This window comes from Salinivibrio sp. ML198 (assembly GCF_001996015.1).
GTDB lineage: Bacteria > Pseudomonadota > Gammaproteobacteria > Enterobacterales > Vibrionaceae > Salinivibrio > Salinivibrio siamensis.
Genome location: NZ_MUEZ01000001.1, coordinates 115,344 through 173,014, shown reverse-complemented (window position 1 = coordinate 173,014; position 57,671 = coordinate 115,344). Strand labels below are relative to the sequence as shown.

Genomic DNA, 57,671 nt, shown 5'->3' with positions numbered 1-57,671 from the left:
AGTGAAAGGCAATATCTGCCTGCCAATTGAATGGGATGTAGTGGCGTCCAGCAAAGGGGAGTTCGCCGCCGTTTTTGACCAGCTTGGTCATGGTATCGATTTCATCTGACTCTATGGTCGCGGGCATTTCGCCCATCAATCCCATCACACAGGCGACATCGGTGGCATGGCCTTTCCCGGTGAGCGCTAGTGAGCCGTATAAGTCCACTTTGACACGTTCGATGTCGGTCACTGAGAGCGTTTGTGCCGCGTATTGCGTAAAGCGTGCACAGGCCACCATCGGGCCTACGGTGTGGGAACTTGAAGGCCCGACACCGACTTTGAACAGGTCAAACATGCTGTGACTCATGGCCTGTCTCCTCAATCAGTAAGGTACGTTTTTGTCATTATTCATGCTGTCTTACATCGAAGATGTCGACATTGCTTCACGTTGCACTCAACAGTCGCGATCGATGAATACGCGCACTGTTGATTTAAACATTTTGTTAACGTACCTAAGCGTTCACTTTTCCGCAAAATAAATTTCCAATAAGAAACCTATGTTGTGATCCTAGAGACAAAACCTTCTCTTTTTAAACCATTGCATAACTGCGCAAACGTTTGCCTTTTTATCTTAAGCGAGGGTAAATTGCAAATCAATGTCGGTGAATGCTCGGGGGTTACTCGTCGTTCATTGAATAACGGGTAAATAAACAAGTGTGTAATGCTTTGTTTTTATGAGAAATAAAGTGAGGGGGCTCAGTTTGGGGTGAGCGTGATAGGTTGCCTGCTTTCACCAATTCGCTGGTTGCGTCACGTTTATGATACCGGTATTTTCCGATAGGAAACTTTTTTGTTAAAAGTGTTAAAGCGTCAAACATAGCGGGACAACCGATAGAGGCGAAAGCAAGGTGACAACAGACCAATCAACACAGGATGTGTATCCGTCGATGCAGGTTGAACGATCGCAACGTGAGGGTGAAACGCGCGAGCCCATTGCGCCATTGCGGCTGGGCCCGCGCTTAAAAGCAGTCAGGGTAGGACTTGGGCTTACGCTTGAAGAGGCAAGCCAACGGACTGGGTTGGCTCGCTCGACATTGTCCAAAATTGAAAATGAGCAGATATCCCCAACCTTCCAAGCGATGCAGAAGCTCGCGCACGGCTTGGATATCGATATTCCGCAACTGTTTGCTCCGCCAAAAAAACGGCAAGCAACAGGCCGGCGAGACGTGACGCTAGCGGGTCAGGGAAAAGCGCATCCTACCGGTACCTACGAACATGAGCTGTTGGCTACGCAGCTTAGCAACAAAAAAATGATGCCATTTAAATCGCGGGTCAGAGCGCGCGCGTTTGAAGACTATAGCGACTGGATCCGCCATGACGGCGAAGAATTTTTATTGGTGCTGGAAGGTAGCATCCAATTTTTTTCCGAATTTTACGAAGCGATCATCCTCAATGAGGGCGACAGTGTGTATTACGACGCTACCATGGGGCACATGTTGGCCTCCGTCAGTGATGCCGATGCACTGATCTTATGGGTGACCGCTTCCTAACCAACGACACAAATACATCGCTTAACGTGGGCAAGAGGCCCGCCGGCGCAATATGGAGTGAACAATGGCAGAGTTACTGACGACCCCGTTACACGGCTTGCATCTTGATATGGGTGCAAAAATGGTTCCATTCGCTGGTTATGATATGCCAGTGCAATATACGTTGGGCGTGCGCAAAGAGCACCTCCATTGTCGTGAGCATGCGGGCTTGTTTGATGTGTCCCATATGGGACAAATTCGTCTTCATGGCACGGATGCGGCAAAAGCATTAGAGGGATTAGTCCCGGTTGATGTACTGGATTTACCAGAAGGTAAGCAGCGCTATGCACTGTTCACTAACGAGCAAGGTGGCATTTTAGATGATCTGATGATTGCCAACTTAGGCGATCACCTTTTCTTAGTCGTGAATGCCGCCTGCAAAGCTCAGGATATTCAGCACCTGCGCGATAACTTGACAGGAGATGTGTCGGTCGAGGTCCTAGAAGATCGTGCTTTGCTGGCTCTACAAGGCCCCAAAGCGGCGCAAGTACTGGCGACATTCAACCCAACCGTAAACGATATGGTGTTTATGGACATTCAACCGGTTGAGATTAATGGCATTCACTGCGTGGTGAGCCGCTCAGGTTACACTGGCGAAGATGGGTTCGAAATTTCTGTCCCGGCTGAACATGCAGAAGCTCTTGCCAAAGCACTGTTAGCTTACGACGAGGTAGAATGGATTGGCTTGGGTGCGCGTGATTCGCTGCGTCTTGAATGCGGATTGTGTTTATATGGGCATGATCTTGATACCACCACTACGCCGGTTGAAGCAACATTGATCTGGGCAATCAGTAAAGTGCGTCGCGCCGATGGTGAGCGTGCGGGTGGCTTCCCCGGTGAGGCGAAAATACTCGATCAAATCGCTACCAAAGCGGTGAGCCGCAAGCGCATTGGGCTGGTGGGCCAAAGCAAAGCCCCTGTCCGTGAAGGCAGCAAGCTGTTTGATGCAGACGATAATGAAATCGGCGTGGTGACCAGCGGCACCTTTGGCCCCACCAAAGGGATGCCCGTGGCGATGGGTTATCTCCCGCCTGAGTTTATTGCCCCCGGCACCGAGGTCTACGCGGAAGTGCGTGGCAAAAAACTGCCCATGACGGTCGAAAAAATGCCTTTTGTGCCGCAGCGGTATTATCGCGGTTAAGCCCTCCCTGAACGCATACGACGACGAGAAAAACGCAGCCAGAGATGGCTGCGTTTTTGTTGTAGGTCGACGTCCACTTTTTAGGTGGCTGCGATCACTACGCCTCACTCAGTTGTTCGACCGCCTCCAGTGCGTGAGAGCCGTAAATCAAAGACGGGCCGCCGCCCATCAATACGGCGACGTTAATGGTCTCGACGCACTCTTGCTTGGTGGCACCGTGTTTGAGCGCGGCGGCTACGTGTGCACCAATACAGCCATCGCAGCGTGCGGCAATACCAATCCCTAGTGCAATTAACTCTTTGGTTTTTACATCAAGATCGCCCTCAGTCATTGCCGCCCGGTGTAGCTGTCCGAATGCGGACAGGGTATCACTACTGTGTGCTTTGAATTGTTTATTAAGCGCCAGTTGTTGCTGATTGATCTCCTGGTAGTTCTTCTTTGTCATAATGCCTCTCTTTTAATTTAGATTTATCTAATTTAAAGGGTTTTGCGTGTTGATGCAATCTGTGTCTGCCGAGCCTCTACATTTGTCTAAAAAAGCAATCAGCTCGACGCTGTGTCGTAGGAAAAGTGAGGGGAAATAGGTTATTTATTAGATTGTCATTAATAGTTGTTCTAATTTAAAACAACACATTCAACCTTTTTACTAACATGTTCCTATGTGCTGTCACTGACGGAGGTCAGTATGAGTATTAAAAAGCGCTTACTCGTTGTCGTCCTGACAGGCGTTATCCTGCCCACCCTCATTATCGCTATTGTGTCACTCTATCAGTTTCGAACGAGTACATTACAAAGCTATGAGCAGAGCTCATACAAAGAAATGCAGCACATAGGCAATGCGTTTAAATTCTACTTAGAAGGGCTGGCGGCAAACGCCAAAATGCTGGGTAATAGCGACGCGCTTAAACGCTTGGATAGCTCAGTCACCAAATATATGGGCCCGACGAAGACCATGACCTCTGAGCAAAACAGCCCAGTAGAAGCTCGGGCGTATGGTTTGTTGGAATCCATGGGGGACTCACGAGAGGATTTCGCCTATGTGTTTCTTGGGCTGAGCGATGGTGGGTACATTCAATGGCCGCAAGGAGAGTTGGGAGATTATGACCCACGCCAGCGCCCTTGGTACCAAACGGGTCAGGGAAGTGGCAACAACCCAGTGCGTGTACCGGCGTATCAAGATGTGAACACTGGCGCACCTCTGCTCGATTATGTGATGGAGTTTCAGGCGCAAGACGGTTTGCGTGGTGTGATTGGTGTTGATGTTACGCTAGAAGCGCTGACAAATATGTTAGGCGACGTCACCCTCGGTGAGTCGGGCTATATTGTGTTGGTGGAAGACACGGGCACAGTGCTTGCGGATCCGAACAACCCAGACAATAACTTTGAGCCTGCCCGGAGTGTCGAAAGTGTATACAGCGGTGGGAATTTTAGTGAATCACTTACCGCCGTCTCCTTTGCTGGCAAAGACTACTTTGTCAACCAGTACAAAGCACCGGAGAGTGGTTGGCGACTGATTGGTATTGTGCCGCAGCAAGAGGTACTCGGCCAAGTAACGCAATTGCAAACGGTGATCCTGTCCATCAGTCTGATCCTCGTGCTTGCATTCGGTGTGCTTGGCTACTTTATGATCCACCGTATATCGGCATCCATCATTGCGGTCAGCGACGGGCTGAGCGATGCCGCGAGTGGCGATGGCGATCTGACCAAACGTTTACCGGTGCGTGGCGAGGATGAGCTGGGCAAAACGGCGGGCGCGTTTAATCAGTTTGTGGATGTGATTCAAGAACTTATCATCGGTATAAAGGACAGATCGACCAAGCTGTCGTCGCATGCCGATCAAACCACCCAATTTGCCGAGCAGCTGGATGGTGCTAGTCATCAGCAGCGCTCAGGGCTAGAGCAAATTGCCACCGCGTTCCACCAAATGGTGGCCACGGCCAATGAGGTATCGCAAAACTGTAATCAAACGGCGGACTCCGCCCAGCAGTGTCAGTCGGAAGTGGACCGAGGCATGGCATTGATGAATAACACGCGTGCAGCGGTGCAAGAAATGGCCACCACGCTCAACGAAGCAGATAGTGCGATGGCGGAGCTCACCAAAGAGAACGACAATATCACCGCTATGCTAGATACCATTCGAGGTATTGCCGAGCAAACCAATTTGCTTGCGCTTAATGCGGCGATTGAGTCAGCGCGCGCCGGGGAGCATGGACGAGGCTTTGCGGTGGTCGCAGACGAGGTGCGGGTGCTATCGCAAAAAACCACCAAATCAACCGAAGAGATCGATGAACTGTTGCAGGCCTTAACCCAACGCACCAATCAGCTCTCTGAAAAGCTGCAAGGCAGTGTTGAGCATTCACAAACCACCACTGAAGCGACGGAAGAGGCCTTGAGTGTCTTTGACACCATCCAAAGTTTGGTAGGACAAATTCACGACATGGCGGCACAAATTGCCACGGCGACAGAAGAGCAACACTCGGTATCGGAAGATATTAATCAGAATGTGACCAGTGTTTTGGAAGGTGCCAACAGTGCAGCATCAACGGCAGAGCAAACCAATGCAACAGCCGCCGAGCTGCGTATGGTGGCCTCAGAGCTATCAGAATTAGTTAATCGCTTTAAAACGGAAAAGGACAGTTAATCGCAGCGGGTGAAAACCGAGTGACGGCATAAAGCGGCGAGCCAAGTGCTCGCCGTTTTTTATAGGCGTGATTTGGCCGCTATGCGACCTCGACAAACCCCATCAGGCCGGTTTTCATGTGCTCAATAACATGGCAATGGTACATCCATCGGCCCGGATTATCGGCCACAAACGCTGCCTTGGCGTGGCCATTTTTACCCAACAGCACGGTGTCAGTGTGGAATGGCGTGACCGGTTTGCCATCCATTTCCAGCACAGTAAAGGTGTGACCGTGCAGGTGAATAGGGTGATGGTATTGCGTGACGTTTTTTAAATCGAAGATATAGGTCTTCCCACGTTCCAGTTTGGCGATCGGCTCAGGAATGTTGCCTTTGCTCATTCCCTCCCAAGCGCGTTTATTCATCAGCCAGAACTCGTGTTTCCCTTTGCCTTGTTTATCGGCCGGTGTGATCGCCCCTGCCCACTCAAACACAAAGTGGCGGGTTTCGGCGTTGGCTAAATCGATCGGCGTGACGGGATTGAGCGGCAAAGCGGGCAATGGCTTTTCTTCTAGATGAGAAGGCGTCGAGGTAAAGCTGGCGAGTAAGAAAGGAAAGCCACCTTTCATATGCATCACCTCGATTTTTTCGCCAGCGTTTGGTGCAATCAGGCCAATATCTAGCCGCATCCCTGGTGCTATCTTGTGCTCCTCCAGTCGGCGTGGTGTGGCAATCGGGTTACCATCGATGGCGATTATCCAGGCTTCTGCGCCGCGCACTTGAATCGGATAGGTGAGCGTATTGTCCACATTGGCTAAGCGCAGCCGTGTGGTCGCCTTTTCTTGCAGTGTGTATTCAGGGTGATGAATACCATTCACGGTGCCCCATTCACCGGGTGTCCCCATGCGCGCGCTGTAGCGTGGAATGGCGAGATCTTTCCAATGGCCTTGTCGGTCGAGGTGCCAGTGCTTAAGTGTTAGTGTGTGCTCCTCATCGAACACGACAGGCGTGGCTTCCTCGACCACAATCGCGCCGACTAGCCCTTTACCCAACTGCACGACAGAGTTCATATGCGGGTGGTACCAAAAGGTGCCAGCATCCGGTGGGGTAAAACGATAGGTAAAGGTTTCACCGGGCTGAATAGGCGCTTGGGATAAGAAAGGAACACCGTCCATTTCAATGGGGATACGTAACCCATGCCAGTGAATGGTGGTGGGTTCGTTGAGGTTATTGGTAAAGTGAATCGTCACTGGCTCGCCTTGGCGGCAGCGGAGCGTGGGCGCTGGGATGTCGCCATTAAAGGCGAGGACGTCGGTCTGATGACCGGGAACCAACTCGGCCTGACTGGGCTCGGCGCTGAGATGGTATTCCCATTGCTCGTTTTCTCGGGACGCTGAGACTAATGAGCAAGCGGGTAGGGTGGAAAGGGCTGCCACCGCTGCGGTTGTTTGTAAGAATTGACGCCGGGAGAGGCCACGTGCGTTCAGCGATTCACCATTCATTCTTTACACCTGTTCAACGCGGTAATTGCGCAACAGTATACCTTGAAAGTTGATAGCTGAGAAAGATTATCAATTGTGATTGTGAGGGAGTTAAAACAGCGAGCGCTAAGACTCGCTGAGTCGTCATCTTATTGACGGTGGAAGGCTTCTAATCCAGGTGCTTGATTGATAGGTGGTAAACACTCGAACCCGGGTTTAGCAATGTAATACCCTTGAAAGAAGTCGACGCCCAAGCCAACCAAGCACTGAAGCTCGCCTTCTGTTTCAACGCCTTCGGCAATAATTTGACGTCCCAGTTCATGACACATAGCGACACTGTGGCGCACAATGGTTTGCTTGGTAACGTCAGTGTCAATATTCCGTATCAGTGCCATATCCAGCTTAATCATATGCGTGTTAATGCTGGCCAGCGCGGTAAGACCGGAATAACCGGCACCGAAATCATCGATTGCGGTTAAAAAACCTTGTGAACGGTAATAGCGAATAATGCGCTGAATATGGCTGTAATCAAGGACTTCTTCCCCTTCGGTGAACTCAAATAAGATCCGGTTGAGCGGAAAGTTATAGTCATTCGCCGCTTTCAGCGTGGTGCGGATACAGCGCTCTGGCTCGTACACCGCATTAGGCATAAAGTTAATGCTGAGGTAACAAGGGATAGATAGTTCGGCCGCGAGTTTGACCGCCTTGATCCGGCAGGTTTGGTCAAATTGATACTGATTCTCTTTGTTGACATGCTGAAACACACTGCCCGCACCGCTACCGTCTTTGCCACGGGCAAGTGCCTCGTAGGCATAAATGGAATGCGTAGAGAGCTGAATAATGGGCTGGAATGCCATGGTAAAATCGAATGCGAGTGGCTGCGCATCCCTGCAGGCCTCACATTGTGTTGAAGATGCTGTCATAGAAAAGCGGTTGTTTAGTATGTCCTTGTAAAAAGGTTAATGGAGTTCTGGGCATAATGCGAATTAGATGACAAAAATTATGGGGTTTGCACGGTTTAAGGTGAATGCCTTGTGATGTCGACTCGACATAAACAGACAAGACTTGGTTTTAATATGCCAAAACGGTCTCTTTTTCATCATAAGTTGGCACTGGATATGCTTAATATTTAATCGGCAACGTTGGGAGTGTCATTATGATGGCGGAGAACGCGGTCATATAGGCGTGCCTTGAAAATGGATTTCCCGATATTTGCTACAAAATAGCCAGAATTGGTTTATACCTTAATAAGGTGGCTTTACAACCAACCCCAAGAGATGCCGGTTCAAGGTAGCTGGCCAGTGACAGAGGATGAACGTCATGCTTGCTGAAAAACGGGATGAAATAGACAACCCCCTGATTTGGCCAATACTCAGTATTCTAGAATCAACGCGACAAAGCTGGAAAGTGCACCACCTACTCGGTGAGCTGCAAAAAGACACCATGATGGCCCAGCTCGATGCTGACCCCCACCTTGATTTATTCAAACGCAATTTCTTGATAATGAATGCCTTGTATCAACTACAAGAAATGTTGTTGCCACAGCAATGGTTGCAGGTTGAGTCAATGGATATCCAGCTGCAATGGCGGGTTGGTAACAGTGGCTTTGTGGCCAAAGAAATTGATTATCAGGATCCATTGCGTGATTACTACATGGACTGGAATAACTATGACGCCAGCCAAGATGACGTGAAAGAGCTGCTGTCGTCGTTTTGGAAGCACTACCAGCGTCATATTGGCAATGAGGCGCCGGGTGAGGCCATGTTGGAGCGCAATAAGGCGTTAAAAGTGTTGGGGTTGGATGAGAATGCCAGTGAGCATGAAATGCGTCGTCAGTGGCGCAAAATGGCACTGAAGTGGCATCCAGATCGGCCCGAGGGAGATGCAACCACCTTCCGAGAGATGTGCGAGGCTTGGCAAAGTTTGCGCTTATAAACAGTGTTCAGCAAGCAACAACAGGGTGTGAGATAACACCCTGTTGCTTGAACCACTGAAACGCATGGTGTTTTCGCGTGATATTTACGCGTTATTGAGCCCGCGGCTGCGCAATTCAAAAATCAGCTTTTCGGCACTGCATTCAAACTGTAGCTTGATGTGTGCGCGATGGCCATCGAGCTGTTGCGGATCAAAGTCATGCTTAACGGCAGGATTAATACTTTCTGCAAGGGCGAGGTATTGCTCGAAGCGTGCTTGCACCGCGTCGTTGCTGTCGCCGTGAATGGTCACTTCTGCTACTTCGTCGCCCTCAGAAATGATGTAACCTATTTCAGCGCTGACACCACATGCATCACAGGTGTCGGTTTGATTCTCTTTCATGGTCTTTCCCTACGTTAAAAGCAGCAGGCATAAAAAGTGTGCTGGTGGCCTGCTGTAAGTCGATACGACGATCTTTAGCAAAGTCTTGGTTGTGGCACATTGAGGCAGGTCAGGTTTTGCGATGTTTGTAGCACGGCTTATCGATATCAGCCAAGTACGGAGAAAAACATCACCCACTATGCGCGTCTATGCCAATAGTGGGTGAGTGTTATCAGGCGATGAGTGAAAGGATCAGTCCCAGTCTTCTTCCCATTGCACCAAGGTGCCTTTTGGCCAGTGAGTACCGATATCATGATACTCTTGCTCCAGCTTGTGGCGGCGAATTTTCAGCGTCGGCGTGAGTTTGCCGTTTTCAATACTCCAAGGTTCTTTAATCATCAATACGCCTTTGATTTGCTGGTGTGACTCCAGCTCCCCATTGATAGTATCAATCACCTTCTTCACCCGGCGCTCATAACGCGCGCGGTCAAAATGTGGAAAATGGTGTGGCAGCGCGAGCAGAATAGGCGCTGGCATGCCTGAACCGATCACACAGAGCATCTCGGCATTAGAGAGCTCGAACAAACGCTTTTCAATCGGCACAGGCGCGACAAACTTACCTTTGGCGGTTTTAAAGGTGTCGTTTTTGCGACCCGAAATACTGAGATATCCCTCGTTGTCGAGTTCACCGAGATCGCCGGTATGCAACCAGCCATCTACCAAGGTTTCTGCGGTGGCTTCTTCGTTTTTGTAATAGCCGCTAAAAAGCCCCTGACTTTTGACTAAGATCTCCTGATCGTCAGCAATCTTGATTTCAACGCCGGGACCTGCATTGCCTACAGTACCGATTTTGTCTGCTCTAAACGGATAATTGAGGGTGCTGTAGGCATAGCTTTCAGTCATGCCCCACGCTTCGGTAATGTGTAACCCAAGCTTTTCATACCATTGCAGCAGGGCAGGGGCGACAGGCGCCGAGCCACAGCCCAACACACGCGCCTGATCCAACCCCAGATTTTTCGCGATTTTGCTTTTAATCAGGCTATTGACCAAGGGGATGCGAAGGAGAAGGTTAAGCTTGCCGTCCGGAAGCTTCTCTTGAATACGTTGCTGGAACAGCGTCCAAAGCCGAGGAACAGAAATGAACAAGGTGGGGCGATGCATTTTGACATCTTCGATAAAGGTATCGAGTGACTCTGGGAAAGCGGTTGGGATCCCGCCCATGATCGCCGAGCCCATGATGTAAACCCGCTCGGTAATATGCGCCAGTGGGAGATAAGAGAACAGGCGGTCATCAGGCTCAATGCCAATATGGTCAATTAACCGCTGAGCTGACCAGCAGTAGCCGCCATAACTTAAAATCGCCCCTTTAGGTAATCCCGACGTGCCGGAAGTATACACTAAAGACATCACATCACTGTCTTGATGCACAGGGCGCTCATCTGATGCTTCATGGTTGGCGATCAAATCATGCCATTCGTAATGGCAGCTAATCGTGGGGTAAGGAAAGGCAATGGTCTTTAAGCCTGGCATGCTTTCCAGTGAGGCACTCAGGGCTTTACTGTCATCAAGTTTGCCCACAAACATGGCTTTCGATTCGCTGTGGGTCACCACATGGTCAATGGTGTCTGTCCCGGCCGTGGGAAATATCGGCACGCTGATATAACTGCCCATCATCATCGCTAAGTCGGCAATAAACCATTCAGCGCAGTTTTTGGAGATGAGCGCGACTTTATCGCCGGGTTTCAGTCCCATATCACGCAGTGCGGTAACCATGCGCAATGCTTGGTTGGCCACATCAGCAAAGGTGTAGTCATGGAAGCGGCGGCCGTGAATTTGGCGCAGAAAAACATGGCTTGGACGTTCATCGGCCCACCGCAGGATCTGATCGTTCGGTTTGATATGTGACATTGGACTTCCTCATTGTCGCAACGTAAGACTACGTTTAAACGTTATAATAATGTTAATTTAGTGATCAGGGGCGAGGAGAAGCAAGATAATCATTTAAACACGTGTTCAAATTATGACTGACGGCACTATTTGCAGTGATTTGCTTCGGATTTTTCAGTTTTTTCATATTCTTCTCAATAAGGTTTTTGGAAGTTTGATCCGCTTCAGCGTCTTGGTAAAGCGTTAGTGTCAGGCTGAGTGAGTCAGTCTGTACTATTTTAAAAGGGGCGGGACTTTTTCGTGAGTTAGCCTGACCGCGTGCTGAGTGGCGCGCGTGTCATCACAGCGCCAATGACGGCGATTGACGGGGAGAACAGATTACGCATGCCAAAACGCAGTAAAGCCCAAACACAGCAAACCATTGAGACTATCTTGGCAGAGGCGAAGCGGCAGCTGTTGGCGCTTGGTTATGAAGGAATGTCTTATACCACGCTCAGTGAAGCGACAGGCGTATCGCGCACCGGGATCAGCCACCACTTTCCCCGCAAGCAAGATTTTATGGTCGCATTAGAGCCTTTTTTGGTGGAGAGCCTGCGTACGCCCCTCGATACTCGCAGTACCATCAATGCGTTTATGAAAAGCTGGATGCAGGCGATGCATGCCGAGGGTGAGTTTAAAGCAACACTAAAGCTTTGTTTTTATGTGTTAATAAGCGGAAAAGCCGATAATGGTGCCGCATTCAGATGTTTAAAAACACTACAGCAAGAGTGTGAACAACAAATGCAAACCGATTTAACGGTCGCTTTTTCGCAACTGTTGGGCGCCAGTGTGTTGTTATGTCGTCAGCGAGCTGAAACGAAATCCTAATGTCATGGCTATTATTGATCGTATGGGGTGAGAGATGACCTTCCGTTGACAGACAGTCCCTGCGTTTTTTGGTATAGTTGTCATGCTTTCTAAGCAACACATGTATTTGGAGATAACCATGAACAATACCGACCATCCTCCGAGTCTTAACGGAGAAAAATAGCGACTGTTGGTATTGCTACATTTCATTGTTACCGACTGTCGTTGATAGTTGGCCCCGCCTGCTTTGTTTTTCTCCTCTCGCTGTTATACATCACTCTGCCCTGCTGGGCACTATGTTGTTGATGGTCGTTACCTGCTGCCAATCGGGAGATTCGCCATGACGGTAATGAACAACGCTTTTACTGAATCGACCACTTTTTCAACGTCAGAAATCGTGGCTGCTCGCAATGCCTTTTTGCAATATGAGCTCAACAAGCAAGTTGAATTGCTCACGGTCATGCCCCATGAGGAGTGTATGGCTGTGCTGGGTCACTGCTCAGTGGCGCATGTCCACCAGCTGCTTGAGCGGTTATATGCGCAAGGCCACCAACGTCTAGCTCATCAATATGCTCTCAGCCTAGGGATGACGGGTCCACATCGCAGCATACTCGCGGGCGTGGGGACTTGGATCCGTCGGAGACGTGCCCTGGTTACTTATTTTTCATTAGTGTTGGCTGTCGCTGCCGTGAGCTATCTATCGGTTTTATTTTTTGCCTAGTCTGTGCGCACTTAGCTTGATCTTAAGCAGTAAATTGTTGCGCAATTATGCTATTACTATAACGACAGTTGAATTATTCAAAAATATTTTAATAATGGGGTGACGGTAGTGAGCCGTGACCCTAATTCTGCCAATAAGGTAACCCTATGAGTGATGCACTGGTACTCGTTATTAATTCAGGTAGCTCGTCATTAAAATTCGCACTGATGGATGCGCAAACTGGCGATGCTGTGATTTCCGGCGCTGGAGAATGCTTTGGGCGCGATGATGCGCGGATGAGCTGGAAAGTCGACGGTGAAAAAACCGAGAAAACCTTAAGTGCAGGAAGCAACCACCACCAAGAGGCCATGGACATCATTGTGGGCCTTATCGAAAGCAACCAGTTGAGTGACAAACTGCAGGCCGTTGGCCACCGTGTGGTACATGGCGGTGAAACTTTCAGTCAAGCCACCTTGATAGACGATGCCGTACTGGCGCAAATCGATGCGCTAAAAGCCTTGGCGCCATTGCATAATCCCGCGCATGTAGTGGGCATCAAAGCGGCACGCAAAGCCTTCCCAAGCTTGCCACAAGTGGCGGTTTTCGATACCGCATTCCATCAAACCATGCCGGAAAAAGCGTATCACTACGCGATCTCGCGTCAGCTCTATAATGATTATGGCATTCGTCGTTACGGCTTCCACGGTACCAGCCATTATTATGTGAGTCGTGAAGCCGCTAAATGGCTTAACCAAGCACCTGAGCAAACCAACGTAATCACCGTACACCTTGGCAACGGTGCCTCTTTGTGTGCGGTGAAAGATGGCCAAAGTGTCGATACCAGCATGGGTTTCACGCCATTGGCGGGATTGATGATGGGCACACGCTGTGGCGATATCGACCCATCCATTTTAGAGTTTCTCTCCAAAAAAGGCCTGAGTACCGATGAGATCCATCATGAACTGCTCGACAAAGCAGGCTTATTGGGTGTTTCGGAATTGACGAACGATTGTCGAGGCTTGGTCGAGGCGGCAGAGCAGGGCCACAAAGGCGCACAATTGGCGCTAGAAATGTTCGCTTATCGCGTAGCAAAATACATCGCAAGTTACATGGTGCCTTTATCTCGCCTGGATGCGATTGTTTTCACAGGCGGAATTGGCGAGAACTCACTGCCAGTCCGTGAAATGATCCTCAAAGAGCTGACCATTTTTGCCTATCAAGCGGATGCCGATGCCAACGCCGCCGCGCGTTTTGGTGCCGCAGGACAAATCACCACCCAAGCGTCACCGCTAGCATTGGTGATCCCAACCAACGAAGAGCTGGTGATCGCACAACAAGCCATGGCAATGGCCTGATTGTCGTATCTTCCACCGTCTATGAAGCGAGCCTGCGGCTCGCTTTTTTTATGTTAACTGGTCGCGCAAGAACCGGTGTAACGCCTTGACTGCGGGAGTGAGTTGTTGGCGCGACGGACATAATAGGTGGAGTGGAGCCAGCTCGCCTTGCCAATCGGTGCACAAGGGCACCAACCGTCCTGCATTCAGATCCGCTTTGACATCGAGCGCCGATTTATAAGCGATCCCTTTTCCTAATAATGCCCATTGCCTTACCACGCCGCCATCATTGCTGGCGCGCCGCCCCGCCACACTGACTGCAATTTCTTCCTCTTGGCGATAGAACTGCCAACGGTTATAGCGCACTTCATTTAGCTCGTAGAACAAGCATTCATGATGTTTCAAATCGAAAGGATGCGAGGGGGTTTTATGCTGGGCTAGATACTCGGGGGAGGCCACGAGCACCCGACGATTATCTTTAACCAACGGCATTGCGATCATACTGGAATCGCCCAACACACCATAACGAATCGCGATATCAATAGGCTGGGAAAACAACTTGGCTTGCTCGTCGGATAACGACAGACGGATGCTGATGTTGGGGTAAAGCGACATAAAGACATCAAGCAGCGGCAGGATCACGTCACGGCCCAAGTCAGATGGCGCGGAAATAAGCAGCGAACCTTGGATCTTATCGGCGTTTTGCAGTTGTTGCTGACCTTGTTGTAGCAAGTCTAACGCTTGTTCGCTGTAGCGCAGAAACTGTTCGCCTTGTTGAGTGAGTCGCAAACTGCGTGTTGAGCGCACAAAAAGCGGGCTGCCTAACTCAGTTTCTAACCGTTTTATGGCGGCACTGGCAACGGCGGGAGACACATCTAATTGTCTGGCCGCGCCAGTTAAGCTGCCGTGTTTGGCCGCTTCGACGAAGATAGCCAGATCTTGAAGTGCTTTCATTATCAAAAAAATGTTGAAAGAGATGTCTCTTTAGCATGGTTTTTCTTTGTGGTGATTGTCAATAGGCTGATAGCCACGTACTAACGCTATCACGCTCGACCACCACAAGGAGATCAGCATGTCTTTGTTTGATGATTACCAACAGTCTGAACTTTCGCTCGCTAACCGCATTGTCATGGCACCGATGACGCGCGCTCGCACTGACCAACCAGGCAATATTCCTAATGCGATGATGGCTGACTATTATCGCCAACGCGCTAGCGCAGGTCTCATCGTGACGGAAGCGACGCAAATTTCTCCACAAGGGCAGGGATATAGCTTCACGCCAGGCATTCATAGCGACGCCCAGATCGCGGGCTGGCGTCATGTCACGGACGCCGTGCATGCTGAGGGAGGTAAAATCTTTTTGCAGCTGTGGCATGTGGGTCGTATGTCGCATCCCATTTTTCACGAAGACGGTTTGCCTGTCGCACCGTCGACGTTATCTCCTGAAGCGAGTGTATGGATAGCTGACGAAAATGGCGGAAGCATGCGTCCGTGTCCTATCCCGCGTGCATTGGAAACCGACGAAATCCCACGCATTGTCGATGATTACCGGCAAGCCGCCTTGAATGCCGTAGAAGCAGGCTTTGATGGTGTCGAAATTCACGCCGCCAATGGCTACCTCATCGACCAGTTTCTACGCTCGACCTCCAACCATCGCGATGATCAATACGGCGGCAGTCGTGAAAACCGGATGCGCTTTTTGGTGGAGATCATGACAGCGATTAGTGAGGCGATTGGTGCGTCACGCACTGGGATCCGTCTGGCTCCTTTTATCACTGCGCGTGGAATGAACTGCCCTGACATTATTCCCACCATTCTTGAGGTAGCGAGCCATGCCAATCATTTAGGCCTTGCCTATTTACATCTTGCCGAGGCGGACTGGGATGATGCGCCGCAAGTTGATGATGATTTCCGCCATCAGCTGCGCGCGCGGTTCGACAACGCGATCATTGTGGCCGGAAAATACGACCAACCCAAAGCAGAGAGCCTGATTGCTCGCGAGTTGGTGGATTTAGTGGCATTTGGTCGTCCTTTTATTGCCAACCCAGATTATGTCGCCCGTCTCCAACATGGCTGGCCACTGGCTGAATTTAACCCTCAGACCCTGTTTGGCGGCAATGAAGCAGGCTATGTCGACTATCCCAGCTATTCCGTCTCCCCCAGCTATCACACAGAATGAGGACAGCATCATGACAATACAAACGTTACCGACAGAGATGCATGCGGTTGGTTATCGCTTTGCGCACCCGATAGAAAAGGCCACATTGGCTGACATCATTTTACCCACGCCGACTCCTAACGATGATGACTTGCTGGTGGAAGTGAAGGCGGTTTCTGTTAATCCTGTGGATGTCAAAATCCGCGGTAACGTCGATGCCCCTGAGGGGCAGCATAAAGTGCTGGGGTGGGATGCGGCGGGCATTGTGCGTCAAGTTGGCCGACATGTGACGGAGTTTAAGCCCGGCGATAGAGTGTGGTACGCCGGCGCGCTCGATCGGCCCGGATCGAATGGTCAATTCCAATGTGTGAATGCAAAAATAGTGAGCGCCATGCCTAAAACGCTGTCCTTTGCCGATGCCGCCGCCATGCCATTAACTGCACTCACGGCATGGGAGCTACTGTTTGATCGCTTAAAAGCCGGACTTGAGCCAGAGTCGAGCACCTTACTGGTTGTGGGTGCAGCAGGCGGGGTGGGTTCGGTGTTAACTCAGCTTGCGAAGCAACTGACGTCGTTGACGGTGATCGGTACTGCGTCGCGACCAGAGAGCCAAGCGTGGGTGAAAGAAATGGGTGCCGATCATGTCATTGACCATGGTCAGCCCTTACAGCCGCAACTTGATGCGTTGGGAGTAGAAGCGGTAACCCATGTCGCGAGTCTTAATCATACCGAGGCGCATTTGGAGCAGCTGGTAGATTGTCTGATCCCTCAAGGCAAACTGGCGTTGATTGACGACCCAGAACAGCTCGATATCCGAAAGTTAAAGAGCAAGTCGATTTCGTTGCACTGGGAGTTCATGTTCACCCGCAGTTTGTTCTCGACTCCTGACATGTACCAACAACATGTGATCTTGGCGAATGTGGCTAAGTTGATTGATCAAGGCGTGCTCAAGTCCACGGCCTCTCATCAACTAACAGGGCTTAATGCAGCCAATTTAATCCTTGCACATCAAGCCGTAGAAAGTGGCCGAACAATCGGGAAATACGTCATCGCTGAACACTAACCTTCCTTGCTTGCATGAAGCCTTATGTGATCCGTCATAAGGCTTTTTGTATATAATGGTAGACAAAGTGCATCGATTTTTGATTTGATGCTCGAAAGATAAAAAAAGATTGGTTAGGTATGAAATGGTATAACGTGATTAAGGCTTACTTACTGGAAGCCATGATTCTCGGAGGCGCGTTCGCGCTAGGCGTGTGGCTAACCCTTTCAGGCTATTTGCTTCATTAGTGATGGTGAACGTTGGCACATTAAAAAGGGCTTTCTTTGCTTAATTCATTGCAGATTTCCACGATGGCGAGTGACAATCCTGAGCGGATCACCTGCTGTTGGCGCTGCAGTTGCAGCTGATAGAATTCGATATCTACGTCATCTTCCGGCGGGCCAATATCGAGCGAAAGCATGCCCATCGTATTCGCTTTGCGCAGCTTTTTGACGGCATCGAGCACCTTAGGATCGGTAAATTGGTAATCGTCGGCATCGTTACTCAGTTGGTTTTTAAGTTTAATAATTTGTTCAATATCGTGATAAGCGTCATCTGATAACACGCCTAGACCAAACAAGAGTTTCAATCGCACAGAAAGATCCCCCAGCGGCCCAGTGTCGTGCAGTAAAGGCCCCACCACTGATTCCACCGCAAAGTTATCTTTGCGAAAAACCCGCTTGATTAAGCCATCAATAGCTGTCTCAAACGTATCCACCGCGGCAACAAAAAAGCCACGCACGGTTGGCGCTTGGTTTAATCGTTCAATGATGTCTGTTTCGTCGAAATTTTCTGCCATAGACTCAATACTGCTTATTGTTATAACGGGGGAGCTAAACTCCCCCTGTAAAATGCGCGGTTTACAATTGCTGGTACAGGGTGTTAATTGCCTCAACTTCAGGGCTTTCCTCTGCCAAGCCGGTGTATGTCGCCAGCGTCTTTCTTACGCCCACCTCAGCCAATGAAGCTTGAAGCTCTTCAGCTTGTGGATCGGTGTGATTGGTGTATTTCAATGCTGCGGCAATCCCTTTTAATAGGGCTCGGTTATCTGTGCCGTACTCTATTGTACCCAGTAATGGCTTGATAAGCCTATCGTTCTGACTTAGTTTTCGGATAGGCTGGCGACCAACACGGTCGACCTCATCAACCAAGTAGGGGTTTGAGAAACGCCCCAAAATTTTCTCGATGTACGCTTGGTGAGCGGCGCGGTCAAATCCGTAGCGTTGGATAAGCACTTCGCCGCTTTCTTGCATCGCTGTTTTCACCAAATCACGGATTTTCGGATCGGTAATGGCTTCACGAATGGTGCGGTGGCCGCTCAAGCAACCCAAATACGCCGTGATGCAATGGCCCGTGTTTAAGGTGAAAAGCTTACGCTCGACGAAGGCCATGAGATTTTGTGTCTTCTCCATCCCTGCAATATCTGGGATTTCGCCTTTGAACTGTTGTTCATCCACAATCCACTCGCTGAAGCTTTCTACCGTGACCTCTAAGGGATCATCGTTCGCCGCTTCCGCCGGCGGCACAATGCGATCAACTGCGGAGTCGACGAAACCAATCAGTGCGTCTGCTTTCTCATGGAATGCGGGGTCAAGGTGCTTATAGACTTCGCCTTTGAGATGCGACGTACCACGGATCATGTTTTCGCAGGCAATAATGTTTAGTGGGGCCTCATTGCCTGATACGAAACGTTTTTCAATGCCGGTGGCGATGGTCTTGGCAATAATATCAAGCACATTAGGGCCAACAGCCGTGGTCACTAAATCCGTTTTTACGATTTTATCGATAACATCATCACTTGCCGAATTGACTGCCGTGATATGAGAAACCGTGTCGATATGGCAGTCGTTACCTACCACTTTGACGTTGTAGCTTTGTTTGTGACTGAGTTGGTCAATGAGGGGCGCATCGACATCGGCAAAGGTGACCTCGACATTGGCATCCGCGAGCAATTTTCCGATAAAGCCGCGGCCGATATTGCCGGCACCAAAATGAACAGCATTTTTCATAATATTTACCTCAAACTAAAAACGGTGGTGATGAGAGGCCACCGAGGTGGCCTGCTTATTGGGTTGATTAATGGGATGACGTCATAAAGGTGACGCTTTCATCACTCAATAGATTGAGGATCTCGTCAATACTGTCAGTACTGGTGAGAATATCTATTGCATCAGGCTCATCTAACGCATTAGTAATGGCGGTAATTACTTGAATATGTTCATCGTTTTTGGCGGCAATGCCAATCACCAACTTAGCGATATCCTCTTTGTCGTCGGTGAACTGCACACCCGATGGATACTGACATACCACAATGCCGGTTTGCTTGACCCCATCTTTTGCTTTAACGGTGCCATGAGGAACGGCGATCGACTCCCCGAGGTAAGTGGGGGTTAATGCCTCACGCTCAAACATCGCGTCGACATAACCTGGCTCTACGTAGCCAAGTTTGACAAGTTGCTCACCGGCAAATCGAATCGCTTCATCCTTGTTTGTGGCCGTTAAGCCAAGATGAATGTTTTTACGCTGAAGTTGAAAAGCAGGTGCCGGGGTTGGCTCGAAACTGTCGTCATTTGCCGCCGTCGTCGGCACTTGAAGCACTTGCGGATCGTTGGCAGCGGGATACTGTGCGGCGAGAATTTGGGTAACCAACTGGCCGTAAACATCGCCGTCTAAAAAGTTATTGAGTGAAATATGGTGTGCGGTTGGCGCGTGAGTGCGCGCACGCTCGGTCAGATCTTTATGCGTGATCACAATCTGCGCATCCTCAGGCAGGCTATTGACCGCAATATTCGTGACACCAATATCTAAGCCTGCATTTTGTACTTTTTTGCGCAGCAAGCTGGCACCCATGGCACTAGAGCCCATGCCAGCATCACAGGCAACTAAAATATGCTTTACGTCAGCAAAGTTAACTGTGGCTTTAGGCGCAGAAGAGGGGGCGGAGGTGCTTGCTTTAGCGCCTGATTTCATGTCTTTCATTTTGGCGGTCGCCTCATCAAGTGAGGCTTCGTCACCTTCACCCTCTGTGCTTTTCTGTGTTTTCATCAGTAAAGCGGCGACCACAAATGACACGCTGGCTGCGGCAATAATTGAGGCCAAGACGCCGACAATTGAGCCTTTTTGCGTCATTAACAGCACAGCAAAAATAGAGCCTGGCGAAGCGGGCGACACAATACCTGCATCAAACATAGTGAGAACGAACACACCTGTCATACCACCGGCAATCGCGGCAAGAATAAGGCGTGGATTCATCAGAATGTAAGGGAAGTAGATTTCGTGAATACCACCGAAGAAGTGAATAATGGAGGCACCGCCCGCGGTTTGACGTGCGGTGCCTTTACCAAACACCATGTAGGCAAGCAAGATGCCTAAACCAGGACCTGGGTTTGCCTCAATGAGGAAGAAAATAGACTGACCAGCTTCTGAGGCTTGTTGGATGCCCAGCGGTGAGAAAATACCGTGGTTGATCGCATTGTTGAGGAAAAGAATCTTAGCGGGCTCAACAAAGATTGAGGTCAGTGGTAACAGGTGTGCTGAGACCAAAAACTCCACACCCGCTGCGAGACCACTAGACAAGAGCTTAACAAACGGGCCGATGAGGAAGAATGCGATAATCGCGCAAAGCATACCGATAATACCGGCAGAGAAGTTATTCACTAACATCTCAAACCCGCTTCTCACTTTGCCATCGACATAGGCATCAAATTTTTTGATCGCCCAGCCACCGAATGGACCAACCATCATCGCGCCCATAAACATGGGAATGTCCGTCCCGACAATCACCCCCATGGTGGTAATTGCGCCGACAACCGCACCGCGTTCGCCGCCAACAAGTTTACCGCCGGTGTAGCCGATCAGTAGTGGTAGTAGGTAGGTAATCATGGGACCGACCATGGCCGCCAATGTCTCATTGGGGACCCAGCCGGTTGGAATGAATAGTGCGGTAATAATCCCCCACGCGATGAATGCGCCGATATTAGGCATCACCATGTTTGAGAGGAAGCGACCAAAATTCTGTATCTTGATCTTGGTGTCAGATGATATCATAACAATACCCCGTTTGATGTTCTCATTGAACGTGTGTGGTAGAACGGTTCGCCAAAACCGTCTGGCTAGTAAGTACCCAGTCAATTTACCACATATTTTTTCGAGAGAACTGATAACGGGGATTTATTGACTCAACTCTCATTATTCACTTCGCAACTATATGTTAGTCCAACACCTGTCACAGAAATAACATGTAAATTTAGCACAAAACGCAATGATCAAAATTGTCAATAAAATCTATAGAGATTCATATCACATTTTTGATTTTTTATTTATAAAATATATAGTGATGTAGATCACTCTTTATTTTTTTAGAATAGTGAAATAAAAAACTAGAGTGATGAATATCACACTATCATCCTGGTCAATAATGATTCATCAAGTGATAGATATCACACTTGTATTTTTATTACGGATGAGGTCGGTGTCGTGTGAGGTAGAAACCAAGCTCAATCGCGTTGAGCCTGGTGAGTTAAAATGCCAAGGTAGCCATTACAGACAAGAGAGTTAATACGCTCCTGCGCTGTAGATAAGCTCGTAACTGTGGCTGTAGATCTCCAAGATATTGCCAAATGGGTCTTCCATATAGATCATGCGATAGGGCTTCTCTCCAGGATAGTAATAGCGTGGTTTCTCCATACGTTTCTTACCACCCGCCTCAACAATACGTTCAGCCAGTGCTTCAACGTTAGGATCTTGCACGCAGAAGTGAAAGACGCCCGTTTTCCAGTACTCGAAATTGTTGTCAGGGTTTTGCTGATCTTTGAATTCAAATAGCTCGACACCCACTCGGTCACCGGTTGATAAATGGGCAATACGAAAGCGCTCCCAACCTTGACCAAACACATCGGTACACATCGCTCCAATTGCACTATTGTCTTCGATAATCTCGGTAGGTGTCATAATGAGATACCAGCCAAGCACTTGCGTGTAAAATTGAACGGCTTTGTCCAAATCAGGTACCGAAATACCAATGTGTGAAAATGTACGTGGATAAGGGGTTGGCATGCGTTGCTCCTTCTAAGATGACGTTGTCAGTGGTTGCAAGCATGAGGTATCACAAACATAATGTTAAATTATGGTTTGCAATAGTTATGATGACAATTTGTTATGGTTAATCCTGTTTGGCTGAAAACCTTTTGCACCCTGGTAGATGTTGGCAGTTTTACCAAAGCCGCTGATAAGTGTTTTATGACCCAATCAGGCGTCAGTCAGCACGTGCGAAAGCTCGAAGATGCTTTATCGACCACCTTACTGATTCGGAGTAAAAAGGGTATTGTCACGACGGAGGCTGGAGAGCAACTCTATCGTCAAGGCAAAGATGTACTACAAACACTCGATAACCTAGCCGTTAACATCAGTCAGGATCCCGGTTATGAAGGGGAGGTGCGTCTTATGTCGCCGGGAAGTGTTGGTCTCCGTTTATATCCTCATTTGCTCGATCTCCAGGTGACGTATCCGACACTTACGATTAACTATCGCTTTGCGCCAAATGGCGATATTCATAATGCCATCTTGAACAACACCATTGATATTGGCCTGACAACCGCATGTCCCGTTAATCCAAATATTCAGTCTGAACCCATTGGGGAAGAGCCGTTGTTGCTGGTGACACCGCGCCATGTCAAATCCCCGACTTGGGAAACACTCTGCCAGCTAGGATTCATTGATCATCCAGATGCGAGGCATCACGCCGAGTTATTACTTGGAGCGAACTTCGAGCAATACCAAACGGCACAGTTGCGTCCCATTAAGCAATCTGGCTTTTCTAATCAAATTGGTCTTATCTTACTACCCGTTGCACGCGGACTCGGCTTTACCGTGTTACCCGCCAATGCCGTCGCCGCTTTTGCTCAACAAGCGGCCATCAAAGCTCACCATTTACCGACACCGGTCAGTGAAACCTTATACCTTTCTTCTCTTGCCGGACGCGTGCTGCCCCAGCGCGCGATCAATGTTGCTAACGTTATTAAAGAGCAGGTTGATTCAATCGATATGCATGATAAAAGCAAAGAGTGACAGCATCACGTGCTGCGCATGGACGACGCTTCTCCTGTCTTCTAATCTCTAAGAGTGCGAAAACGATTTGAGGTGGCACTGTGACGAGATGGTGGATATTAATGGTTTGCTGGTTGCCGTTGAGTGGACTGGCAAACACACTCACTGTTGCATATCGCGATCATACGGGTGCAATGTCATCCGCGACCAAAGCGATCGTCGAGCGGGTTTTTGACTCGGTTGACCCACAAATCGAACTCGCTTGGATAGAAATGCCGTTAGCACGGGCAGAGAATGCACTGGCTAAAGGGATCATTGATATTGATTTTGGACGCACGCGGTTGGTCTACCAGGACACGCCTCAGGCGCTTTATCCGAGTGAATCACTGTTTTCCGTCGGTTATCACCTGTTTGGCCATACATATGTTGGCAACCCTCAAGACTATCAACGTGTAGTGGGGGTGATTGGTGACCAAGTAGCGAGAATGATCGCGAATAAGTTTGACTGGGAAATGGTCGGTGCTAGGAGTGAGCGCGCAGCGTTGAATATGGTGAATAGCAATCGGGTACAAGCCATGGTGGCTTATGTGGGCGTGGCAAGCATTATTGAAAAAGAGCAACTGATTGCTGTGCGCATGGGGGATAACCCTGTCGAGTCCGTTCCCATTTATTTAGCGATTCATCAGCGGCATCAAGCTCTTATTGAGCCACTGAACGCTAGTATACGCAAAATGAAAAAGAGCGGAGAAATAACCGCTCTACTCGAAAAACACGGCATCCCTCATTGAGATGCATTTTCTATCCGAAGTTTCTGCTCGCGTACTTTACGACGCAATAGCTCCGTATAAATTGGTTGTCCACCAAGCAACTGTGCGACCAAGGTGGCACCGAGGGTGGTGATGATTAACGGCAAAATCAGATAATAGTTGTTGGTCATTTCAATCACCAACAAAATACCGGTAATCGGCGCGCGCACGGTCGCGGCGAACAGAGCGCCCATGCCCGCAATCGCAAACATACCCGGCTCTATCCCCATCTCTGGGTACATATTGGCAACCACTAACCCATACACTGTGCCCAACAAGGTTCCTAGCGCCAGCATGGGCGCAAAAATGCCCCCAGGCGCACCTGAGCTAAAGCAAATCACTGTCAGTAATGTGCGTGCCATAAAGATAAACAGCAGGGCACTGATTGAATAATTGAGGGTGACGAAATCTGGCACTAAATTAATGCCACCATGGGTCAGCTCAGGCGCATAGATAAGTAGCAAGCCAAAAAAGCCGCCTAACGTGGCACCCACTAACCAGATCCGTTTTTGGCTTTTCTGATAAAAGCGTTGGAAAAAATCCTGAAAGCGCATAATCAGAAAATTAAACAGTACGCCAAATACCCCAAAACAGCAGCCCAGAACGAGAAAGAACCACAGCGAAATAAGTGGCGGCGTTTCGTATTGTGGTAATACAATTACCGCCTCTTGGCCATTGATATAGCGAAAGACGATATCGGCCATAATCGCAGCAATGATCACCGCTTTAATTGAAATTAAGGTATAGCGAAATTGTGGTCGCATTTCCTCAACCACAAACATGATAGCCGCCAGTGGAGCATTAAAAGCCGCCGCCAGCCCCGCTGCAGCACCGGAGGCGAGCAAGGTTTGGTTACTGTTCCTGTCTTTGATGCGGCAGGTATCGGTGACCATTCGGCCAATATTGGCACCAATTTGCACGCTTGGGCCTTCGCGGCCGAGAATCATGCCAGAGCCTAACGCGCCTAAACCACCAAAAAACTTCACTGGAATAACTCGCCACCATCGTGAGGGGCGAATGCCTTCCATCGCGCCCTCAACCTCTGGGATCCCCGAGCCTGCCGCTTCAGGGGCAAAACGATGAACAAGCCAATAGCCGAGTAAGGCGAGCCCCGCGCTAATAAGAAACGCGAGCACACCCAATGGAATCATCGAGTTGATGTTACTGTCTAACCATTCGGTTCTGGACTGAGACAGTGAGTGGATGGCGAGCTCGAAAAGGGTGACTACCACGCCGCCTAAAAAGCCAATGACTACCGCGAGTAAAAGGATAGAAACGGGCGTTTTGTCGCGAGACCATAATTTATCAAAGAAAACACTAGATTTGTAAAAGATGGCTCTCTTCTTGCCTGTTTTACTTACAATTTTCATCTGTGTGAACGCAAAGTGTGAAAAGAAAAGTGACGATGTACGGTGGCACAACTTCCTACGCCAACATCGTGCTGGGAACGTCCTATTCCCTGAGAGAACGCATTTATACTACGCCAATTAATGGAACATGCAAGCGCTCGACAGATACTTCATTGTCCAGTGATAAAGACAAAACCCGCGGGAGTAAGCGATACACTAACGAGGCAGCCATAAGCGAACATTTTTATACGTTTTATCGGTGTGCACCGTATTGTCAGCCAGCGTACCACCTTTGTCAGCGCCAATAATTGATTTGAATTAGATCACAGTTTGTTGCGTTGAAAATGTCCGCAGCCGCTATATCGGATTGGTAACCGCGGTGTGGCCATGCCAGAGCAGCAAAGGCATGGCCATCGTCATTGGTTTAGCGGGGCGTCATTGGCCTTGAATAGCGGCAAGGCTATCGCCGATCGCTATCAGGCGATCCAAAATACGCTCACCATCGACGCCGATGCCGTTGTGTTCGTACTCGTTGGTCATCCACGCTTGGCTGTTGGCAATCCTCGCCAAGGTTTGGCGGGAGTAATCAAACTCAACAAACATGTCATCCACATAGGTGGCACAGGCGAGCGGCACCGTGTTGTGCTTGAGCACCTCGAGATCATAAAGCGCCGGCCAATCGGTTTTTTCCGCCAACAACATCGCGGCCTCTCTGAGTGGTTTGAGCGTGGCAAGTTGATCAAACATCCACGGGTAGACCATTTCGCCGGTAAACCGGAACGGTTGATCGGGCTGATAGTGGAACTGCGGGAATTGATCACGCACCCGATGGGCTGACCACTGCGAGGCCTGCTGCTGGCAGTAAATCGATTCATGCAAAATAGCGTAAAAAGGGTTGGTTAAATACCCTTGTTCTGCCTGCATCGCATCAAGGAATGGATAGCTCAGCACACGCTCGCCATTCACCTCAATAAAGGCTCGTTCCAATAAATAATAAAGCGGCAGCCCCGCATGACCACGGCCGAGATTTAGGCCAATGGTCTGGAACTGCTCCACCGTAAACGGCTGACCGTTTGGCAGCGTCACCGCATTGTTTTGCAAATACTGGGCAATCTCGTGGCAGCGGGCTTGTGCATCGGGGAATTGGGCGAAAAACTGCTGGTTCTTATCTTCCACGCGCTGATAGGTTTTTTGGTACACCCGATCGGCATGCCCTTCAATCGGCGGAATACCGCCGGTGACAAACGCTCGCGATAGCGATTGCGGAAAGAAAGATAAATAGGTGAGCGCACAGAACCCACCAAAGCTTTGACCGAGGATCGCCCATTGCTTGATACCTAACGCCTCACGTAAACACTCGGCGTCTTTCACGATGCTATCGGCACGAAAATGGCTCAGATAGTCCGCTTGCTCAGCGGCAGTGAGATGGGCAAGCGTTTGGTGATTCACCGGCGAGCTTAAGCCCGTGCCGCGTTGGTCGAGCAACAACACGCGGTAATCGTCTAAGGCACGTTTTAGCCAACCGCTCGCGCCATTAGGGCGAGGTGATTCCATGCCAGGTCCACCTTGAAAATACACCAGCCAGGGTAATGCTTGCTCATTTTTACGCGTATCGACCACTTCGCGGGCGAAAATCGAGAGCGAGGGGCTGTTAGCGTCATTATGATCCAGCGGCACATCAACATGATGACTGCGATAACGGAGATGGCGATCCCACAGATCTTGCATGGTAATTCCTTTACAAACAAAAAGATGACGCGAGATAGATTACCAGAGATGGTGATGAGCAGCGAGCGCGTTTCATTCAAGCAACCTGCTATATTTTTGTGATGCTCATCACCTTTCTATTTACTTAGCCTGCTAACTATCTTATAGTGTCTGCCTAGCATTACTTAGCCTGCTAAGTATTTTTACGATGGAAGGAAAACTCGATGACATCGCCCAACCCCGAACACATGTCTATCGCTGAGCACTTAGGGCGCACGGCGCGATTATGGCGCCGTGTGGCGAATTCAGAGCTTGAACCTTTGGGGCTGAGCTATCCACGTTGGAGTGCGCTTTGGATGTTGCGCCGATTGGGGGATGGCATCAGCCAAAGTGAATTGGCACTGGCGCTGGAAATTGAACTGGGCTCGCTAATGCGCACCTTGAAAAATTTGGAAGCGCAGGGGCTGATCACACGGCGCTGCTCGCCCGAAGACAAGCGCACCCGTACGGTGCATGTCACCGACAGTGGTAGTGACTTAATGTCACGCATCGAAGCGCGGGTGTTGCGGGTGCGCAAGCATTTGCTCTCTGGTATTGCAGCTGAAGATTTTGACGCCTTGGAGCGGGTGTTGGTCACCATTAATCAAAATGCAATGGACTATACCGCCACGACCGAAGACGACTGCGGCACAGAAGAATAGGTAATAGAGGTAAGAAGTACGAATGACACCGGATGAAAAATTTGCGCGTTGGGTAAAAGTCGCCGCCCTCAGTTTTGTGTTGATCTTTGGCTACTTTTTGGCGGCCGATAACCTGATGCCACTAACGCCTCACGCGATGGTCACGCGCACCGTGACCAAAGTGGCTCCGCAGGTGAGCGGGCCGGTCAGTGCCTTGGCAGTAGAAAACAACCAGCGCGTTCAAAAAGGCGATGTCCTGTTTAAAATTGAAAGTGAGCCTTATCGCATTGCGGTCGACCAAGCCAAACTCGCCCTTGCCCAGGCAAGACAAAGCAATGCTCAGCTCGATGCCTCATTGATGGCCGCGCGGCAAGATGTCTCAGCATTGGCGTCGGTCTTGGCGCAAAAAGCGCGTGAAGCAAAACGCTTAAAAGCCTTGTTTGCCAAAAATGGTGTCTCCCAGCAGCAGCGTGATGATGCAATCAGCGCCGCTAATACCGCTCGGGCTAAATGGGAAGCGGCGAAAGCGCGTGTCAGTGCCCTCCAGATCCAACGCGGTGGCGATGGCGCGAGCAATATCGCCGAGCAAGTGGCGCTAAGCAAACTAAAAAGCGCCCAACTTAACCAATCCTACACCACCGTTAGAGCCAGTCATGATGGGATAGTCACCAACTTGCAGCTGGATGTGGGAGCTTATGCCAGTGCGGGTAAACCGCTGATGGCCTTGGTGTCTGAACGCGCCGATGTGATTGCCGATTTTCGCGAAAAAAGTGTGCGCGATGTGCACACCGGCACGCCAGTGAATGTCACTTTTGATAGCGAGCCGGGCAAACTTTATGCGGGACATGTGAGCAGTGTTGATGCCGGGGTCAGTGCCGGGCAAATCGACGCCAATGGTCAACTGGCGTCACCGTCTAACTCCAACCGGTGGGTGCGTGATGCGCAGCGAATGCGCCTGCACATTCAACTCGACGAATGGCCTGGCCACTCGTTGCCAACAGGGGCTCGTGCCACGGTACAGTTAATGCCTGAAAATACGATGACGCAGTGGCTGGCCAGCGCGCAAGTCGGCTTTTTGAGTATGCTGCACTACATCTACTAAGGGGAGCTGACGATGAGGTTATGGCATCACCCCTTAAGTGATAACGATGTGCGCCAGTGCGCGCGCATTGCCACCGGTGCGACGCTCGGTTTTGCGGTGTGTAAGTTTTTTGGTTTTAGCTTCGGTGTGTTTTTTACTGTCACGCCGATGTTGTTGCTTGGACTTGTACCCGTGATTAACGGTCGTGCCGCGCGTCAACTGCTCGCCTCCGCGGTGATCAGTGGGATAGAAGTCGGGCTGTTAGGCGGATTGTTTGGTGCACACCCTGGGTTAATGACACCGCTGGTGTTCTTGCTCTTCACCTACAAATTTGCCTGTATGTCCAAAGGGCGCTTCTTTCTTTTTGGCGCCAACAGCGTGTTAAGCCTCAGCATTATGCTGCACTTTGCCAGCTATCCCGATTTACCGATTAACACCTTAATCTTCGGTAACCTGGGCGCGAATGTGTTATCGGTGGCGGTGGCGTATTTAGTGACCTGGTTAATTCCCGATGTCACGCCACGTCAGCCGCCCGCCGCAGCGGCAGGAGGAAAACAATCGCACCGGATGCGACACGAAGCGCTGATGGGCGCGACTTTGGCGACGGTCTCGTTTTTCATCTTCCAGTTGTTTGACTTGCGCGATTCAATTTCAGCGCAAGCCACCACCGTGTTGTTACTGTTTCCGATGCACTGGAATGGCTCGCTCAGCTATGCACGAAAACGGGCGATAGGCACAGTGCTCGGCGTCGCCTACGGCATTGGCTGCCAAGTGATATTATATGATTGGTTTAACGTGCTGATTTTAGTGATCCCGCTGCTATGGATAGGCACCATGCTGTTTGCCCACGCCCACCTAAAAGAGGCCGGGGGCTCAGGCGTGGGGTTTGGTGCCATGGCCACGCTTGGGATCTTATTCGGGCAATACTTAAGCCCCAACCAAGACTTTATGTATGATGCCTTATACAGAGTGAGTAGCAACCTGGTGGCGATCGTGCTCACCTTGATGTTGTGTTTTATGGTGCACAAGCTGCTTAACTGTTTTTCCGCGACCCGGTTTGGTGCCGCGTAAGCGTTTGAACCACCAAAGTTATTCCTCACTTTAGTCAATCGATAATGGTTATTTTTGCGGTAAACATCCCATCCTAATTTGACTTTTGCGAGGTATCGCTTGTTTCTCCTCCGACCTGTCGCTATGCTCCATGGCAGTTATGATGCACAGATAGGAAGTCAGCGAAGTGAAAAAACTCATCCTGATCGTGGTATGCGCCATGTTTGCCGTTGCGGCGATTGCCAGTATCACCGCAACCACCTTTATCTCGCATGACGAGATAGACAACATTATTCTCAAGCGTTCGCAAGCACAGGCTGAGCTCCTGGCCGATCGTGCTGAATACATTTTAGAAAACTCTTCCACTCCCACCGCCGATTTACAAGACATGGTGTCGGATCTTAAAGGTCGCGACGACATCAGCTATGCGGTAATGATTGATAAAAACATCAAAGCCATTGCCCACAGCGACACCCAAAAGCTGGGTAAGGTGTATAGCGATAACTATACCGTCGCCGGTGCCGGCCAAGGCCAACCGCAGCATTCTCGCTGGTATGCCGATGTGCAAGATGTGTGGGTATACGACATTATGATGCCGGTTTACGTCGATGGCAGCCTGTGGGGCGCGTTTGATGTTGGCATCCCGATTACGGAGGTCGATGCCGCTGCTAATGGTATCGCCATTGCCCAGCTCACCGCGATTGGCTTGATTTTTATTGGTTGTACCCTGGTGCTGGTATGGCTATTAGGCCGTTTATTCGCGCCACTCAAAGGCCTAGAGCATGCGCTGGCGGATATCTCCAAAGGCGATGGCGACCTTACTGTACGCTTGCCAGTGACCGGGAATAACGAGATCACTCGTATCTCAGAGGCGTTTAATACCTTTGTGGAAAAAATCGACCAAATCATTGCCAATGTGGTGGAGACCGGTGAAGAGCTGGGGCGCTCGGCCGAATCGCTGCGTGATAAAGCGGCGCACTCGCTGAAACGTGGTGAGTCGCAAAGCGAACAAGCCTTGCTGGTGGTCACCTCGATGAATGAGATGATCGCTACCATTAATGAGATCTCACAAAGTGCTTCGAATGCGGCAGATTCGGCGTCATCGGCGAACAGTGAAACCGAAGCCGGTAAGCAAACCTTGGCCGAAGCAACCGCGACGATTAACCAGCTCGACACCGAGATGGACAATATGTCGACGGTGATCACCTCACTGGCCGAGCGCACACAATCCATTGTGTCGATTCTGGATGTGATCCGGGGGATTTCTGAGCAAACGAACCTGCTTGCCCTAAACGCAGCCATTGAGGCAGCACGCGCGGGCGAAGCGGGACGTGGCTTTGCGGTGGTGGCTGACGAAGTGCGCAGTTTGGCGACTAAAACGTCGCAATCAACCGAAGAAATTCAATCAACCATCGATCAGCTTCAGCAAGAAGCGAAAAACGCGGTTGACGCCATGGATACCAGCAAAGCGCTGACCACCGAGGGCAACCGTGCCACCGAGCAAGCACTGACTGCACTGGAAAGCATTGCCACGCAAGTCAGCACCATCTTGGATATGAACACCCATGTGGCGACGGCGACCGAAGAGCAATCGAGCGTGGCGAATGAAATCAACGTCAACATGGATACGGTCAATCAAGCGGCGCAAGCAGGGCTGGATGATAGCCACAGCCTTGAGGCGAGCAGCCAAGACTTGGCCGGTTTGGCGCGTACCTTGGACCACCATGTCGGCGCATTTAAAATCTCGGCAATTAAACCCACCGAGGGCACATTGCGGGCAGCGCGCGACTAATTCAGCGATTACCCTGGGCAACCTCTATCGCCAGCCTAGTGCTGGCGATTTTTTTCTAACCCGCGCATGACTCTGAGCCCGAGCCAGGCAGTTAAATGCCTGTTCGTAGCTGCTGGGCGGGTAAGTGCTCGGCCAGAAATGCTAACCAAGCTGAGACCTTGGGCTGTAACTGCCGCCCGCTCGGATACAGCGCCCAAATGCCTTCATCTTCTACCCGATAATCGGTTAACACTTCCTCCAACTCGCCGCTTGCCAACGCGGATTGCACGTAATAATGCGGCAGTTGAGCCAGCCCTAATCCGTGCTTAGCGGCATTGAGCAATGCCACGCCTGAATTGCAGCGCAATCGGCCCGATACCGTTAACGTGCGCACTTTGCCGCCGCTTTGATAGTGCCAATGCTCGTTGGATCCTACTAAGCAGCTGTGATGACTGAGCGCACTGGGCGAGTCGGGGCGGCCATTCAACGCCAAATAGTCCGGACTGGCGCAGATGGTTAATTGCCGCGACCCGAGTCGCTTGGCTTTCAGGCTTGAGTCGGGCAAGTGGCCAATGCGGATCGCGACATCGGTGCCGGTATCTGTCATATCCACTCGCCGATTAGTCAGATGTAAATCCACCGCTACTTGCGGATAGGTCACCATAAATGGCGCGAGCAGCGGGGCGATATATTGCTCACCAAAGTTAACCGGTGCGGTGACGCGAATAGGCCCGGCAGGTAACGACTGAGCTTGAGTAATGGTTTGTTCGGCATCCATCAACGCGGCCATCAGCGGTCGGCAGCGTTGATAGTAGAGTTCGCCCTCATCGGTTAACGACACCTTCCGCGTAGTACGATGAAACAGCTTCACCCCTAAATACGCCTCGAGCGCAGCCACCCGACGACTCACTGACACCACCGTCGTGTCGAGTTTATTGGCCGCTTGCGTGAAGCTGCCATGCTCGGCGACCGATAAAAATTCGTTAAGTCCTTCCCAGTGCGGCGCCATTGCTGTCTATCCTGTCTCTATACACACATATACATTATTTCGTGAGTGAAATAATAATTTTCAAATTTGCGGGATTATAACTAAATCTAACTTGGTTAGCATAGTCAGGTATGCAATTAACAAGAACAGAAAGGAACCTCCAATGGCACTAACCATCCAGCCAGGACAAACACATATCAAATCCAAAGCCGCGGTTGCCTGGGGACCCGGTCAACCACTGAAAATGGAAGAGGTCGATGTTGAACTGCCCAAGCCGGGTGAGGTGTTGGTCAGAATCGTCGCTACCGGCGTGTGCCATACCGATGCGTTCACCTTATCGGGCGACGATCCTGAAGGCGTCTTCCCCTCGATTCTCGGCCACGAAGGCGGCGGGATCGTCGAAATGGTTGGCGAGGGCGTCACCAGCGTGGACGTGGGCGACCATGTGATCCCGCTTTACACCGCCGAATGTGGTGAGTGTAAATTCTGCCAATCTGGCAAAACCAACCTGTGTGGCGCGGTGCGTGAAACCCAAGGTAAAGGCCTGATGCCAGACGGCACGTCGCGCTTTTCTATCAACGGGGAGACCATTTTCCACTACATGGGCTGCTCGACCTTCTCGGAATACACCGTATTGCCCGAGATTTCATTAGCGAAAGTGAGCAAAGCCGCACCGCTAGACGAAGTTTGCTTGCTCGGCTGTGGCGTGACCACTGGCATGGGCGCGGTGATGAATACCGCCAAAGTAGAAAAAGGCGACACGGTGGCGATTTTCGGTTTGGGTGGCATTGGCCTGTCAGCCATCATCGGCGCACGCATGGCCGGCGCAAGCCGCATTATTGGCATTGATATCAATGAAAGTAAATTCACCCTTGCCAAGCAGCTGGGTGCCACTGATGTGATTAATCCGCAAGACCACGACAAACCTATCCAGCAAGTAATTGTGGAGATGACTGACGGCGGCGTCGATTACTCGTTCGAATGCATCGGTAATGTCGATGTGATGCGCCAAGCGCTCGAGTGCTGCCACAAAGGCTGGGGCGAGTCAGTGATCATTGGTGTCGCTGGCGCAGGCCAAGAGATTTCGACCCGTCCGTTCCAGTTGGTGACAGGGCGCGTCTGGAAAGGCTCGGCATTTGGTGGCGTTAAAGGCCGCTCGGAGCTGCCCGGCATTGTCGAGCGCTACCTCGATGGTGAGTTTGGCCTACAAGAATTTATCAGCTACACCATGGGCCTTGATGACGTGAACCGCGCCTTTGAACTGATGCACGAAGGCAAAAGCATTCGCAGCGTGATCCACATGGACCAATAACAGGACGGCCGCCGTGGCAACGCGGCGGTAAAATAACCATGCAACTAGAAAAAATAAGCGAAAACAAAGTCGCAGGCGGTTGGCACCAACGTTGGCAGCATGACTCTAGCGCCACCAACGGCAAAATGACGTTTGCGATCTTTCTGCCAGAGCAAGCGAAAGAACAACCTGTGCCCGTGCTCTATTGGCTCTCGGGCCTGACCTGCACTGACGAAAACTTTATGCAAAAGGCCGGCGCGTTTAAACAAGCCGCCACCTTGGGTATGGCGATTGTGGCACCGGACACCAGCCCACGCGGCGAGGGCGTGGCGGATGCTAATCAGTACGATCTCGGCCAAGGGGCGGGGTTTTATGTCAATGCCACCCAAGCGCCATGGCAGTCGCACTACCAGATGTACGACTACGTCGCTCACGAACTGCCGGAGCTGATTGAATCGCACTTTGCGGTCAACAACCAGCGCGCGATTGCCGGACACAGCATGGGCGGCCACGGCGCGTTAGTGATTGGTTTGCGTAACCCCTCACGCTACAGCAGCATTTCCGCGTTCAGCCCGATTTGTCATCCCACCGAGTGCCCGTGGGGCAAACAGGCCTTTAGCGCCTATTTAGGCGATGACGAACAAACATGGCAAGCCTACGATGCCACCGTATTACTCGCCCAAGGCCCCACCGCCATGCCGATGCTGGTGGACCAAGGCGATAAAGACGGCTTTTTGGCCGAGCAACTAAACCCGCAAGCCCTGAAACAAGCGGCCGAGAAACACAACTCCCCGCTGACCTTGCGCATGCAACCCGGCTACGACCACAGCTACTTTTTCATCAGTACCTTTATTGATGAACACCTCGCCTTCCACGCCACCCGCTTTGCGCGGTAGGGCAAACCACGTCGAGACCCCAAGCGGCCACCCAGGCCGCTTTTTTTTGCACCCATTTCACAAAACATGGCTTATCTAACACTTTGGACAATAGCGCACGAAAAGCAAAACAGCGCTTGATACACTAACCCGAAAAGCAGCCAATAAATGGCGTGTTAGGTGCCGACAACTGATCGGCGGTAGCGTGGTGAGTGCATGGATGGTTAACCAGCTTATCGGCTCGATACACTTAAAAGCATGCGAATTTATCCGTGACAGATTCACACTATCTCGGAATGGGCGATAAAAAATAATCGATTATTCATGTGGTTACAGTTCAACGCTTCGGGATAATGTGAACGCCCGAGAAGGGATAGGCGGCATGCACACTATCACCGCTGAGAACTTGATGATAAAGATAAAAAATTCCATTAATATCAACGCTTTATTAATAAAGCGTGGCGTATAACGGTTTAGGGAAGTCGTGCGTGCGCACTAATACAATGTTAAATGTATGATTATTTGGGAGTTATAGATGGCCGCGTGGGATGAATTTGAACTGGATAATGAAAAATGTCCAAGCTGCGGTGCAGTCTATGCTGTTAGGTACAAAGAGCTACCGCTTAAAGATAAAGATCGCTTTACGTGTTCTTGTGGTGAGCTTATGAGGTCATGGAAAGAGACCGGGATGTATATGTACAGTTTGATCAAAGCCGGTGAACCCAATGGATGAAGAGGTAGTTCTGGAGCACGAGGGCGAAACCTATACGGCGTCATATTCAGTATCGGAAGATACTCTTACCGTCTGTCTTCCTGACGGCTCCCTTAGGTATACCGAGCTGCGTGGTCTTAAGGCTGAATCGTCTGCTCTACGCCATCTTCGTGCTTACGTTAATACAAACACTTAACCATTGCAGGCACGGCGACGCCCACTACATTGCGCCTTCGGCTCCATTCCGTGGTCGCGCATGCTGCCAGCGTTATGTGCTCAGGAGTAGGAGGTAGCGATAGGTGATTACCGAAATTCACATGGATGCTGTGGCGAGCTTTAAGCAAGCTACTTCGCTCGTTACGGATAAGAAAATAAATCTTATCTACGGCCTAAACGGCACCGGTAAATCAACAATCTCTAATTTCCTCTATGAGCCCGACAACCCTGCGTTCATCTCGTGCAAAAAAGTGCCCGAAGAATCGGTTCCAGTTCTCGTTTACAACCAGAACTTCATACGGGACAACTTCTATGTTGCGGATAGTCTCCAAGGCATCTTCAGCCTTTCAAAAGAGAACAAAGAAGCTGAACAAAAGATAGTCGACGCGACAAAGAAGCAAGAGGAGCTTGTGCGAGCCCTACAAGAGAAGCGCAGTGAAAAGGAATTGGCAACACAGACATTTTCCAAACAAAAACACCAGGCCATAGAAAAGGTTTGGAGCATCAAACAGACCTATGCTGGCGGTGATCGCGTTCTTGAGTACTGTCTCGAAGGCCTGAAAGGACAAAAAGATAAGCTTTTTGCCCATCTCCAAGGCATCCCGAAACTAGCCAGTGAGCCAAAAAAAGACGTTCAAACAATCCGGCAGGAAGTAGAAGCACTAAAAGGTGATGATGCTCGGTTCCAACCGCGCCTAGCAACTCTGTCTTTTTCTGCTCACAGTGTCGAGTCGGACCCGGTATTTGGAAAATCGATCCTTGGGAATACCGATAGTGAGGTTGCGGCGCTAATCGAGAAGTTGGGGAATTCGGACTGGGTAAAGCAAGGCCTTTCTTACTTGCCGGAGAGCATAGGTGATTCAAGCGCGCAATGTCCATTTTGCCAGGAAGCAACAATTTCGGATAAATTTATAGACAGCGTAAAGTCGTACTTTGATGTCACCTACGAGCAGCAGTTAGATGAGCTTGCGCAACTTCTAAAGACGTACCGAACCTCCTTTGATTCGTTGCCGGGGCTGAGTTCCTTTACCGACCATCCATTCGCAGAAAAGCGCAAGGACTCCATAACCAACAAATATCAGTTGCTTGTAGACGCGATCCAGAGTAATGCTCGCAATATTGAAGAAAAGCTAAAGAGTCCAAAGGTCCCGACTACATTGTCCGACACGACTGGCTTGATTGCCGATTTCAACTCAGCAGTCAGTCAGATTAATTCGGAAGTCGATGAGTACAACGACAAACTAAAAGACCGTGAATCTGCTCTCGGAAACTTACGCAACGAATTTTGGCAACTGATGCGGTGGCAGTATGACCAAACAATGGCGAGGTTTGATGCCGACCGACAGGCTGCTAATCAGCAACTGAAAGGCTTAGATGTAGAGATCGGAAATATTGATGATGAGCTGGCAAAGGTCAGAGGGGAAATTGCGGAGGCACAAAAACAGACCGTGAATATTGACCACGCGGTCACTGCAATCAATGCGGGTCTTATTGACCTCGGCATAGATGACTTCAGAGTACAGAAGCATTCTGACAACCTCTATCGTGTGGTGCGCGCAGGTGATTCCAAAGACGCATTTCAATCGCTGAGCGAAGGAGAGAAGATGATGATCAGCTTCTTGTACTTCTGCGAGCTGTGTAAGGGTAAGGCTAGTGCAGAGGACACTCACGCTCAGCGCATCGCGGTGATAGATGACCCAATTTCGAGCCTTTCTCATGTATTCATCTTCAACGTTGGGCAACTCATTCGTTCGGTGTTCTTCAAGGGTGATCGGTTCAGTCAGGTCATTGTCCTGACCCATAGTCTCTACTTCTTTTACGAGATGACAGATCCGAATCACGAGCGCCGTGAGAAAACACAGAAATTGTTTAGGCTTTCAAAGCCCTCTTCTGGCAGCGTCATCCAGGAGATGAAGTACGAGGAAATTCAAAATGACTATCAAGCGTATTGGTCCGTTGTCAATGACCAGTCGCAACCACCGGCACTTATCGCAAACTGTATGCGCAACATCGTTGAGTACTTTTTCAACTTTGTTCGCAAGAAAGACCTGAATAACGTTTTCCAGATGCCGGAGCTCCGGGATGCGAAGTACCAAGCGTTTTGCCGATATATCAATCGAGAATCGCATTCACTTGGCCAAAACATCATAGATATGAAGGAGTTCAACTATGACGTCTTCAAGGAGGGGTTAAGGCTGATTTTTGAGAAAACGGGCTACGAGGACCACTACAAAGCCATGTCTAAATGCTAGTAGTGCCAACGTGAGGAACGCACATAACAATCGGCTGCACGGCGACCGGTTTTCGGCCGCCTCGCGGCTCCAAACCGGCGCGTGAGCCGGGCGTTAGGATTTCTCGGAGCAAGAGTTCGTGCTAGTAAGGATTGATAATAATGAATATATTAGGGATTAGAGTCGAACCTAAGAAAACTACTTTTGTTGTTCTTGGGAAAGTTGATGGGCAGTTTGAAGTAATAAACAGTGAGGTGATAAAGGTCCCGTCAGCCCTAGATTTTCCCGAAAAACTTAAGTATATAAGAAATTGCGTTCTTGATATATTGAGAGAGTACTCAATATGTTACGCGGGCATCCGAGTAGCTGAGGCGAATACTCAAAACCTTGATATAACAAGACTTCATATTGAGGGTGTTGTTCAAGAAGCTTTTTCCAGCAGCAATGTAGGTAGTTACTTTACAGGCCGGAAGACATCAATAGCTGCGAGGCTCAATCTAAAGCCAAAACAGCTTGACGCGGTTTTCAAAGGCGAACGAGATTTCAATGGCGTTGTAAACTGGAACATCCTTTCCAATAAAAATTCAAGGGAAGCTGCATTGGTAGCGATGGGGGCTGTTGCATAATGTTTCCTTATCAAAAAGCACAGGTTTCATTCCAAAAAATAGAAGAGATTGGCTTTGAGGGGCAAAACTCAAAAGTATACAGGGCGCATGATGAATATTTGGATGCGGAGCTGGTAATTAAAGAAGTCGAAAAGAAAGATGGGTTTAGCGCCGACGAGTATTTCTCGGAAGCTCGAACTTTATACAAGAGCTCCCATCCTAACGTTGTTCAAGTTGGTTATGCCTGTGAAGATGAAAGCAAGATTTATGTCGCCTCTCCATTTTATAGAAATGGATCTTTGAACAAGCGGATGCAAAATGAGTTTTTAACGGTAAGAGAAATTATACGTTACTCAACACATGCGCTTAACGGTCTTCACAACGTGCACTCTAAAGGCTTGATACATTTTGATGTGAAGCCCGACAATATTTTGATTTCAGATCGAAACGAAGCTCTATTGGCAGATTTTGGCTTAACTCAGGTTATGGACGAAGAGGGCATAGCCAAGCAGCCTATGCTATATATTAAGCAGATGCCGCCAGAGGTTTTCGGCAATCGAGAGAAGGAGTTCGACAATAGATTCGATATATACCAAGTTGGACTCACCATGTACCGCATGTGTGTGGGGAATGGCGCCTTCTATGAGCAATTCTCCGTATATAGTGATGGGCAGCAATTCGCTAAAGATGTCAGAGGTGGAAAGTTCCCTGACAGAAAGGCTTACCCGCTACATATTCCCAAGAAACTTCAGCATGTTATAAATAAATGTTTGAAGCCAAATCCTGGAGACAGGTATGGCACTGCTGTTGAAGTGGTTAATGCCATAGCTGAAATTGATGGACCAATCCTTCATTGGAAGTATTTGCCGTCCGATCAGGAGGATAAATGGGAGCAAGAGCTTGACGGTACGTCAAAGTCTATTATCATTGATAATAGGCGCACATCTCTAGCATACCGTCATCGTGTAAACTCTCCGCCACGCAGAGTTCAGGCTTTTTGTAAGCCCAACATCACGGACGCTGAGATCATAGAGTTTCTCGAGCAATGAAAAAGATAAAACGCAATCAAAATAAAGGGTTATTGAGGAGGTCAGACCTCGTCAATAATCGGCGTTCGTCTTCATGTCGAGACAAACTCCCCCCCTTACGAAAAGGGATGTTTGATGAGATGAAGGGGGTTGACCTCCGTTCACGTCAGTTCATCGACTTTTCCGAAACACCGCAATCCTAACCAGTGGTTCCAGTACGTTCCGGCCCTACGGGCCTCCACCGGACCGGTTTTCCGGCGCAGTTGCGCCTCCAAACCGGCCGCTGAACGTCGGCGTTAGGCAACACAGCATCAGAGAATATTGATGACAGATATATCTACTACGCTTACAGATATTGATTTTTTGCAGGAGAAACTGGATTTTTCTGAAATAAGCCCAGTTGATTTTGAAAACTTGGTATTCCATCTTCTTGATGAAATGGGTTTTGCCAATTTGATCTGGAGAAAAGGTGGTGAAGGAAATTCAGCAACTGATGGGGGCAGGGATTTAGAGGGTACGTTCTGGACTATATTGCCTGCTGTATCAAAAGAGGAAAAGTATTGGTTCGAAGTCAAATACCGAACTAACCAACTCGAAAAAACTCAAGTACAAAGTGCTGTGCTGAATGCTGCGGGAAACAACTCTAAAGACAACGTTGTAATAATTACGAACAAAACCATATCAAATCCTACGCTGGATTGGATAAAAGAATTTCAGGACACGAACAAACGGCCAGCTGTAACTGTTTGGCAAGGTCATGACCTTGAGTTGCTCCTCAGGAAAAACCCGCGAACGCTCGCAAAATTTCTCCCTTCATCACTTGCATTTAGCGGTCGATGTAAAGTAATCAAATCAAAGTTCTCAAATTTAATGCTTCTTCCTGCTGGAGGCGAGCTCGATGAGCTTTGGAAAAAGAGAGAAGAATACCAGGATGATTCCTATCTAACATTAGCAGCGGTGATCGCTGAGGTTGAATACGGAGATATAGTTCAACATCCTTGGGGTATGGAGCTAGATAAGTTAAGGCTATTTGCCGTTGCTGTGACAGGAATGCTTAATGTATTCCCATTCATTTTAAAGAGCAGCTCCCTTAATCGGGATCAGCGGATCATAATTGATGGCCTGTCTTATCTTGTGCAGTGCTTGCTCATTAGATGCGGCTCACAGCTAGCAGCTAATGTACTTTTCGAACCAGAGCAATATTCTGAATTGGAGCGCAAAATACCTGATGAACTAAAGATCATGCGTTATGAGCCGATATTTAATGCCATCTACCATGATCTAGGGGTTTATTGCAGCTCCAAGTATTGTTCGAAACTCCATCACATGAGTCCTGATGAAAAGCCTGACTACTTCCTCCGGTTCGTAGAATCTACCAATCAACCAAAAATAGATGATCGATTTCTCATCATGAATTCTATAAGAGACGAATGTCAGTTGGGGCTAGTGGAAGTCAACAAATATTGTCCACTTGGAGAGACTGATGATTTGCCTAAGAACCTGGAAACCTTGCAAGAAAAAATGGAGTTCGCGCGTATGGTAATTGATCGGAGAGCGGGAGAGGCAATAGAAAATGCCTAACAAAACGCTGCTGTCGGACAAATTTTACGCTACGCTCCAAATTTCCCGCAGAGCGCAGCGTTAAGCGTCAATAGGAGAACAAATGAAAGAAGTGATTGCTGAGAATGTGATGAAGCAGATTCGCCAGTCTGGTGATGAACTAGTTGAACGAATTCGTGCAGTTCATGGTCGGTATTGGGCTAGTAGAACAGATTTAGTTAAAACCATTCTTGGTCTAACTTCAGCGATTTTAGTCGGTACTATTTCGTTTTCTGGGTCACTCTCTGGTGCTGGTAAAGAATCACTAGAGTGCACTTGGATTCTATATCTGTCTTGGTTAGTATTTTTCTGTTCAATTTGTTCGGGCACGGTGTCACTTTGGCACTTATATAAACTTGAATCACTTCATGCTGTCTTCTTCAATAAAACCGATGAGATCGAAGAAAAAGTAAAAGCTATCGGTGTGAAGAAAACTGAAAAAGAGCTGGAGTCTGAAATCTTAAAAATAGTTGGTGAGGCAGTTAAACAAAGCGTATCTCCAGCTACTCCGTCAGATAAAATCTCGCACTATTCGTTATTTATTCAGATAGCCAGCTTCCTTATTGGTTTATTCGTCTTTATGAACTTTGGTGTGGTTCAAAACGCTTAACAAATAAGAATAAGTGTCGCGAAATCGACACTTTATTTGGGTGTTGAACAAGCCCGTTGCTTTATTAAGTAAATAGCTCGAATGCGCATAGGTAGGCGCTGCGCCTGGCACTTTTTTCAGCGCGAGTGCAGCCAAGAAGTGAGTGTTTTACGGTCATGCTCCGCACTAATAGGAAAAATAGTGCTTGGTGAGATCAACGGCACAGCCAAGTGTGGCAGATCTTCAAGACGAGGAATCCATATCATTCGTTATGTACTTTGGAGGTCAATTGGATATTGCAGAGATTTTTAATTTCTTGTTACAAGAGGGTAGAACAGTTATCTACCTAGTTGCGTCAGCATATGCCCTTTATTTTTATCATACGAAAATAGGATTTAGACTCAGTATTACGTACGAAGTCAGCGGCGATGCGTATACGGATAGTCAAATAACCAAACTGGTGGTTAGCAACCACAAAGATAAAGTGGTCCCAATTTGGTCTATATATATGGTTTTAGAAAATGATGTGAAAGTAGAGGTTTACAAACCAGCAGAGCCAGTGGTTCTGAAACCTGGAGAGGCTATGTCAATTGCACCAGAAAAGTATACATCTCTTTCTATTGGTGGTGATCATTTTAAACCGCACTTTTTCAATCGAAATGTAGATTTCTACATCAACGTAGGTAATAAACTCGTCAAGTGTAAGGACAGGAAGTTCAAAGATAGCTTTCTTGAAAAAATACCTCAAGCGCATAAAACTAGAATGCTCTTTGATGGGCATTTATACAACGAGAACGTTGATTATATTCTGGTGTATTTTCTCGATGGTAAAAAATATACGGCTTATATCGATAATAGAGGATTTATTGGACATGAGTGGGGACTTTCTCCGAACACCTTTGGTCAAACTACAGTTACGCCTGGAATAATTGAAAAAATGCTTGAGCATTACGGGTATACTTCAATATTTTCTAATTATGTTTGCTTTAAATGCAACGGGAATGATTTTGATGTGGTTTTTAAAAAGCGTACATGATAAATAAAAATAAGTGTTGCGCAGCCAGTAGGTGAGCGGATAAATCTTCACTTCAATGTGTTACGTTAATATGCTTTTCGGTTCGTCGTACTTTACTATATTGTTTTTTATGAAAATGGAGGAAATAATGAAGAAAGCTTTAGTAATATTATTGGCTTTATTTTTGACAGGCTGTGCCGGATTTGGTCAGGTCGAGCGTGTTGATGATTTATCTTTGACGCAGATAAAAGCGATGAATGAAATCGAAATCATCCAAAACCCTGGTTCTTTAAATTATGTCTCTAAAGGAAAAATAAAAGGTATTTCTTGCAAAGGATCAGCATTTAGTGGAGATACCTCAGAGCAAGCAGCGATGACTCAGTTGAAAATAAAGGCTGTTCAGCTAGGAGCCAATGCTGTGTTATATCCTACCTGCTCTCAGGATGCATCAGTAGATTGGGGTAATAACTGTTGGGAGTCTTGGGTCTGTATTGGTGAAGCTGCGCTTCTCGAGTAGTTTATTCTCAACGAGTTACACCAACCCCAGCCATTGAACCAAACCGAACCACGTTCGTAATGGAGATCGTTATTTTTAACCGATGCAGTATCTAACGGGGTTCGCGTGAACCCAATCAATCCAGCCAAGTGATGCAATAGTAGGTGTACGGCGGTCAAACCCCTCCATCGCGATCAGCACGTTTTGCGCGAGAAAACACACCTTCATGGTAATTAGACGACTCGCTGCTACGCTTATAGCAAATAGCAGTGCAGAGGATTTTGCCATGACAATCAGCCGTAAGATTAAAGCCATGGCGCTTGCCCTTTTGTTGGGGTCATTTCTTACCATTTACCTGGTTATGGAGTGGGTAGCGAAGCCCGTTTTGCAAGAGCAGGCAGAGGCGGGCGCTCGGCAAACCGTCACAAACATTGAAGGGCGTATTGCCACGGTACTGAATGAAGGGGCAGTGTTGACCGATACACTCGCGGCGCTATCGGAAACATTGCCGTTAGATCGCGCGCAGTTTATTGAACGTCTTGAGCCTGTGGTCGATCACTACGGTAACGCCGCGATTGCGGGCGGGGGTGTTTGGCCTGAACCTGGTAAGTTAACACCGGAAAAAACACGTGATTCTCTATTTTGGGCGCGTAATGCACAAGGCTCGCTGGATCTATTAGATGATTACAATGATCCCGCTGGCAGTGGTTATCACAACGAAAGCTGGTATCAAGCGGGTCGAGGCTTACCGGCAGGGCAATGCGCGTGGTCTGCCGCTTATGAGGATGCGATTTCTGGCACGCCCATGGTCACTTGTACGGTCGCAATTCGCCGAGATGGCCAGTTTTGGGGCGTTGCGACAATCGATTTGATGCTCTCCGGTCTGTCAAACTTATTAACTGACCAAAATGAGGCAACCGGAGGCTATGCCTTTGTGCTCGATCAAACCGATCGCATTCTCTCGTTTCCAGATGTGCGTTCTTCAAGCCTTAGTATGCAAAGCCTGAGCGACGCCAGTAGACAGTATCCTCGTTTATCCCCGCTTGTCTCGGCCTTGGACGCTGAGGAGCCGGTTTATCTGCCGGAAGGTGTGGTAGGCGATAGCCGGTCGCTCCTCGTGCAGGTTCCTCTGTCGGAACAGGGTTGGACAGTGGGCATGTTGTTGCCTGAGGCAACGGCCTTGGCGGCGCTGAATCGAGTAAGTTCTGGCCTGTATATAACACTGTTACCGCTGGTGATTGTCTTCGCGTTAGTCGTGGTATGGCTCGGCCAGAGGCTCATTCGCAGTATCAAAGAGACGACTCAGCAGGTTAGCAGCCTATCGAAAGGTGAGAAAGGCGGTAAGTTAGAGATTGTTCGTGCTGATGAGATGGGCGAGCTACGGCGCGCTGTCAACGATTATGGCGCCCATCTTGAAAAAATTCTCGAAGACGTAGCGAGAGAAGCGATTGGCGTTAAAAGCAGTGCAAACGACTTACAGGCACTGAGCCAGGATTTGAGCGACCGAACGTCGGCGCAGACGAATGAGAATATCACGCTCGCCTCATCGATTAACCAAATGTCCGCAAGTGCCACCGAGGTGTCGAGCAATACTGCCACTGCCGCAGATACTGCCGAGGATGCATCGCACGTGGTGGCAAAAGGGCAGCAAGCCGTCGATGAGAACAGTGACGCGATTGCCAAGCTTGCTACCACACTGAAAGAAGCCTCCTCTGTGATTGATAAACTGGCCTCAGATTCACAGCAGGTGGGAACGGTTCTTGAGGTCATCAAAAAGATTTCCGAGCAAACCAACTTACTGGCACTGAATGCGGCTATCGAGGCGGCGCGCGCGGGAGAGCAAGGGCGTGGGTTTGCAGTGGTTGCCGATGAGGTGCGCTCATTAGCCGCCAAAACGCAGGAATCAGCGGAAGAAATTGATGGCATGATTCATCAGCTTCATTCGGCGGCTAGCCAGGGCGTGGACGTGATTGAATCGAGTTATCAGTTGTCTCAATCTTCGGTTGAGCGAGCGAGTGTGGTGCGTGAGCACTTTGAAGAGATTGTCACAGCATTTGATAACATCAAAGAGCGCACCGTAAGCATTGCCACGGCATCGGAGCAGCAAGCGCATGTAACAGAAGAGATCAGTCAACTGGCGGATCGAATCAGGACGTTGTCGGAGCAGAACGCTGAAGGGGCATCTGAACTCAAAGCAATGAGTGCTGATTCACTCGAACGGGCTGACCGTCTAACCCAAATTAGTCAATGGTAGCGTTCGTTTACCTTGTATTGCTATTCTTGAAAGGGCTGATAGGTCGAAACGAATGCATTCCTTGTCAGCCTCATCCGGTGTTTGTTAAGGGGCAGTCGTGAACCAGATCAATCCAGCCAAGTTACGCAATAGCAAGTGGACGGCGGTCAAACCCATTAATCGCGAGAAGCACTTTGTAGTCTCTGACGTTGAGTATGATGAAGACGGTGTGGTGATTTCCTGCGTGCTCGAGTCAGTGCTGTCGAAAAAAGAATATCCGATTGACTGGCACGAGCTCAAAAGTGACGAGAAGTGGCGTCAAGGGTGGAAGTGATGATAACGGGAGGAGGCTATCCTCCCTTTTTTGATCTGTTTTTAAACGTCGTGCGTGGCGCTTGTTATTTCAAATGGAAGATTTGCTCTGTTTCTAGCGATGTCATCGCGCGTATCTGACGCCAAATGTAGTAAAAGATGCCGAACATCATCAGCATGCTAGGGATAGCAATCATCGGGTAGCTGTACAGCGTCATTTTGCCTAGTTCTTCATTAAACGCGGACGTGCCGGCAGGGCTGGTCACAATCCACGTGGCAAGGAAGTAGTTCATCGCCGATGAGAACACAAAGGTGCTGGCGAACAGGTAGTTTGACCACATCAAGCAGCGCTCAAAGGCGTCGGATTGTCCTTTCTCTTTTAGGCGCTGATTAATCAACGAGAGGTTGAGCACAGTGTCATTCAGTATTAACTTCTGCATCAGTGGGTAGCGGGTAAAGGTTGACCCTAACACCGCCAAGCCAATAAGGCCGGGGATCAGCGCCTCTTTTAAGGCTAACCAACGGGTATCGAGCTCGAGTAGGCCAATCCCGCCTGTCAGTAGCACGCTGATAAAACCCAGTGCTGAGATAAAATTGAATTTCTGGTTACGGACCAGATCCATCCCGCCGTAAGCGAGAGGGAAGGCCAAAGCGACGACCAGTGCCATGGCTGTACCTAGGTATTCATCGCCGCTCAACTTCATCAGGATGATCGAAGGGATGAAAACGTTGAACAGGATTTCAAACAGGGGACTCGGCTTTTTCGCGGTGGTATTGCTCATAATGTGTGACTAACTCTACGTGATATCGGTGTCATTATACTCTGCCAAGCAGTGTTCATCGACCCGCGATCGATGTAAAGCGTAAAAGCGCATCGTTGTGTAACTATGTGTGAAATCAATAGGTGTGAGGGGGAGTGGTGTGCGAGCCTGACTCCTACATAGTTCATAGAAGCTTTGTAATCACTGCAAAGATGAATGCAATCATCCAAGACCAAATACCAATCGCGTTCATCCACATAAATAGCTCAAACTTTAAGGACTTCTCATTTGCGCGATGACGAATAACAGGATACATGACACAATAGTCAATATATCTAGAAAAAATACTATATGATGCCATACATTGCTGATTCGAATGTAAATCTTTGGCGTTTTTTGCTAGCTGAAGATCTAGCCAAGATATTCTTTCTTCGCTACCGAACGCTAATAGAATACCAGTAATAGAACCCGGTAAAGCCCAAATAAGCGCGTACCATGCTATGAATAATTTAACATACTCAATCATTCAGAAACTCAGCCACCAAGTTAGATAAGATCAGTTTTTTCAGTCTATCACACCGGACAACCTAGCCAGATAGACAATGATGCCCGAGAGAATAAGACTCCAAAATCCTAAAAAGTTGTACCACATAAAGGCTCTGAACTTCCATGAGTTGGTCGTTTGGCGATGTCGAATAAGCGGGTAGGAAAAACAGTAAAGAGTAAAGCGATTGACGATTTTATAAGATAATTGATAATCAAGGTTGCTGTGAAGTTTTTTTACATCTTTTTCAAGCTGTTGGTCTATAAATTCAATGCGTGTAATGTCATTAAGCGCCAAGATTGCGAGTATAAAGACGGCAGGTATTGACCATAAAACAAGATATCCTCCGAAAACCAACCCCGGAATAATAAGTAAAATCTCCCACCATTCACTTTCTGGCATAAAACTCCTCGCAAAGATATGACGATTAGAATGTTATATTTAAACACTCGGATAGGTAGGAAAATATAATCGCTAAAATCAAGCTCCAAAACCCTAAAAAGTTTAACCACATAAAGGATTTGAACTTCCAGGAATTGGTCGTTTGGCGATATCGAATAAGCGGATAGGAAACGCAGTAAAGAGTAAAGCGGTTTACGATCTTATAAGATAATTGATAATCAAGCCTGCTGTGAAGTTGTTTTACATCTCTAGCAAGTTGTTGGTCTATAAATTCAATGCGTTTGATGTCATTAAGCGCCAAGATTGCGAGTATAAAGACGGCTGGTACAGCCCACAAAAAGGCGTATCCTCCAAAAATAAGTATTGAGCACATTATTAAAATATCGAGGATATGCATGATTATTTTTTACATGAGTTGAATAGTTGTTAATTAATAATGCCTAAAATATCCGATAAATATAGGAATAAAATACCAAGAGAGAAGCTCCAAAAACCAAGGCAGTTTATCCACATGAATAATTTAAATTTATACGAGTTTGTCCTTTGCCTATGACGAATCAATGGGTATGCAAAACAATAACACATAAATCTATTAACTATTGTATAGGAAAATTGATAGCGTAATGTGCTATGTAGCTTCTCATTATTCTTTGCTAGTTGCTGGTCTATAAACTCAATCCGCTTGATGTCACCAAGCGCCAAGGTCGCAAGTATAAACACTGCGGGTACTGCCCAAAGAAGAAAGTAACTACTAAAAATTAGCGCAGGGATTGCAATCAAAAACTCCCACCATTCAGCTGTTGATATATTTGTTATTCCAGAATCCACGTTATAAACCTTGTAAGACTTTATCAGTCTAAATGCTTAATCAGTTGAGAGAATAATGGTGTAATAATAAAGCTCCACGCCCCAATACAATTCACCCACATGAAAACTTTCATTTTTTTAGGAAGTTTTTGTTTACAATTGTTTGTTATAGGATAAGTTATCCAGTATAAAAGCAGACGTGTGCCAATCGAGTAGGGGGTTTGGTAGTAAGGTTTTAAATAGCCCTGTTCGGTATAGTATTTTTTTATATTTTGAGATAAACACTTATCCAGTAATACAATACGCTTAATATCCCCAAGAGTAATCAAAGAAAACATGATAATACCCGGGATAGACCAAACCGCAAGGTACCCCCCAAACACCAATCCAATGATAGTGATAACTAATTCATATAATTCCAATGTGATATCTCTTTGCTTTAGTCAGTTAATTCAATGCCTTTTTCATATAAGAAGTAGAGATCATCGCCAGTAGCCTTGCCGATAGTTGTCCCAGCAATTCCACCGATTGCACCTCCAACAACAAATGAGCCCACAGTTGCTATAGCAATAACAGGTGCTGCAGTAACCCCCACAACGCCTAGAGCCAACACTGAAACGCCGGCGGCAATATTTCCTCCAACAGCGCCTAAAGCGATACCTCCCATAAAACCAATCACCTCGCGTGTAGAGACTTTGCCACATTCTCCTGAACTGTCTACTGAACAAGCTTCGTATATCGTTGATACGCTGCTTGCTCCGCCGAGCAGAAGACCAACATAACCTACACCTTTCGCAGCCGAGGCTCCGATAGAAACGTTGGCAATACGTTTTCCTAGGCTCTTAACAAAACCCGATTCTAAAATCTCATCGGCGTTGTGAATGACTGATTTAGTGGACAGCTTTAGATTGCGTTTAACTTGCGTATACAGAGGCAATCTAATGCTGCGTTTGGAAAGTCCAGCAAAAGAGCCATCTAGCTTTTTAAAAAGCTCTGCCCTTTGAGCAACGAATACACCATAATTCACTCCACCCGTTTTGCTCGCCATCGCCACTTGTGCAGCATAGAGATCATTGATTTCTAACAATACATTATTGATGTTCTGCAAGTGCTGCTGAACGGTCGCTGATGCGACCCCCACTCCTAGAGACGCGTAGGCATAATAATCGCTGGGTAAACCGTCTGCTTCCAATTGTTTCAAACTCTCATTAGCAAAGTGATCGAGTACTTCAAAGTGTCGGTTAACTGTCGTAAGTACTTCATCGCTAAGCTTACTTAGTTCAGTGCTAGCAGCTTTTGCCTCTTCTTGGAGCGCGCTTAGCGCCTCTTTCTCTTTAGTGGTTCTTGGCTCGGCGGTAGGAATAACAACGATCTCTCCTTCTCTCACGGGTTCGTTGAGGTGCGTATTCGCTTGTTTGATAAGCTTTTGCTTTTCCTCAGGTGTATCGTCGGTAAATAGCGCTTTCCAAAGTGCACTCTGAGGTTGGGTTTTAGGCGATTGCATCCAAGCCAAATCAAATGCAGCAGCTTGTGTTTTTTGCCAGTTATCTTCGCTTTCTTCGATCCGCGCTTTGCGTTGACGAGCGACCTTTTGTTGCGTGCTTTCTTGAACTGGTGCGGGTTCAGATGCAGCACTGATACTAGGAGTAGAGCCACCACTGGCAAAGTTCTTTGCCTCTGCACGTTTAACGGCTTCTTTGCTTTCCTGCATCAATCTTTGATTGACACAAGCCGTACAGTTACATGTTTCAGGATTTTTGAAAAATGGACAACGATAAGACTGTGTCGATGTGAAGAAAGTCATCTGCGTTTTCTCTTGAGCCAACTAAGCGGGTATCACCAGTGAGCAAAGCATATTGCTCAACCCCCAATGGCATGGGCAAGGGGGCTATGATTATTTTTAGCGGCCAATGCTAGCAAAGTTCGCGACAAAAGCTCGACTCAATGTGGTCATGGTAGAAAAGCTGCTTTATTTATTGGATCAGTGTCGAATAAATGGTTTTACCCCTTGGTCTAACTCGCGCTGCATTAGAGCCCATATCAACGTTAGCGTGTTTTGTGAGGACTGTATGACGCTTAACTTCCTACCGCACGGCATAAATCAGCAAACAGGTGTAGCTGATATAGCACACAAACAGTAATCCCCCTTCGGCGCGGTTGATTTCTCGCGTTTTGCCAAAGCGCATTGAGACCAGCAGCAAGAGTACCGTCACGGCGAGCATCACTATCCAGTCTCGCCAGAAGACTGCTTCGGTGATGTCGCGAATCGGCTCGATGGCACCAGCAATACCAATCACGGCGAGGGAATTAAAAATGTTGGAGCCGACCACGTTGCCCACGGCAATATCGTGCTCTCCTTTACGGGCGGCGATAATTGAGGCGGCCAATTCGGGCAGGGAGGTGCCTAATGCGACTATGGTTAAACCAATAATCAGATCGCTGATGCCCAGCTGTTGGGCTATCTCAACGGCACCCCATACCAAGATGCGCGAGCTCACAATTAACAGTGCCAGCCCAATCGTTAGCCACATCAGTGCTTTTTTTAGCGACAGGGTTTGCTGGTTGAGTTCGGCATTCATGTCGGTGGCGAGGGTATCGTTTTTAGTTCGTATGCCAGACCACACTGACCAGCCGATCAGCAGTAAAAAGCCTGTGATAAGCAGTAAAGCTTCGTAGGCGCTGATCGTGAAGTCCCATAGCATTGCCCCGATAATGAGAGTGATGGCTAAAAGAATGGGTAGCTCTTTGCGCACAATGGTGGAATGCACTGCAATAGGCGCGATGAGGGCGGTCACCCCGAGAATTAAGGTGATATTGACGATGTTCGAGCCCAGCGCATTGCCCAGTGCTAACGCAGGATTGCCATCGACTGCAGCCATCGCTGAGACCACCATTTCAGGCGCTGATGTACCAAACCCTACCACAAGCATGCCAATGAGTAGCGGCGGTATACCGGCATAATGGGCGCTCACAGCCGCGCCTTCTACAAACCTATCTGCACTCCACACCAAAAGCGCAAATCCAGCAATAATCGCCAGTATTGCAAGCAGCATATCGTCACCCTAGTTGAAATAAGAAGCGTGCTTAATCATCACCAATAATATCATGGCGATGATTAAACACAGAAGATTCAAACCCTTAATGCTAGTTGATGGGCGTTAACTGTGCCAGTCAGACGTGGCGTGGTGTGGTCAACGCCACTTCCCTGATGTATCACCTAACACTGGCGTTTTTCAACGCATACCAATCCATCTGTTTTGGCAAAGGCGTGTCGTGGTGATCGCGTGTCAGTGCTAAAAAAGTCGCATCCACGGCGCTAAAGTAACGGGTGGTCATCGTCCATTGCCCGCCGGCGATAAAGAACTCCAGTGAGCTGGTGTCGGCGAGGACTTGTAGTGGCAAATCTTCTAGCGGCTCGGGCAAGTGAATGCAGCGACGGGTATCGCCTTCTGTGGCGAGGCTTGCGCTTCTATCCAGTATTAGGGTGCGGCTGTCACCGTCAATGGTAAGTGCACAACCGGATGGTTTGTCGGAGGAGGCTGGGGTCTTCATGCCGCTGCGGCTGTGAAAGTATAGCGTGTAGTGGCCGCTGGCCGGAATGGGCAGCGTGGTGTTGAGCTCAAATTGCTTGGTGCCTAAATCCACCGTGGTTGAGTGGCATTCGGTGTTAATCAGCAAAAGTTGCTGAGGGCCTCTTAAGCTTTGCAGCGCGGCGGCTGGGCGCTGATAAATTTGCCCATTTTCCCAGCGTAACTCACGTGGACAGGTTAACTGATGCAACCAGCCCGCACTTAAACTGGGTTGTTCAACTTCGTCTGGCAGGCCCATCCAAGCGATAAGCATGCGCTTATTGTCAGGGGTCTGCGCCGTCTGCGGGGCGTAAAAATCAAACCCATGATCCAGCACTTGCCAGTTATCAAGCGTGATGCCGTCCGCTTCTAGCGTGGCTTTGGCATAACCATTGTGGTGAGGAACATGATGATCGGGCGTTGGTGAAGGGCTGCCTTGTGGGCAGAGAATACAGAGCCATTGCTCGCTTAATTGGAACAGATCTGGGCATTCCCACATATAACCATGCTCGCCTAAGCTATCACCGCTTAGTCCGTCATAGTGCCACGTAAGGCCATCAGCAGACGAATACTGCGCCAGGCGGCCTATTTTATCTTCACGTTGCGCGCCCAACAGCATCCGATAGTGTTGGCCGTCATGGATGACTTTGGGATCGCGAATATGCTCGGTCACGCCTGCTGGTGGGGCATCAATCAACGGGCCGAGCTTTTCAAAATGAATGCCATCGCTTGACCGTGCCACACATTGGGTCGTTTGGCGCAAACGCTCGGGGCCAATGCGGGTATTGCCGGTGTAATACAGCAAAAGGGCGTCGTTCATCACCATGGCGTGGCCTGAAAATACCCCATGGCTGTCATACCAATCACTGGGGGTGAGGCCGAGCGGCGCGGTATGCCATTGCACCCCATCAGGGCTGATTAAATGCACCCAGAATTTATCTTTGTGCTCACAGGCAAAGGGATACCACTGATAAAAAAGGTGATAGTGACCTTGAAAATAAATAAAACCATTGGGGTCATTCAGCAGTCCTTGAGGAGGACTGATGTGCCAAGCAGGACGATGGAAATCAATGCTTTTGGTTGGTGAATAGCGAGGTGCGGCTTGTTCACGCAGGTTTTGGTCGATAAGGCGTCCCAGTGCAGCGAGCATTCCTTCATCGATTGGCTGATCAAGCGTGATTTGGCGCAGCGACACGTCAATCGCATGGATGGGTAAGGCGTTTTGATTGACACGCTCAAGCGCGCTGAGCTCAATGATCACCTTGTCTTGATGACGCAATACGCGACGTACATTGTCGGCGCCACCACATGCGTCAACCAGGCCTGTTGGGGTTATTTCCATCTATCCGTACCAATTTTATTTTCGGGAACGTTCCAAAAATAGCGAATAAGACGGCGGTGGCGCAAGTAAAATTTCTCGGTGTTGGGTTAACGATCGCTGTGTTAAGGGCAGGTAGCGCGACTAATATAGTTAAAGCCCATCACCAGCTTAGACACATGGCTTTGCCCGGTTTCCAGTAACTCGAGTAACATTTTGGCGCCACTTTCTCCCGCTGCATCAAAGGCATAGTTAAACGTGGATAAGCTTGGCGACACCACTTGGGCAAGCTCATCATCGCCCACGCCAATCAATTTCACGGTGCGTCCAGGGGTGATCCCTTGTGCTTGCAAGGCTTGGATAGCGCCAATCGCGATACGATCGGTGGCACAAAATACGCCATCAAGATCAGGGTATTGCGCTAGCATGGCGGTCATGGCGACATGGCCTGATTGAATCGAGAACTGGCCTTGGTAATGGAACAAGGGAGCCGTTTGACTAAGTGTGGTCAACGCGCTCTCAAGGCCTTGATAGCGCTGCTGATCAACGGCAATATCTTCCGCTTGTACCCCCAGAAAGCCCACCTGTTGGCAACCGGCTTTAATAAGCTGCTCGCCAGCACAAAAACCTACTCGGTAATCATCATGGATCACGCTGGGGATGTTATAGGGTGAGCCGTCTTGGCCAATCACCACCACTGGTGCACTCGAGCGTTTGATTGCCTGCACCAAGGTAGGGTTGAGTGTTGAAGCAAACAGCAAAATCCCCTCGACCCGTTTTTGATTGAACAAATCAAGGTAATGACAAATACGATGATCATCTTGTCGAGTGTTGGCCAGTAGTACTTGTTTCCCTTTTTGATCAAACACATGGCTAAGACCATCGACACTGGCTGACATCGCATGTGAGGAAACACGCGGCACAATCACGCCAATGAGGTTGGTTTTATTGGATTTTAAATCCTTAGCGATTTGATTGACCACATAGCCGCATTGCTCAATGGCGCGATTAACTTTCTCAATCGTCGCGGGTTTTACGCCATACTCTTGGTTAATCACGCGCGACACAGTGGATTTGGAAACACCCGCTAAACGGGCGACATCATTCAAGCTAGCCATGGGTTCTCCTTTACTGGAAGCGCTATGATCGTTCCATTTGCAGATCGTTTGCAAACATAGCGCCCTGAAAGCCCCTTATTTAGTGACATTTGTCACGTTTAAAATGAGGGTTAGGTTCTGGTTTGCTGATCGATCTCACAGCTATTATCCCTCATACTTGATGCTTGACAGGATTCAGCACATCATTTTCGGGATCGTTCCCGAAAATGTGGAGCGTGTGACAGCCACACGATAATAATGAGTGACGGTGGCAAAGACGGTGAGAGCGTGCAGGGGAAGTAGCCATGAACTACCAAAAAATAGCACAACAACTACTCGATAAACTGGGTGGAAAAGAAAACATCGCGGCGGCGGCACACTGTGCCACGCGGCTAAGACTCGCACTCCATGATGACAGTCTCGCGGATTTAAGCGCGATTGAATCGATAGAGGGCGTGAAAGGCCAATTCCAAGTCAGTGGTCAGTTACAGATCATTTTCGGCTCGGGCATTGTCAATAACGTTTATGCGGAGTTCAGTAAGCTGACCGGGCAATCCGATATGTCGTCGAAGGACGTGGCGGCGGCTGGTGCCGAAAAGCAAAATTGGCTACAACGCGCGGTGAAAGGGCTGTCAGATATTTTTGTTCCCATTATTCCAGCCATTGTCGCCGGTGGTCTGTTGATGGGGATTTTCAATATCCTTACTGCACCAGGCTTGATTGTTGATGGCAAGTCCTTGATTGAGGCCTACCCACAAATGGGCGACTTGGCCAATATGATCAATACCTTCGCCAATGCGCCGTTTGTGTTCTTGCCGGTACTGCTAGCGTTTTCTGCCAGTAAAAAGTTTGGCGCTAACCCCTTTTTGGGCGCGGCACTCGGGATGTTAATGGTGCACCCTGACCTGCTCAATGGCTGGGGCTTTGGCGGTGCGGCAGTGTCCGGCGATATTCCGGTGTGGGAAATCTTTGGTTTTGAGATTGAAAAAGTCGGTTATCAAGGCTCGGTACTGCCTGTGCTGGTTGCGACCTATATTTTGGCGCAAGTCGAGCAAGGCTTACGTCGTATTATTCCCTCGGTGCTGGATAACTTGCTGACGCCTCTACTGGCGATTTTTATCACCGGGCTGATCACCTTTACCCTAGTGGGTCCATTTACCCGTGATCTCGGCTTCTTGCTCGGCGATGGCCTTAACTGGGTGTATGAATCGGCTGGGATGATTGGTGGTGCATTGTTTGGGTTTGTGTATGCGCCGTTTGTGATCACCGGGATGCACCACAGCTTTATCGCAATTGAAACGCAGCTATTGGCAGACATTGCGGTCACCGGCGGTACCTTCATCTTCCCGATTGCCGCGATGTCAAATGTGGCGCAAGGCGCAGCCTGTTTGGCGTTCGGGCTAAAAACGGCGGATGTGAAAGCGAAAGGAATTGCGATGCCGGCGGGTATCACGGCACTGCTTGGCATTACTGAGCCGGCGATGTTTGGTATTAACCTTAAATATCGTTATCCGTTTATCGGGGCATTGGTAGGCGCAGCCTGTGCAGGCGCGTTCATCACCTTCTTTAAAGTGAAAGCGCAAGCGCTGGGTGCCGCGGGGCTGCCAGGGATCATTTCGATTCGCCCTGACGGAGTGGTGCCGTATATCATCGGAATGGCCATTGCTTTTGTCGTGGCGTTTGCGGTGACCTATGTACTGGGTACCCGTAAAAAATATGCGCAAACGGCGGCGGCCTAATCGAGCATTGAACGAGGAGCAAGCGTGATGAGTAAGGTATGGGTCACTGGCGATGCGGTAGTAGATTTGATCCCAGAGGGAGAACGCCACTACCTAAAATGTCCGGGCGGTGCGCCCGCCAATGTGGCCGTGGCGATTAGCCGGCTGGGGGAGAAAACAGGCTTTATTGGTCGAGTGGGCGACGATCCGCTGGGACGCTTTATGCAAACCACGTTGGCCGATGAAGGCGTAGACATTGCGTTTATGCATCGCGATAACGCGCAACGCACCTCAACCGTGTTGGTCGAGTTAGATGAGGCGGGTGAGCGCAGCTTTACGTTTATGGTCAAACCCAGTGCCGATCAGTTTGTGCAGCCCGATGACTTCCCTGTGTTTGAAAAGGGGCAGTGGTTACATGCTTGCTCCATTGCGTTAGCTAACGAACCCTCGCGATCGGCCACGCTCGGCGCCATGCAAGCGTGTCGTGACCAGGGTGGGTTTGTCAGCTTTGACCCTAACTTGCGTGATGATTTGTGGCAAAGCGAGGCGCAGATGCTAGAGACCGTGAGGCAAGCCTTGCCGCTGGCGGATGTGGTCAAAGTGTCTGATGATGAGCTTGCTTTACTGACTGCGCCGTTAGTGACAGGCTCCGAGCCCGGCAGCCGGCCTATCAAATCTGCGCTTGAAGTGCTCGTCTCGCACGTACCGAGTGTGTCCTTGTGGGTGGTCACGCTAGGCAGTGACGGTGCACAAGTTGCGTTCAACCGAGCGCTTTGGCAGGTGGCGACAACACCCGCCAAGGTCGTGGATACTACTGGCGCTGGTGATGCGTTTATGGGCGGCTTGTTGGCTGCCCTAGCCAAGTTGCCCGACTGGCAGTCGCCAGAGGCGGTGACTGAGGCCGTGCGTCAAGGCAACCGCTGTGGCGCGCTGGCCACTACCGCCAAAGGTGCTATGACCGCATTGCCCTCGGCGTTGCAGTTGGCTGGACAATGATATCCCATTTACCAGCCATCGTTATGAAGACGACGAGGCACGTTCGGGGGCCGTCAGTGGAATCGTCACAATGAAGCGACTGCCCTGTTGCGGTTTGCTGTTTACCTGAATACGGCCACCGAGCACACTCGTAATGAGGTTGAAGGTAATATGTAAGCCAAGGCCAGATCCGCCCTGACCGAGGTGGGTGGTATAAAAGGGATCAAAAATGTGTTTTTGCACGTCTGGCGTCATGCCCACACCGTTATCTTGGACGGTAATATGTACCTGATCGTGTGAATCCTGACTCGCATGGATTTGAATATGGCCTTGATCTTGCGTGGTAAATGCATGCACTAACGCATTGTTAATTAAGTTGATCAGCGTTTGGGTGAGGGCTCCAGGGTAGCTATTGAGCTTAATCGCCTTAGGGATATCTACATCAAGGTGGTGAGGCGTTTGCTGCAGTGTCGGACGCAAAGACAGAAGCACTTCGTTGATAAGATGATGGAGGTCAAACTCGCGCTGGTGGTCGTTGGTTTGATCCACGGCCAGTTGTTTGAATGCACGGATTAATTCGGAGGCACGTGACATGTTACGTTCAACAATCCGTGTCCCATCTTCAACATGGGTGAGAAATTGGTCTAAATCGTCACGTGTGATCGGCTTTTCGAGTTGTTGGACAAAATCTTGCTTCATCGACAAGATGGAGGTTGAAGACATCAGT

General features: G+C 49.1%; 52 protein-coding genes (2 of these 52 cut by a window edge). 28 read left to right on the top strand and 24 right to left on the bottom strand.

The genetic code is table 11. The features are described from left to right. Positions 1–349, bottom strand: the 5' end (the start) of a protein-coding gene (locus tag BZG25_RS00730) for an L-serine ammonia-lyase (protein WP_046075707.1). Its footprint begins 1,052 nt before the window's first position; 349 of the gene's 1,401 nt are visible here — the first part of the coding sequence; it begins with the start codon at positions 347–349; the stop codon falls past the left edge of the window. A 580-nt stretch (positions 350–929) separates the two neighbouring features. On the opposite strand from BZG25_RS00730, the gene BZG25_RS00725 reads away from it, so the two are divergent. Both BZG25_RS00725 and gcvT read left to right on the top strand, forming a co-directional pair. Beyond that, a complete protein-coding gene (locus BZG25_RS00725) occupies positions 930–1,532 on the top strand; it encodes a helix-turn-helix domain-containing protein (RefSeq protein ID WP_046075708.1) in 603 nt (200 codons plus the stop codon). Between the two features lie 64 nt (positions 1,533–1,596). Continuing rightward, positions 1,597–2,712, top strand: coding sequence for a glycine cleavage system aminomethyltransferase GcvT (gcvT, locus tag BZG25_RS00720; RefSeq protein WP_046075709.1), 1,116 nt, complete (start codon positions 1,597–1,599; stop codon positions 2,710–2,712). Between the two features lie 97 nt (positions 2,713–2,809). Here the strand turns inward: gcvT and BZG25_RS00715 are convergent, their stop codons facing one another. Beyond that, positions 2,810–3,157 carry a carboxymuconolactone decarboxylase family protein gene (locus BZG25_RS00715; RefSeq protein ID WP_077638354.1) on the bottom strand — a complete coding sequence of 116 codons (348 nt, stop codon included), beginning with the start codon at positions 3,155–3,157 and terminating at the stop codon, positions 2,810–2,812. Between the two features lie 240 nt (positions 3,158–3,397). Here BZG25_RS00715 and BZG25_RS00710 point away from each other — a divergent pair, with 240 nt between their 5' ends. After that, entirely contained in the window at positions 3,398–5,353 is a 1,956-nt protein-coding gene (locus tag BZG25_RS00710; RefSeq protein ID WP_077638353.1) for a methyl-accepting chemotaxis protein, read from the top strand. A 79-nt stretch (positions 5,354–5,432) separates the two neighbouring features. Here BZG25_RS00710 and BZG25_RS00705 read toward each other — a convergent pair whose 3' ends face one another. Further along, positions 5,433–6,833 carry a multicopper oxidase family protein gene (locus BZG25_RS00705; protein WP_077638352.1) on the bottom strand — a complete coding sequence of 467 codons (1,401 nt, stop codon included), beginning with the start codon at positions 6,831–6,833 and terminating at the stop codon, positions 5,433–5,435. A 128-nt stretch (positions 6,834–6,961) separates the two neighbouring features. After that, positions 6,962–7,735, bottom strand: a complete 774-nt coding sequence (locus tag BZG25_RS00700) for an EAL domain-containing protein (RefSeq protein ID WP_077607451.1) — start codon at positions 7,733–7,735, stop codon at positions 6,962–6,964. A 397-nt stretch (positions 7,736–8,132) separates the two neighbouring features. Between BZG25_RS00700 and BZG25_RS00695 the strand changes: the two genes are divergently transcribed. Continuing rightward, on the top strand, positions 8,133–8,747 hold the full coding sequence (locus BZG25_RS00695) for a DNA-J related domain-containing protein (RefSeq protein WP_077638351.1): 615 nt from the start codon (positions 8,133–8,135) through the stop codon (positions 8,745–8,747). Between the two features lie 84 nt (positions 8,748–8,831). Here BZG25_RS00695 and BZG25_RS00690 read toward each other — a convergent pair whose 3' ends face one another. Then, complete coding sequence (locus tag BZG25_RS00690) at positions 8,832–9,128, bottom strand: DUF406 family protein (RefSeq protein WP_046075715.1); 297 nt, start codon at positions 9,126–9,128, stop codon at positions 8,832–8,834. A 231-nt stretch (positions 9,129–9,359) separates the two neighbouring features. Further along, a complete protein-coding gene (locus BZG25_RS00685) occupies positions 9,360–11,015 on the bottom strand; it encodes an AMP-binding protein (RefSeq protein WP_077638350.1) in 1,656 nt (551 codons plus the stop codon). 363 nt (positions 11,016–11,378) lie between these two features. Here BZG25_RS00685 and BZG25_RS00680 point away from each other — a divergent pair, with 363 nt between their 5' ends. The 3 genes from BZG25_RS00680 (at position 11,379) to BZG25_RS00670 (ending at position 13,895) form a co-directional block, all read left to right on the top strand. Further along, positions 11,379–11,861 carry a TetR/AcrR family transcriptional regulator gene (locus tag BZG25_RS00680; RefSeq protein WP_046075717.1) on the top strand — a complete coding sequence of 161 codons (483 nt, stop codon included), beginning with the start codon at positions 11,379–11,381 and terminating at the stop codon, positions 11,859–11,861. 319 nt (positions 11,862–12,180) lie between these two features. Continuing rightward, positions 12,181–12,561, top strand: a complete 381-nt coding sequence (locus BZG25_RS00675) for a hypothetical protein (protein WP_077578420.1) — start codon at positions 12,181–12,183, stop codon at positions 12,559–12,561. Positions 12,562–12,707: 146 nt separating this feature from the next. Further along, positions 12,708–13,895, top strand: coding sequence for an acetate kinase (locus BZG25_RS00670; protein WP_077638348.1), 1,188 nt, complete (start codon positions 12,708–12,710; stop codon positions 13,893–13,895). 48 nt (positions 13,896–13,943) lie between these two features. On the opposite strand, the gene BZG25_RS00665 is transcribed toward BZG25_RS00670, so the two are convergent. Then, complete coding sequence (locus BZG25_RS00665; protein ID WP_077638347.1) at positions 13,944–14,828, bottom strand: LysR family transcriptional regulator; 885 nt, start codon at positions 14,826–14,828, stop codon at positions 13,944–13,946. 118 nt (positions 14,829–14,946) lie between these two features. On the opposite strand from BZG25_RS00665, the gene BZG25_RS00660 reads away from it, so the two are divergent. Together BZG25_RS00660 and BZG25_RS00655 are read left to right on the top strand one after the other, a co-directional pair. Further along, on the top strand, positions 14,947–16,053 hold the full coding sequence (locus BZG25_RS00660; RefSeq protein ID WP_077638346.1) for an alkene reductase: 1,107 nt from the start codon (positions 14,947–14,949) through the stop codon (positions 16,051–16,053). Positions 16,054–16,090: 37 nt separating this feature from the next. Then, positions 16,091–17,095, top strand: a complete 1,005-nt coding sequence (locus BZG25_RS00655) for a zinc-binding alcohol dehydrogenase family protein (protein WP_077638420.1) — start codon at positions 16,091–16,093, stop codon at positions 17,093–17,095. Between the two features lie 247 nt (positions 17,096–17,342). Here BZG25_RS00655 and BZG25_RS00650 read toward each other — a convergent pair whose 3' ends face one another. The 4 genes from BZG25_RS00650 to BZG25_RS00635 form a co-directional block, all read right to left on the bottom strand. Further along, positions 17,343–17,873, bottom strand: a complete 531-nt coding sequence (locus BZG25_RS00650) for an MltR family transcriptional regulator (protein WP_046075720.1) — start codon at positions 17,871–17,873, stop codon at positions 17,343–17,345. A 61-nt stretch (positions 17,874–17,934) separates the two neighbouring features. Next, positions 17,935–19,083 carry a mannitol-1-phosphate 5-dehydrogenase gene (locus BZG25_RS00645; RefSeq protein WP_077638345.1) on the bottom strand — a complete coding sequence of 383 codons (1,149 nt, stop codon included), beginning with the start codon at positions 19,081–19,083 and terminating at the stop codon, positions 17,935–17,937. A gap of 67 nt (positions 19,084–19,150) precedes the next feature. Further along, positions 19,151–21,121, bottom strand: a complete 1,971-nt coding sequence (locus BZG25_RS00640) for a PTS mannitol transporter subunit IICBA (protein WP_077638344.1) — start codon at positions 21,119–21,121, stop codon at positions 19,151–19,153. Positions 21,122–21,628: 507 nt separating this feature from the next. Continuing rightward, complete coding sequence (locus BZG25_RS00635) at positions 21,629–22,129, bottom strand: lactoylglutathione lyase family protein (protein WP_046075723.1); 501 nt, start codon at positions 22,127–22,129, stop codon at positions 21,629–21,631. Between the two features lie 102 nt (positions 22,130–22,231). Between BZG25_RS00635 and BZG25_RS00630 the strand changes: the two genes are divergently transcribed. After that, positions 22,232–23,140, top strand: coding sequence for a LysR family transcriptional regulator (locus tag BZG25_RS00630; RefSeq protein ID WP_077638343.1), 909 nt, complete (start codon positions 22,232–22,234; stop codon positions 23,138–23,140). A gap of 101 nt (positions 23,141–23,241) precedes the next feature. Further along, on the top strand, positions 23,242–23,907 hold the full coding sequence (locus tag BZG25_RS00625; RefSeq protein WP_077638342.1) for an ABC transporter substrate-binding protein: 666 nt from the start codon (positions 23,242–23,244) through the stop codon (positions 23,905–23,907). Here BZG25_RS00625 and clcA read toward each other — a convergent pair. Together clcA and BZG25_RS00615 are read right to left on the bottom strand one after the other, a co-directional pair. Further along, positions 23,901–25,295, bottom strand: coding sequence for a H(+)/Cl(-) exchange transporter ClcA (gene clcA / locus BZG25_RS00620; RefSeq protein ID WP_077638341.1), 1,395 nt, complete (start codon positions 25,293–25,295; stop codon positions 23,901–23,903). The two genes, BZG25_RS00625 and clcA, sit on opposite strands and share 7 nt — an antisense overlap. Positions 25,296–25,709: 414 nt before the next feature. Continuing rightward, positions 25,710–27,002 (bottom strand): alpha/beta fold hydrolase, encoded by a 1,293-nt coding sequence (locus BZG25_RS00615; RefSeq protein WP_077638340.1) that lies wholly within the window; start codon positions 27,000–27,002, stop codon positions 25,710–25,712. A 203-nt stretch (positions 27,003–27,205) separates the two neighbouring features. Between BZG25_RS00615 and BZG25_RS00610 the strand changes: the two genes are divergently transcribed. The 4 genes from BZG25_RS00610 to BZG25_RS00595 all read left to right on the top strand — a co-directional run bounded on the left by BZG25_RS00610 (position 27,206) and on the right by BZG25_RS00595 (position 31,584). Then, a complete protein-coding gene (locus tag BZG25_RS00610) occupies positions 27,206–27,682 on the top strand; it encodes a MarR family winged helix-turn-helix transcriptional regulator (RefSeq protein WP_077638339.1) in 477 nt (158 codons plus the stop codon). A gap of 22 nt (positions 27,683–27,704) precedes the next feature. Further along, on the top strand, positions 27,705–28,763 hold the full coding sequence (locus BZG25_RS00605) for an HlyD family secretion protein (RefSeq protein ID WP_077638338.1): 1,059 nt from the start codon (positions 27,705–27,707) through the stop codon (positions 28,761–28,763). Between the two features lie 12 nt (positions 28,764–28,775). Further along, positions 28,776–29,813: a DUF2955 domain-containing protein gene (locus BZG25_RS00600; RefSeq protein ID WP_077638337.1), complete on the top strand. Its 1,038-nt coding sequence runs from the start codon at positions 28,776–28,778 to the stop codon at positions 29,811–29,813. Positions 29,814–29,979: 166 nt separating this feature from the next. After that, positions 29,980–31,584: a methyl-accepting chemotaxis protein gene (locus BZG25_RS00595; protein WP_077638336.1), complete on the top strand. Its 1,605-nt coding sequence runs from the start codon at positions 29,980–29,982 to the stop codon at positions 31,582–31,584. A 91-nt stretch (positions 31,585–31,675) separates the two neighbouring features. On the opposite strand, the gene BZG25_RS00590 is transcribed toward BZG25_RS00595, so the two are convergent. Next, positions 31,676–32,572 carry a LysR family transcriptional regulator gene (locus BZG25_RS00590; RefSeq protein ID WP_077638335.1) on the bottom strand — a complete coding sequence of 299 codons (897 nt, stop codon included), beginning with the start codon at positions 32,570–32,572 and terminating at the stop codon, positions 31,676–31,678. A gap of 142 nt (positions 32,573–32,714) precedes the next feature. Here BZG25_RS00590 and BZG25_RS00585 point away from each other — a divergent pair, with 142 nt between their 5' ends. The 11 genes from BZG25_RS00585 to BZG25_RS00530 all read left to right on the top strand — a co-directional run bounded on the left by BZG25_RS00585 (position 32,715) and on the right by BZG25_RS00530 (position 45,775). Continuing rightward, a complete protein-coding gene (locus BZG25_RS00585) occupies positions 32,715–33,863 on the top strand; it encodes an S-(hydroxymethyl)glutathione dehydrogenase/class III alcohol dehydrogenase (protein WP_077638334.1) in 1,149 nt (382 codons plus the stop codon). Between the two features lie 38 nt (positions 33,864–33,901). Further along, on the top strand, positions 33,902–34,738 hold the full coding sequence (fghA, locus tag BZG25_RS00580) for an S-formylglutathione hydrolase (RefSeq protein WP_077638333.1): 837 nt from the start codon (positions 33,902–33,904) through the stop codon (positions 34,736–34,738). A 990-nt stretch (positions 34,739–35,728) separates the two neighbouring features. After that, the gene (locus tag BZG25_RS00570) at positions 35,729–37,897 is read left to right on the top strand and encodes an AAA family ATPase (RefSeq protein ID WP_077638331.1); all 2,169 of its coding nucleotides are present in this window, start codon (positions 35,729–35,731) and stop codon (positions 37,895–37,897) included. A 140-nt stretch (positions 37,898–38,037) separates the two neighbouring features. Beyond that, entirely contained in the window at positions 38,038–38,502 is a 465-nt protein-coding gene (locus BZG25_RS00565) for a hypothetical protein (RefSeq protein ID WP_077638330.1), read from the top strand. Next, positions 38,502–39,530: a serine/threonine-protein kinase gene (locus BZG25_RS00560; RefSeq protein WP_077638329.1), complete on the top strand. Its 1,029-nt coding sequence runs from the start codon at positions 38,502–38,504 to the stop codon at positions 39,528–39,530. The genes BZG25_RS00565 and BZG25_RS00560 overlap by 1 nt, the downstream gene beginning before the upstream one ends. A gap of 303 nt (positions 39,531–39,833) precedes the next feature. After that, positions 39,834–41,090, top strand: a complete 1,257-nt coding sequence (locus BZG25_RS00555; protein ID WP_077638328.1) for a restriction endonuclease — start codon at positions 39,834–39,836, stop codon at positions 41,088–41,090. An 82-nt stretch (positions 41,091–41,172) separates the two neighbouring features. Beyond that, positions 41,173–41,718: a hypothetical protein gene (locus BZG25_RS00550; protein ID WP_077638327.1), complete on the top strand. Its 546-nt coding sequence runs from the start codon at positions 41,173–41,175 to the stop codon at positions 41,716–41,718. A 211-nt stretch (positions 41,719–41,929) separates the two neighbouring features. Beyond that, positions 41,930–42,733: a hypothetical protein gene (locus BZG25_RS00545; RefSeq protein WP_158010246.1), complete on the top strand. Its 804-nt coding sequence runs from the start codon at positions 41,930–41,932 to the stop codon at positions 42,731–42,733. A 127-nt stretch (positions 42,734–42,860) separates the two neighbouring features. Further along, entirely contained in the window at positions 42,861–43,229 is a 369-nt protein-coding gene (rcsF, locus tag BZG25_RS00540) for an Rcs stress response system protein RcsF (RefSeq protein WP_158010245.1), read from the top strand. A 265-nt stretch (positions 43,230–43,494) separates the two neighbouring features. Then, positions 43,495–45,462 carry a methyl-accepting chemotaxis protein gene (locus tag BZG25_RS00535; protein ID WP_198535192.1) on the top strand — a complete coding sequence of 656 codons (1,968 nt, stop codon included), beginning with the start codon at positions 43,495–43,497 and terminating at the stop codon, positions 45,460–45,462. 97 nt (positions 45,463–45,559) lie between these two features. After that, positions 45,560–45,775 (top strand): TIGR02450 family Trp-rich protein, encoded by a 216-nt coding sequence (locus BZG25_RS00530; protein ID WP_077638323.1) that lies wholly within the window; start codon positions 45,560–45,562, stop codon positions 45,773–45,775. Between the two features lie 64 nt (positions 45,776–45,839). Here the strand turns inward: BZG25_RS00530 and BZG25_RS00525 are convergent, their stop codons facing one another. The 9 genes from BZG25_RS00525 to BZG25_RS00480 form a co-directional block, all read right to left on the bottom strand. After that, positions 45,840–46,535, bottom strand: a complete 696-nt coding sequence (locus BZG25_RS00525; protein ID WP_077638322.1) for a VC0807 family protein — start codon at positions 46,533–46,535, stop codon at positions 45,840–45,842. Positions 46,536–46,698: 163 nt separating this feature from the next. After that, positions 46,699–47,040 carry a hypothetical protein gene (locus BZG25_RS00520; RefSeq protein ID WP_077638321.1) on the bottom strand — a complete coding sequence of 114 codons (342 nt, stop codon included), beginning with the start codon at positions 47,038–47,040 and terminating at the stop codon, positions 46,699–46,701. Positions 47,041–47,079: 39 nt separating this feature from the next. Continuing rightward, positions 47,080–47,460: a hypothetical protein gene (locus BZG25_RS00515; protein ID WP_077638320.1), complete on the bottom strand. Its 381-nt coding sequence runs from the start codon at positions 47,458–47,460 to the stop codon at positions 47,080–47,082. Between the two features lie 426 nt (positions 47,461–47,886). Continuing rightward, positions 47,887–48,288 carry a hypothetical protein gene (locus BZG25_RS00505; protein WP_241828619.1) on the bottom strand — a complete coding sequence of 134 codons (402 nt, stop codon included), beginning with the start codon at positions 48,286–48,288 and terminating at the stop codon, positions 47,887–47,889. Between the two features lie 23 nt (positions 48,289–48,311). Next, positions 48,312–48,689 (bottom strand): hypothetical protein, encoded by a 378-nt coding sequence (locus tag BZG25_RS00500; RefSeq protein WP_077638319.1) that lies wholly within the window; start codon positions 48,687–48,689, stop codon positions 48,312–48,314. Positions 48,690–48,706: 17 nt separating this feature from the next. Next, positions 48,707–50,071, bottom strand: a complete 1,365-nt coding sequence (locus BZG25_RS00495) for a hypothetical protein (RefSeq protein WP_235606066.1) — start codon at positions 50,069–50,071, stop codon at positions 48,707–48,709. Positions 50,072–50,351: 280 nt separating this feature from the next. Beyond that, a complete protein-coding gene (locus tag BZG25_RS00490) occupies positions 50,352–51,320 on the bottom strand; it encodes a calcium/sodium antiporter (protein ID WP_077638317.1) in 969 nt (322 codons plus the stop codon). A gap of 160 nt (positions 51,321–51,480) precedes the next feature. Then, positions 51,481–53,178, bottom strand: coding sequence for a glycoside hydrolase family 32 protein (locus BZG25_RS00485; protein ID WP_077638316.1), 1,698 nt, complete (start codon positions 53,176–53,178; stop codon positions 51,481–51,483). 101 nt (positions 53,179–53,279) lie between these two features. Then, the gene (locus BZG25_RS00480; protein WP_077638315.1) at positions 53,280–54,272 is read right to left on the bottom strand and encodes a LacI family DNA-binding transcriptional regulator; all 993 of its coding nucleotides are present in this window, start codon (positions 54,270–54,272) and stop codon (positions 53,280–53,282) included. 284 nt (positions 54,273–54,556) lie between these two features. Between BZG25_RS00480 and BZG25_RS00475 the strand changes: the two genes are divergently transcribed. Together BZG25_RS00475 and BZG25_RS00470 are read left to right on the top strand one after the other, a co-directional pair. After that, positions 54,557–55,990 (top strand): sucrose-specific PTS transporter subunit IIBC, encoded by a 1,434-nt coding sequence (locus tag BZG25_RS00475; protein WP_077638314.1) that lies wholly within the window; start codon positions 54,557–54,559, stop codon positions 55,988–55,990. A gap of 27 nt (positions 55,991–56,017) precedes the next feature. Continuing rightward, entirely contained in the window at positions 56,018–56,965 is a 948-nt protein-coding gene (locus BZG25_RS00470) for an aminoimidazole riboside kinase (RefSeq protein WP_077638313.1), read from the top strand. 21 nt (positions 56,966–56,986) lie between these two features. Here the strand turns inward: BZG25_RS00470 and BZG25_RS00465 are convergent, their stop codons facing one another. Beyond that, positions 56,987–57,671: the 3' end of a sensor histidine kinase gene (locus tag BZG25_RS00465; RefSeq protein WP_077638312.1), read on the bottom strand. It continues 1,283 nt past the right edge of the window; 685 of the gene's 1,968 nt are visible here — the last part of the coding sequence; the start codon falls outside the window, past its right edge; the stop codon is at positions 56,987–56,989.

Bases quoted from the DNA above. Each gene is read 5' to 3' on its own strand.
- BZG25_RS00565 (WP_077638330.1), top strand. From the start codon at position 38,038: ATGAATATATTAGGGATTAGAGTCGAACCTAAGAAAACTACTTTTGTT.
- BZG25_RS00665 (WP_077638347.1), bottom strand. From the start codon at position 14,828: ATGAAAGCACTTCAAGATCTGGCTATCTTCGTCGAAGCGGCCAAACAC.
- BZG25_RS00685 (WP_077638350.1), bottom strand. From the start codon at position 11,015: ATGTCACATATCAAACCGAACGATCAGATCCTGCGGTGGGCCGATGAA.
- BZG25_RS00715 (WP_077638354.1), bottom strand. From the start codon at position 3,157: ATGACAAAGAAGAACTACCAGGAGATCAATCAGCAACAACTGGCGCTT.
- BZG25_RS00475 (WP_077638314.1), top strand. From the start codon at position 54,557: ATGAACTACCAAAAAATAGCACAACAACTACTCGATAAACTGGGTGGA.
- BZG25_RS00610 (WP_077638339.1), top strand. From the start codon at position 27,206: ATGACATCGCCCAACCCCGAACACATGTCTATCGCTGAGCACTTAGGG.
- BZG25_RS00645 (WP_077638345.1), bottom strand. From the start codon at position 19,083: ATGAAAAATGCTGTTCATTTTGGTGCCGGCAATATCGGCCGCGGCTTT.
- fghA (WP_077638333.1), top strand. From the start codon at position 33,902: ATGCAACTAGAAAAAATAAGCGAAAACAAAGTCGCAGGCGGTTGGCAC.
- BZG25_RS00515 (WP_077638320.1), bottom strand. From the start codon at position 47,460: ATGCCAGAAAGTGAATGGTGGGAGATTTTACTTATTATTCCGGGGTTG.
- BZG25_RS00680 (WP_046075717.1), top strand. From the start codon at position 11,379: ATGCCAAAACGCAGTAAAGCCCAAACACAGCAAACCATTGAGACTATC.
- BZG25_RS00470 (WP_077638313.1), top strand. From the start codon at position 56,018: ATGAGTAAGGTATGGGTCACTGGCGATGCGGTAGTAGATTTGATCCCA.
- BZG25_RS00585 (WP_077638334.1), top strand. From the start codon at position 32,715: ATGGCACTAACCATCCAGCCAGGACAAACACATATCAAATCCAAAGCC.
- BZG25_RS00695 (WP_077638351.1), top strand. From the start codon at position 8,133: ATGCTTGCTGAAAAACGGGATGAAATAGACAACCCCCTGATTTGGCCA.
- BZG25_RS00560 (WP_077638329.1), top strand. From the start codon at position 38,502: ATGTTTCCTTATCAAAAAGCACAGGTTTCATTCCAAAAAATAGAAGAG.
- BZG25_RS00650 (WP_046075720.1), bottom strand. From the start codon at position 17,873: ATGGCAGAAAATTTCGACGAAACAGACATCATTGAACGATTAAACCAA.
- BZG25_RS00640 (WP_077638344.1), bottom strand. From the start codon at position 21,121: ATGATATCATCTGACACCAAGATCAAGATACAGAATTTTGGTCGCTTC.
- BZG25_RS00705 (WP_077638352.1), bottom strand. From the start codon at position 6,833: ATGAATGGTGAATCGCTGAACGCACGTGGCCTCTCCCGGCGTCAATTC.
- BZG25_RS00625 (WP_077638342.1), top strand. From the start codon at position 23,242: ATGGTTTGCTGGTTGCCGTTGAGTGGACTGGCAAACACACTCACTGTT.
- BZG25_RS00660 (WP_077638346.1), top strand. From the start codon at position 14,947: ATGTCTTTGTTTGATGATTACCAACAGTCTGAACTTTCGCTCGCTAAC.
- BZG25_RS00725 (WP_046075708.1), top strand. From the start codon at position 930: ATGCAGGTTGAACGATCGCAACGTGAGGGTGAAACGCGCGAGCCCATT.
- BZG25_RS00495 (WP_235606066.1), bottom strand. From the start codon at position 50,071: ATGACTTTCTTCACATCGACACAGTCTTATCGTTGTCCATTTTTCAAA.
- BZG25_RS00675 (WP_077578420.1), top strand. From the start codon at position 12,181: ATGACGGTAATGAACAACGCTTTTACTGAATCGACCACTTTTTCAACG.
- BZG25_RS00710 (WP_077638353.1), top strand. From the start codon at position 3,398: ATGAGTATTAAAAAGCGCTTACTCGTTGTCGTCCTGACAGGCGTTATC.
- BZG25_RS00485 (WP_077638316.1), bottom strand. From the start codon at position 53,178: ATGGAAATAACCCCAACAGGCCTGGTTGACGCATGTGGTGGCGCCGAC.
- BZG25_RS00670 (WP_077638348.1), top strand. From the start codon at position 12,708: ATGAGTGATGCACTGGTACTCGTTATTAATTCAGGTAGCTCGTCATTA.
- BZG25_RS00605 (WP_077638338.1), top strand. From the start codon at position 27,705: ATGACACCGGATGAAAAATTTGCGCGTTGGGTAAAAGTCGCCGCCCTC.
- BZG25_RS00535 (WP_198535192.1), top strand. From the start codon at position 43,495: ATGACAATCAGCCGTAAGATTAAAGCCATGGCGCTTGCCCTTTTGTTG.
- BZG25_RS00630 (WP_077638343.1), top strand. From the start codon at position 22,232: ATGGTTAATCCTGTTTGGCTGAAAACCTTTTGCACCCTGGTAGATGTT.
- rcsF (WP_158010245.1), top strand. From the start codon at position 42,861: ATGAAGAAAGCTTTAGTAATATTATTGGCTTTATTTTTGACAGGCTGT.
- BZG25_RS00480 (WP_077638315.1), bottom strand. From the start codon at position 54,272: ATGGCTAGCTTGAATGATGTCGCCCGTTTAGCGGGTGTTTCCAAATCC.
- BZG25_RS00525 (WP_077638322.1), bottom strand. From the start codon at position 46,535: ATGAGCAATACCACCGCGAAAAAGCCGAGTCCCCTGTTTGAAATCCTG.
- BZG25_RS00635 (WP_046075723.1), bottom strand. From the start codon at position 22,129: ATGCCAACCCCTTATCCACGTACATTTTCACACATTGGTATTTCGGTA.
- BZG25_RS00590 (WP_077638335.1), bottom strand. From the start codon at position 32,572: ATGGCGCCGCACTGGGAAGGACTTAACGAATTTTTATCGGTCGCCGAG.
- BZG25_RS00700 (WP_077607451.1), bottom strand. From the start codon at position 7,735: ATGACAGCATCTTCAACACAATGTGAGGCCTGCAGGGATGCGCAGCCA.
- BZG25_RS00615 (WP_077638340.1), bottom strand. From the start codon at position 27,002: ATGCAAGATCTGTGGGATCGCCATCTCCGTTATCGCAGTCATCATGTT.
- BZG25_RS00600 (WP_077638337.1), top strand. From the start codon at position 28,776: ATGAGGTTATGGCATCACCCCTTAAGTGATAACGATGTGCGCCAGTGC.
- BZG25_RS00655 (WP_077638420.1), top strand. From the start codon at position 16,091: ATGCATGCGGTTGGTTATCGCTTTGCGCACCCGATAGAAAAGGCCACA.
- BZG25_RS00690 (WP_046075715.1), bottom strand. From the start codon at position 9,128: ATGAAAGAGAATCAAACCGACACCTGTGATGCATGTGGTGTCAGCGCT.
- BZG25_RS00520 (WP_077638321.1), bottom strand. From the start codon at position 47,040: ATGATTGAGTATGTTAAATTATTCATAGCATGGTACGCGCTTATTTGG.
- BZG25_RS00550 (WP_077638327.1), top strand. From the start codon at position 41,173: ATGAAAGAAGTGATTGCTGAGAATGTGATGAAGCAGATTCGCCAGTCT.
- gcvT (WP_046075709.1), top strand. From the start codon at position 1,597: ATGGCAGAGTTACTGACGACCCCGTTACACGGCTTGCATCTTGATATG.
- BZG25_RS00490 (WP_077638317.1), bottom strand. From the start codon at position 51,320: ATGCTGCTTGCAATACTGGCGATTATTGCTGGATTTGCGCTTTTGGTG.
- clcA (WP_077638341.1), bottom strand. From the start codon at position 25,295: ATGAAAATTGTAAGTAAAACAGGCAAGAAGAGAGCCATCTTTTACAAA.
- BZG25_RS00555 (WP_077638328.1), top strand. From the start codon at position 39,834: ATGACAGATATATCTACTACGCTTACAGATATTGATTTTTTGCAGGAG.